Source organism: Cupriavidus sp. L7L (assembly GCF_004353535.1).
In the GTDB taxonomy this organism is placed as follows: domain Bacteria; phylum Pseudomonadota; class Gammaproteobacteria; order Burkholderiales; family Burkholderiaceae; genus Cupriavidus; species Cupriavidus oxalaticus_A.
In genome coordinates this window covers 109,979-159,482 of sequence record NZ_SMNY01000008.1, presented here as the reverse complement: position 1 = coordinate 159,482, position 49,504 = coordinate 109,979, and the positions used below count along the sequence as shown (strand labels likewise).

At 68.1% G+C, this 49,504-nt stretch carries 49 protein-coding genes, 1 rRNA gene and 1 pseudogene (1 of these 51 only partly in view); 26 read left to right on the top strand and 25 right to left on the bottom strand.

What is annotated here, in order from left to right; translation table 11 throughout:
* From E1J61_RS07920 to E1J61_RS07895, 5 genes are all read right to left on the bottom strand, one after another.
* Positions 1-86, bottom strand: a 16S ribosomal RNA gene (locus E1J61_RS07920); the annotation flags it as partial.
* 575 nt (positions 87-661) lie between these two features.
* Complete coding sequence (locus E1J61_RS07910; RefSeq protein WP_133093532.1) at positions 662-1,438, bottom strand: enoyl-CoA hydratase; 777 nt, start codon at positions 1,436-1,438, stop codon at positions 662-664.
* A gap of 95 nt (positions 1,439-1,533) precedes the next feature.
* Positions 1,534-2,286, bottom strand: a complete 753-nt coding sequence (locus E1J61_RS07905; RefSeq protein WP_133093545.1) for an amino acid ABC transporter ATP-binding protein — start codon at positions 2,284-2,286, stop codon at positions 1,534-1,536.
* 37 nt (positions 2,287-2,323) lie between these two features.
* Positions 2,324-2,977 (bottom strand): amino acid ABC transporter permease, encoded by a 654-nt coding sequence (locus E1J61_RS07900; protein WP_029048313.1) that lies wholly within the window; start codon positions 2,975-2,977, stop codon positions 2,324-2,326.
* Between the two features lie 120 nt (positions 2,978-3,097).
* Positions 3,098-3,889: an amino acid ABC transporter substrate-binding protein gene (locus tag E1J61_RS07895; protein WP_133093531.1), complete on the bottom strand. Its 792-nt coding sequence runs from the start codon at positions 3,887-3,889 to the stop codon at positions 3,098-3,100.
* A gap of 320 nt (positions 3,890-4,209) precedes the next feature.
* Between E1J61_RS07895 and paaG the strand changes: the two genes are divergently transcribed.
* From paaG to paaK, 3 genes are read left to right on the top strand one after another with little or no spacing between them, the layout of a single operon-like run.
* Entirely contained in the window at positions 4,210-5,034 is an 825-nt protein-coding gene (gene paaG, locus E1J61_RS07890; protein ID WP_133093530.1) for a 2-(1,2-epoxy-1,2-dihydrophenyl)acetyl-CoA isomerase PaaG, read from the top strand.
* A 51-nt stretch (positions 5,035-5,085) separates the two neighbouring features.
* Complete coding sequence (gene paaI / locus E1J61_RS07885; RefSeq protein WP_133093529.1) at positions 5,086-5,529, top strand: hydroxyphenylacetyl-CoA thioesterase PaaI; 444 nt, start codon at positions 5,086-5,088, stop codon at positions 5,527-5,529.
* A gap of 44 nt (positions 5,530-5,573) precedes the next feature.
* A complete protein-coding gene (gene paaK / locus E1J61_RS07880; RefSeq protein WP_133093528.1) occupies positions 5,574-6,878 on the top strand; it encodes a phenylacetate--CoA ligase PaaK in 1,305 nt (434 codons plus the stop codon).
* Between the two features lie 110 nt (positions 6,879-6,988).
* Here paaK and E1J61_RS07875 read toward each other — a convergent pair whose 3' ends face one another.
* Positions 6,989-8,131: a murein transglycosylase A gene (locus tag E1J61_RS07875; protein WP_133093527.1), complete on the bottom strand. Its 1,143-nt coding sequence runs from the start codon at positions 8,129-8,131 to the stop codon at positions 6,989-6,991.
* A 121-nt stretch (positions 8,132-8,252) separates the two neighbouring features.
* Between E1J61_RS07875 and E1J61_RS07870 the strand changes: the two genes are divergently transcribed.
* Positions 8,253-8,474 carry a hypothetical protein gene (locus E1J61_RS07870; protein WP_133093526.1) on the top strand — a complete coding sequence of 74 codons (222 nt, stop codon included), beginning with the start codon at positions 8,253-8,255 and terminating at the stop codon, positions 8,472-8,474.
* Between the two features lie 42 nt (positions 8,475-8,516).
* Here E1J61_RS07870 and apaG read toward each other — a convergent pair whose 3' ends face one another.
* The gene (gene apaG / locus E1J61_RS07865; protein WP_012353991.1) at positions 8,517-8,891 is read right to left on the bottom strand and encodes a Co2+/Mg2+ efflux protein ApaG; all 375 of its coding nucleotides are present in this window, start codon (positions 8,889-8,891) and stop codon (positions 8,517-8,519) included.
* 240 nt (positions 8,892-9,131) lie between these two features.
* Here apaG and rpe point away from each other — a divergent pair, with 240 nt between their 5' ends.
* The 8 genes from rpe (at position 9,132) to E1J61_RS07825 (ending at position 16,601) form a co-directional block, all read left to right on the top strand.
* On the top strand, positions 9,132-9,833 hold the full coding sequence (gene rpe / locus E1J61_RS07860; protein WP_133093525.1) for a ribulose-phosphate 3-epimerase: 702 nt from the start codon (positions 9,132-9,134) through the stop codon (positions 9,831-9,833).
* Positions 9,830-10,573 carry a phosphoglycolate phosphatase gene (gene gph, locus E1J61_RS07855; protein ID WP_133093524.1) on the top strand — a complete coding sequence of 248 codons (744 nt, stop codon included), beginning with the start codon at positions 9,830-9,832 and terminating at the stop codon, positions 10,571-10,573. Before rpe ends, gph begins: the two co-directional genes overlap by 4 nt.
* Before the next feature lie 462 nt (positions 10,574-11,035).
* Positions 11,036-12,565, top strand: a complete 1,530-nt coding sequence (gene trpE / locus E1J61_RS07850) for an anthranilate synthase component I (protein ID WP_133093523.1) — start codon at positions 11,036-11,038, stop codon at positions 12,563-12,565.
* Positions 12,566-12,585: 20 nt separating this feature from the next.
* A complete protein-coding gene (locus E1J61_RS07845) occupies positions 12,586-13,155 on the top strand; it encodes an aminodeoxychorismate/anthranilate synthase component II (RefSeq protein ID WP_133093522.1) in 570 nt (189 codons plus the stop codon).
* Positions 13,156-13,217: 62 nt separating this feature from the next.
* Entirely contained in the window at positions 13,218-14,243 is a 1,026-nt protein-coding gene (trpD, locus tag E1J61_RS07840) for an anthranilate phosphoribosyltransferase (protein ID WP_133093544.1), read from the top strand.
* Between the two features lie 11 nt (positions 14,244-14,254).
* Positions 14,255-15,058 carry an indole-3-glycerol phosphate synthase TrpC gene (gene trpC / locus E1J61_RS07835; protein ID WP_133093521.1) on the top strand — a complete coding sequence of 268 codons (804 nt, stop codon included), beginning with the start codon at positions 14,255-14,257 and terminating at the stop codon, positions 15,056-15,058.
* A gap of 107 nt (positions 15,059-15,165) precedes the next feature.
* Positions 15,166-15,795 carry a CYTH domain-containing protein gene (locus E1J61_RS07830; protein WP_133093520.1) on the top strand — a complete coding sequence of 210 codons (630 nt, stop codon included), beginning with the start codon at positions 15,166-15,168 and terminating at the stop codon, positions 15,793-15,795.
* A 32-nt stretch (positions 15,796-15,827) separates the two neighbouring features.
* Complete coding sequence (locus E1J61_RS07825) at positions 15,828-16,601, top strand: uracil-DNA glycosylase (protein ID WP_133093519.1); 774 nt, start codon at positions 15,828-15,830, stop codon at positions 16,599-16,601.
* Between the two features lie 4 nt (positions 16,602-16,605).
* Here E1J61_RS07825 and E1J61_RS07820 read toward each other — a convergent pair whose 3' ends face one another.
* On the bottom strand, positions 16,606-16,884 hold the full coding sequence (locus E1J61_RS07820) for an acylphosphatase (protein ID WP_133093518.1): 279 nt from the start codon (positions 16,882-16,884) through the stop codon (positions 16,606-16,608).
* 129 nt (positions 16,885-17,013) lie between these two features.
* Between E1J61_RS07820 and E1J61_RS07815 the strand changes: the two are divergent.
* Positions 17,014-17,254 (top strand): annotated as a pseudogene (locus E1J61_RS07815) (sulfonate ABC transporter permease); the annotation flags it as partial.
* Positions 17,255-17,418: 164 nt separating this feature from the next.
* Here E1J61_RS07815 and E1J61_RS07810 read toward each other — a convergent pair.
* The 5 genes from E1J61_RS07810 to E1J61_RS07790 all read right to left on the bottom strand — a co-directional run bounded on the left by E1J61_RS07810 (position 17,419) and on the right by E1J61_RS07790 (position 24,919).
* On the bottom strand, positions 17,419-19,767 hold the full coding sequence (locus E1J61_RS07810; RefSeq protein ID WP_133093517.1) for an FUSC family protein: 2,349 nt from the start codon (positions 19,765-19,767) through the stop codon (positions 17,419-17,421).
* Between the two features lie 52 nt (positions 19,768-19,819).
* Positions 19,820-21,634, bottom strand: coding sequence for a M61 family metallopeptidase (locus E1J61_RS07805; protein WP_133093516.1), 1,815 nt, complete (start codon positions 21,632-21,634; stop codon positions 19,820-19,822).
* Between the two features lie 65 nt (positions 21,635-21,699).
* Positions 21,700-22,704, bottom strand: coding sequence for an MDR family oxidoreductase (locus E1J61_RS07800; RefSeq protein WP_133093515.1), 1,005 nt, complete (start codon positions 22,702-22,704; stop codon positions 21,700-21,702).
* Between the two features lie 111 nt (positions 22,705-22,815).
* The gene (locus E1J61_RS07795) at positions 22,816-23,574 is read right to left on the bottom strand and encodes a DsbC family protein (protein WP_133093514.1); all 759 of its coding nucleotides are present in this window, start codon (positions 23,572-23,574) and stop codon (positions 22,816-22,818) included.
* 55 nt (positions 23,575-23,629) lie between these two features.
* Positions 23,630-24,919, bottom strand: coding sequence for a UbiH/UbiF family hydroxylase (locus E1J61_RS07790; RefSeq protein WP_133093513.1), 1,290 nt, complete (start codon positions 24,917-24,919; stop codon positions 23,630-23,632).
* 730 nt (positions 24,920-25,649) lie between these two features.
* On the opposite strand from E1J61_RS07790, the gene ychF reads away from it, so the two are divergent.
* On the top strand, positions 25,650-26,741 hold the full coding sequence (ychF, locus tag E1J61_RS07780) for a redox-regulated ATPase YchF (protein ID WP_133093511.1): 1,092 nt from the start codon (positions 25,650-25,652) through the stop codon (positions 26,739-26,741).
* A 79-nt stretch (positions 26,742-26,820) separates the two neighbouring features.
* Here the strand turns inward: ychF and E1J61_RS07775 are convergent, their stop codons facing one another.
* Genes E1J61_RS07775 through E1J61_RS07765 form a run of 3 tightly spaced genes read right to left on the bottom strand, consistent with a single transcriptional unit; the run spans position 26,821 to position 29,464 of the window.
* Positions 26,821-27,318: a GDYXXLXY domain-containing protein gene (locus tag E1J61_RS07775; protein ID WP_133093510.1), complete on the bottom strand. Its 498-nt coding sequence runs from the start codon at positions 27,316-27,318 to the stop codon at positions 26,821-26,823.
* On the bottom strand, positions 27,315-28,433 hold the full coding sequence (locus E1J61_RS07770) for a DUF4401 domain-containing protein (RefSeq protein WP_133093509.1): 1,119 nt from the start codon (positions 28,431-28,433) through the stop codon (positions 27,315-27,317). The genes E1J61_RS07775 and E1J61_RS07770 overlap by 4 nt, the downstream gene beginning before the upstream one ends.
* Positions 28,430-29,464, bottom strand: a complete 1,035-nt coding sequence (locus E1J61_RS07765) for a DUF2157 domain-containing protein (protein WP_133093508.1) — start codon at positions 29,462-29,464, stop codon at positions 28,430-28,432. Before E1J61_RS07765 ends, E1J61_RS07770 begins: the two co-directional genes overlap by 4 nt.
* Positions 29,465-29,599: 135 nt before the next feature.
* On the opposite strand from E1J61_RS07765, the gene E1J61_RS07760 reads away from it, so the two are divergent.
* The gene (locus tag E1J61_RS07760; protein WP_133093507.1) at positions 29,600-30,388 is read left to right on the top strand and encodes a 5'-methylthioadenosine/adenosylhomocysteine nucleosidase; all 789 of its coding nucleotides are present in this window, start codon (positions 29,600-29,602) and stop codon (positions 30,386-30,388) included.
* A 49-nt stretch (positions 30,389-30,437) separates the two neighbouring features.
* On the opposite strand, the gene E1J61_RS07755 is transcribed toward E1J61_RS07760, so the two are convergent.
* Positions 30,438-30,683 carry a hypothetical protein gene (locus E1J61_RS07755; RefSeq protein ID WP_133093506.1) on the bottom strand — a complete coding sequence of 82 codons (246 nt, stop codon included), beginning with the start codon at positions 30,681-30,683 and terminating at the stop codon, positions 30,438-30,440.
* A gap of 167 nt (positions 30,684-30,850) precedes the next feature.
* Between E1J61_RS07755 and hemA the strand changes: the two genes are divergently transcribed.
* The 6 genes from hemA to E1J61_RS07725 all read left to right on the top strand — a co-directional run bounded on the left by hemA (position 30,851) and on the right by E1J61_RS07725 (position 35,955).
* Positions 30,851-32,155, top strand: coding sequence for a glutamyl-tRNA reductase (gene hemA, locus E1J61_RS07750; RefSeq protein ID WP_133093505.1), 1,305 nt, complete (start codon positions 30,851-30,853; stop codon positions 32,153-32,155).
* A 99-nt stretch (positions 32,156-32,254) separates the two neighbouring features.
* A complete protein-coding gene (prfA, locus tag E1J61_RS07745; protein WP_133093504.1) occupies positions 32,255-33,337 on the top strand; it encodes a peptide chain release factor 1 in 1,083 nt (360 codons plus the stop codon).
* 190 nt (positions 33,338-33,527) lie between these two features.
* Positions 33,528-33,854 carry a hypothetical protein gene (locus tag E1J61_RS07740; protein ID WP_133093503.1) on the top strand — a complete coding sequence of 109 codons (327 nt, stop codon included), beginning with the start codon at positions 33,528-33,530 and terminating at the stop codon, positions 33,852-33,854.
* Between the two features lie 141 nt (positions 33,855-33,995).
* Positions 33,996-34,868 (top strand): peptide chain release factor N(5)-glutamine methyltransferase, encoded by an 873-nt coding sequence (gene prmC, locus E1J61_RS07735; RefSeq protein WP_240745902.1) that lies wholly within the window; start codon positions 33,996-33,998, stop codon positions 34,866-34,868.
* Positions 34,869-34,985: 117 nt separating this feature from the next.
* Positions 34,986-35,297, top strand: coding sequence for a Grx4 family monothiol glutaredoxin (grxD, locus tag E1J61_RS07730; RefSeq protein ID WP_029048347.1), 312 nt, complete (start codon positions 34,986-34,988; stop codon positions 35,295-35,297).
* 7 nt (positions 35,298-35,304) lie between these two features.
* Entirely contained in the window at positions 35,305-35,955 is a 651-nt protein-coding gene (locus E1J61_RS07725; RefSeq protein ID WP_133093501.1) for a UbiX family flavin prenyltransferase, read from the top strand.
* Positions 35,956-36,050: 95 nt separating this feature from the next.
* Here E1J61_RS07725 and E1J61_RS07720 read toward each other — a convergent pair whose 3' ends face one another.
* The 3 genes from E1J61_RS07720 to E1J61_RS07710 all read right to left on the bottom strand — a co-directional run bounded on the left by E1J61_RS07720 (position 36,051) and on the right by E1J61_RS07710 (position 39,085).
* Positions 36,051-36,245, bottom strand: coding sequence for a hypothetical protein (locus tag E1J61_RS07720; protein WP_029048349.1), 195 nt, complete (start codon positions 36,243-36,245; stop codon positions 36,051-36,053).
* A 144-nt stretch (positions 36,246-36,389) separates the two neighbouring features.
* Positions 36,390-37,907, bottom strand: a complete 1,518-nt coding sequence (locus E1J61_RS07715) for an aldehyde dehydrogenase family protein (protein ID WP_133093500.1) — start codon at positions 37,905-37,907, stop codon at positions 36,390-36,392.
* Complete coding sequence (locus tag E1J61_RS07710) at positions 37,904-39,085, bottom strand: saccharopine dehydrogenase C-terminal domain-containing protein (RefSeq protein WP_133093499.1); 1,182 nt, start codon at positions 39,083-39,085, stop codon at positions 37,904-37,906. The genes E1J61_RS07715 and E1J61_RS07710 overlap by 4 nt, the downstream gene beginning before the upstream one ends.
* 126 nt (positions 39,086-39,211) lie before the next feature.
* Here E1J61_RS07710 and E1J61_RS07705 point away from each other — a divergent pair, with 126 nt between their 5' ends.
* Positions 39,212-39,661 carry an Lrp/AsnC family transcriptional regulator gene (locus E1J61_RS07705; protein WP_029048352.1) on the top strand — a complete coding sequence of 150 codons (450 nt, stop codon included), beginning with the start codon at positions 39,212-39,214 and terminating at the stop codon, positions 39,659-39,661.
* A gap of 44 nt (positions 39,662-39,705) precedes the next feature.
* Entirely contained in the window at positions 39,706-40,515 is an 810-nt protein-coding gene (gene dapB, locus E1J61_RS07700; RefSeq protein WP_133093498.1) for a 4-hydroxy-tetrahydrodipicolinate reductase, read from the top strand.
* Positions 40,516-40,545: 30 nt separating this feature from the next.
* Here dapB and E1J61_RS07695 read toward each other — a convergent pair whose 3' ends face one another.
* The 4 genes from E1J61_RS07695 to E1J61_RS07680 form a co-directional block, all read right to left on the bottom strand.
* Positions 40,546-41,289 (bottom strand): hypothetical protein, encoded by a 744-nt coding sequence (locus tag E1J61_RS07695; RefSeq protein WP_133093497.1) that lies wholly within the window; start codon positions 41,287-41,289, stop codon positions 40,546-40,548.
* 204 nt (positions 41,290-41,493) lie between these two features.
* Positions 41,494-42,990: a chloride channel protein gene (locus tag E1J61_RS07690; protein ID WP_133093496.1), complete on the bottom strand. Its 1,497-nt coding sequence runs from the start codon at positions 42,988-42,990 to the stop codon at positions 41,494-41,496.
* A 211-nt stretch (positions 42,991-43,201) separates the two neighbouring features.
* On the bottom strand, positions 43,202-44,200 hold the full coding sequence (locus tag E1J61_RS07685; RefSeq protein WP_207951188.1) for a tripartite tricarboxylate transporter substrate binding protein: 999 nt from the start codon (positions 44,198-44,200) through the stop codon (positions 43,202-43,204).
* Between the two features lie 49 nt (positions 44,201-44,249).
* Positions 44,250-45,743 (bottom strand): acyl-CoA synthetase, encoded by a 1,494-nt coding sequence (locus E1J61_RS07680; protein WP_133093495.1) that lies wholly within the window; start codon positions 45,741-45,743, stop codon positions 44,250-44,252.
* A 129-nt stretch (positions 45,744-45,872) separates the two neighbouring features.
* On the opposite strand from E1J61_RS07680, the gene E1J61_RS07675 reads away from it, so the two are divergent.
* The 3 genes from E1J61_RS07675 to E1J61_RS07665 all read left to right on the top strand — a co-directional run bounded on the left by E1J61_RS07675 (position 45,873) and on the right by E1J61_RS07665 (position 48,821).
* The gene (locus E1J61_RS07675; protein WP_133093494.1) at positions 45,873-46,778 is read left to right on the top strand and encodes a LysR family transcriptional regulator; all 906 of its coding nucleotides are present in this window, start codon (positions 45,873-45,875) and stop codon (positions 46,776-46,778) included.
* 170 nt (positions 46,779-46,948) lie between these two features.
* Entirely contained in the window at positions 46,949-47,470 is a 522-nt protein-coding gene (locus tag E1J61_RS07670; protein ID WP_133093493.1) for a helix-turn-helix domain-containing protein, read from the top strand.
* A complete protein-coding gene (locus E1J61_RS07665; protein WP_133093492.1) occupies positions 47,463-48,821 on the top strand; it encodes an MATE family efflux transporter in 1,359 nt (452 codons plus the stop codon). Before E1J61_RS07670 ends, E1J61_RS07665 begins: the two co-directional genes overlap by 8 nt.
* Before the next feature lie 128 nt (positions 48,822-48,949).
* On the opposite strand, the gene E1J61_RS07660 is transcribed toward E1J61_RS07665, so the two are convergent.
* Positions 48,950-49,504 carry the end of an efflux transporter outer membrane subunit gene (locus E1J61_RS07660; protein WP_133093491.1) on the bottom strand. The gene runs 888 nt beyond the window's last position, so 555 of the gene's 1,443 nt are visible here — the last part of the coding sequence; the start codon falls outside the window, past its right edge; the stop codon is at positions 48,950-48,952.

Sequence of the window (49,504 nt, the reverse complement as noted above, 5' to 3'; positions counted from 1 at the left end):
GGCCGAAGCCCGTGCTGCCGTTCGACTTGCATGTGTAAGGCATGCCGCCAGCGTTCAATCTGAGCCAGGATCAAACTCTTCAGTTCAATCTCTGTGTGGGTCCGAAGACCCTCGCTCTTTCGAGCGGTCGCTCACTCTCAGAAAACTGACTGACCAGATCCGAAGACCCAGTCACGTTTTGCTGTGCGAGCACTGTATAACTTGTGAAGCAACACTGTCCGAAGACAGTGGCGTCCGCTACCCAGCGCCCACACTTATCGGTTGTTTGTTTGTTAAAGAACTTCGCTTCCCGGCTTTGCCGTTCAGCGCGCTGCGTTGTCTGCAGCAGAGAAACGAGATTATGCAGAGCTTTCTTCGTTTCGTCAACCGTTGCAGCAATCTTTTTTTGCTGCGGCCAGCGCTGCAAACTTCGCTGCGCCAACCTTGCGGTCGACCCCGCAACCCTTGCTGCGTCTGCCTTGCAGCGCCGCGTTGTGTGTTGCGAGGGGGCGAATATTAGGCCCGTTCCACGGACCTTGCAACATCTTTGTCACAGCGCTCAGCTAGGGGCTCGCGTGATTATGTCGTAACCCTTTGAGCAATAAAGGAAAACCTCAAAATGGCCAGCGCGGCGGCCCTTGAATACCCCCGCGCTGCCGTCAGGTATTTCCCTATCAAGTTTTCAGCGATGCTGGAAATTAGGGGCGCGCTTCTCTACGAAAGCGGCCATGCCTTCCTTCTGGTCTTCACTGGCAAAGGTGGAATGGAACAGCCGGCGCTCGAAGTGCACGCCTTCATTGAGCGTGGTCTCGTAAGCGGCGTTGACCGACTCCTTGATCATCATGACCACCGGCAGCGAGAACCCGGCGATGGTTTCGGCGGCGGCCAGCACTTCGTCCAGCAGCTTGTCGGCCGGCACCACGCGCGACACCAGGCCCGAGCGCTCGGCTTCGGCGGCGTCCATCATGCGCGAGGTCAGGCACAGGTCCATCGCCTTGGCCTTGGACACCGCGCGCGGCAGGCGCTGCGTGCCGCCGGCGCCGGGCATGGTGCCGAGCTTGACCTCCGGCTGGCCGAACTTGGCCGAGTCCGCCGCGATGATGATGTCGCACATCATCGCCAGTTCGCAGCCACCGCCCAGCGCGTACCCCGCCACGCCAGCAATCACCGGCTTACGGATCTTGCGGATGGTTTCCCAGTTGCGGGTGATGTAGTCGCCCTTGTAGACATCCATGAAGGAGTACTTGGCCATCATGCCGATATCGGCGCCGGCGGCGAAGGCGCGGTCGCTGCCGGTAATGACGATGGCGCCGATGCCCTCATCCTGGTCGAACGCCGTCAGCGCGGCACCCAGTTCATCCATCAGCGCGTCGTTGAGCGCGTTCAGCGCCTTGGGGCGGTTCAGCGTAACCAGACCAACGCGGCCGCGCGTCTCGACCAGGATGTTTTCGTACGGCATGTCTTCTCCTATGTATTGGCAATCAAATGGCAGCGTCCGCCACCGGCTGCGGGCTATTCTGCCACCTGTTGCGGCCTGGCGGCGCTGTTCCCTGTTCAGAGCATGTGCGCCAGGAATTCCCGGGTGCGTGCATGAGCGGGAGAGCCGAACACCTCGGCAGGCGCGCCTTCCTCGAGGATCCTGCCCTCGTCCATGAACACGACGTGGTTGGCCACTTCGCGCGCAAACCCCATCTCATGCGTGACAACCAGCATGGTCATATGCTCGTCCGCCAGTTGCCGCATGGTGCGCAGTACTTCCCCGGTCAGTTCCGGATCGAGCGCGGAGGTCGGCTCGTCGAACAGCATGATGTCGGGCTCCATCGCCAGCGCGCGCGCAATCGCCACGCGCTGCTTCTGCCCGCCGGACAGGCGCGCCGGATAGTTGTCCCGCTTGGCCAGCAGCCCGACCTTGCGCAACAGTTCCTCGGCCTTGGGCACCGCCGCGTCGCGCGACAGCCCCTTGACGGTCATCGGTGCCTCGATGATGTTCTGCAGCACCGTCATGTGCGGGAACAGGTTGAACGACTGGAACACCATACCCATCTTGCGGCAGATGCGGCGGACTTCCGCCTCCGGCACATACCTGGAGGCGCCGTCGGGGCCAGCGGCCGCCAGCGCTTCGCCTTCGATGTCGATGGTGCCGCGGTCGATCACCTCGAGATGGTTCAGGCAGCGCAGCAAGGTGCTCTTGCCCGAGCCCGACGGCCCGATCACCGCGGCGACATCGCCCTTGCGCAGCGTCAGCGAGACGCCGCGCAGGACCTGCAGCGATCCGAACGACTTGAAGATGTCCCGCGCCGCGATCATGATGCCGGGCGCTTGGTCAGAGGTGGCGCCATTCGGGCTAGTCATCATGTTTGGCATAGCGTTTTTCGAGATTCTGGAAGAACCAGGTCAGAATCAGCGTCATCACCAGATAAAACAGCGCGGCGACCAGGAAAGGCGTGGTCGTGAAATCGCGCTGCACGATGCCGCGCGCGGTGCGCAGGATATCGTTGAGGGCGAGCACGTAGATCAGCGACGTGTCCTTGATCAGCGTGATGGTTTCATTGCTGACCGGCGGCAGGACGCGGCTGACCATCTGCGGCAGCACGACCCGGCGCATGGTCTGGAAGTACGTCATGCCCAGCGCCTTGCTGGCTTCATACTGGCCGCGGTCGACGGACTTGATCCCGGCGCGGAAGATTTCCGCGAAGTACGCGGCGTAGTTGAGCGCGAACGCCACCACCGCCGCGGGAAAATCGGGCAGCCTCACGCCGATGACCGGCACGAACGGCAGCGCGAAATAGATAAACAGCATCTGCAGCATCAGCGGCGTACCGCGCATCAGCCAGATGTAGCCATTGACCGCACCGCTCAGCAGCGGCCATGACGAGATGCGCGCGAGCGCCAGCGCCAGCCCCAGCGGCACCGACAGGGCGAGCGTGATGACGAACAGGGTGAGCGTGACTTTCGCACCCTGCGCCAATGGCCCCAGTAGAGATAAGACGTAATCCATGTTCGCGCGAACAGAAGGAGGAAGGATTCCAGGCAGCGGGCCGTCGCGCGGCCAGCGCCCGAGTCCGGAAGGAAGCCGGCACCCTGCCCGAACCGCGCAGGGCGCCGGCTGGCGCCTGGATTACTTGGTGATATCGGTGCCGAACCACTGGGTGGCGATGCGGGCGGCGGTGCCGTCCTGCTTCATCGATGCCAGGGTCTTGTCGAGCTTGCCGAGCAGATCGGCGTCATCCTTGCGGACGCCGACGCCGTACTCCTCGGTACCGAAGTTCTCTTCGAGCACGCGGTATTCGCCGGCACGCTTGCTGATCAGGTAGCGGCCCACCACTTCATCCACCACGATCGCGTCGAGGCGGCCGGCGGACAGGTCCATCAGTGCTGTCACGTTGTCGCCGAAAGTCTTGAGCTCCTTCAGGCTGGCGGAGACCTGGCCTTCCTTCTTGATGGCGTCCACCGCGCTGCTGCCGTCCTGCGCGCCGACGATGCGGCCGGCCAGGTCCGCCTTGGCCTTCACCGGCGAATTGGTGCCGACGATGACGATCTGGTGGTTGGTCATATAGGGCGCGGTGAAGCTGATGTTCTTCTTGCGCTCGTCGGTGATGGTCAGCCCGTTCCACAGCACGTCCACGCGCTTGCCGTTCAGTTCGGCTTCCTTGGCGCTCCAGTCGATCGGCTTGAATTCGACGGCCATGCCGAAACGGCGGCTGGCCTCTTTCGCCATATCGATATCGAAGCCGGCCAGCTCGTTATTGGTATCGCGGAAGCCCATGGGCGGGAAATTGTCATCCAGGCCGACGATGATCTTGCTGGCGGCGGCGCTGCCCGTGCCGGCGGCCGGTGCGGATTCGTTCTTGCCGCACGCGGCGAACAGCGCCACGGACGAGGCCAAAAGGAGTGCTGCGAACTTCTTCATAGGGAGATCCAGTGCGGAAATGAGGGAATCAGTGAAACAGTCTTGCGTGCCGGCGCGCAACGGGCACCAGCGATGCTGCAATTGTTGTTGGCAGCGCGATTATAGAGCGACACGGGGTGCCGGCATTGCGGTCGCCATCCCGATTGCGGAACGCGATCGCGGGTTAGTACTAATAAGGCACCTCGGTCCGGCGCCCTTACGCTGAGCGAATAGCTCACGCATGCAGTATTTAGTGCTACCATTTGCCGACCGACTGGTCGGTTTATTTTAGCGGCGCCAGCCCCGCGCCGACCGCAAAGAACACCAGGCAGGAGACAAACATGCCCCCGATGTCCACGCCCGCTGGCCAGCCGGTCAGCCTCGATGCCGGCCCCATCCTGCTCCAATGGCAGGGGTCCGTCGCGGTAATCACGCTGAACCGCCCCGACAAGCTCAACAGCTTCACCCGCGAGATGCACAAGGCGCTGCAGCAGGCGCTCGACCATGTCGAGGCCGGCGGCGCGCGGGCGCTGCTGCTGACCGGCGCCGGGCGCGGCTTCTGCGCCGGTCAGGACCTGGCCGACCTGGATTTCACGCCCGGCCGGATGACCGACCTCGGCGAACTGATCGACACCTGGTTCAACCCGCTGATCCGCCGGCTGCAGGCGCTGCCATTGCCGGTGGTAGCCGCAGTCAACGGCACCGCCGCCGGCGCCGGCGCCAACCTGGCGCTGGCCTGCGACATGGTGCTGGCCGCGCGCTCGGCCAACTTTATCCAGGCCTTCGTCAAGATCGGGCTGGTGCCCGATTCCGGCGGCACCTGGCTGCTGCCTAAGCGCATCGGCATGGCGCGCGCGCTCGGGCTGGCGATGACCGGCGAGCGCCTGTCCGCCGAGGAAGCCGAGAAATGGGGCCTGATCTGGGAAGCCATGGACGATCCGCTGCTGCCCGAGCAGGCGCTGGCGCTGGCCACGCACCTGGCCGCGCAGCCGACCCGGGCGCTGGCCTCGATCAAGCGCGCCATGTACGCCAGCGCGACCGCCACCCTCGACACCCAGCTCGACCTGGAACGCGACCTGCAGCGTGACCTCGGCCAGTCGGCGGACTATGCGGAAGGCGTCAATGCCTTCCTGGAAAAGCGCGCCGCCCGATTTACCGGCAAGTAAGCGCTTCAGGGCGCCTGCACGGCGCCACCCCGCCCCCCCAAGGAGACCACGTTGCACAAGGACCCCCAGGCCCTCGCCGAAGCGGCCGCGGCCGCCATGTATGAAGCCGACACCTGCAGCCGCTGGCTCGGGATCACCGTTGAAGCGGTCCGCCCCGGCTATGCCCGGCTGACCATGCCGGTACGCAATGAATTCCTGAACGGCCACGGCATCTGCCACGGCGGCCTGATGTTCACGCTGGCCGATTCGACCTTCGCGTTCGCCTGCAACAGCCATAACATCAATACCGTGGCAGCCGGCTGCAGCATCGAGTTCCTCAAACCCGTGCACGGCGGCGACGTGCTGACCGCAGAGGGGATCGAGCAGACCCTGTCGGGCCGCCACGGCATCTACGACATCCGCGTGACCAACGCCGCCGGCGAGGTGGTGGCGTTGTTCCGCGGCAAGTCGGCGCATATCAAGGGCCATGTCGTGCCGCCGGATACCGTCGCCTGAACACCGCAGCCACCAAGATAACCGCCCCCCGTGCAGGAGACGACATGAGCACGCGCCTGACCGATCTGCCCCTGGACCCGATCGAGACCGCCAGCCGCGCCGAGCTGCAGGCCCTGCAGCTGGAGCGGCTGAAATGGTCGCTCCACCACGCCTACGCCAATTCGCCGGTGTACCGCCGCAAGTTCGACGAGGCCGGCGTCCATCCCGACCAGCTGCAATCGCTGGCCGACCTGGCGCGCTTTCCGTTCACCAGCAAGCAGGACCTGCGCGACAATTACCCGTTCGGCATGTTCGCCGTGCCGCAGGACCGCGTGGCGCGCGTGCATGCTTCGTCCGGCACCACCGGCAAGCCCACGGTGGTCGGCTACACGCTCCAGGACATTGATAACTGGGCGACGGTGATGGCGCGCTCGATCCGGGCCTCCGGCGCGCGCCGGGGCGACAAGGTACATATCAGCTATGGCTACGGCCTCTTCACCGGCGGGCTGGGCGCGCACTACGGCGTCGAGAAAGCCGGCCTGACGGCAATCCCGTTCGGCGGCGGCCAGACCGAGCGCCAGGTCCAGCTGATCCTGGACTTCAAGCCCGAGATCATCATGGTCACGCCCAGCTACATGCTGGCGATCGCCGACGAGTTCGAGCGCCAGGGCGTCGACCCGGCCACCAGCTCGCTGCGCGTGGGCATCTTCGGCGCCGAGCCGTGGACGCCGGAAATGCGGCTGGCGATCGAGAAGCGCATGGGCATTTCCGCGGTCGATATCTACGGGCTGTCCGAGGTGATGGGCCCGGGCGTGGCCAATGAATGCGCCGAAACCAAGGACGGCCCGACCATCTGGGAAGACCACTTCTACCCGGAAATCATCGACCCGAATACCGGCGAAGTGCTGCCCGATGGCGAATTCGGCGAGCTGGTCTTTACCTCGCTGACCAAGGAAGCAATGCCGGTGGTGCGCTACCGGACCCGCGACCTGACCCGCTTGCTGCCGGGTACGGCGCGGCCGGCCTTCCGCCGCATGGAAAAGGTCACCGGCCGGACCGACGACATGATGATCGTGCGCGGCGTCAACGTGTTCCCGTCACAGATCGAGGAACTGATCCTGAAGCAGGCCGAACTGGCGCCGCACTACCAGTGCGTGCTGGGCAAGGACGGCCATATGGATACGTTGACGGTGCGTGTGGAATGCGCCCATGGCAGCAAGCTGGCGCGTGCGCAGTCTGCGCGCGAGCGGCTGGCGCACGAGATCAAGTCTTATATCGGGGTGACCGCCACCATCGAGGTACTGCCGGAGGGAGGCATCGAGCGTTCGGTGGGGAAGGCGAAGCGGATCGTGGACCAGCGGCCGCGGTGATGGCCCAGGGCCATTAAGAATTCCGCCGCTTTGCTCGCCTCTCCCGCTTGCGGGAGAGCGGTTGGGGGAGAGGGAGACAACATTCGCAATATTAGCCTGATCGGCTGGCCTCAGCTACGCGGCATCAGCACCCACATCCGGCCGCCCTGCTTCATCCGCCCCGCCGTCTCGCCCGCCGCATCGCCGGCGCCCCAGAAGAAATCGGCGCGCACGCCGCCCTTGATGGCGCTGCCCGTGTCCTGCGCAAACATCAGCCGCTGGATCGGTTCGGTCGACAGCGGGCGCGTGGTCGACAGGAACACCGGCACGCCCAGCGGAATGGTGGCGGGGTCCACCGCAATCGAGCGCTCGGCGGTCAGCGGCACGCCCAGCGCGCCGACCGGGCCGTCATTGTTCGGCGGCAGCTCGCGGAAGAACACGAAGCGCGGATTGACGTTCAGCATCTCGTCGACGCGCCCCGGGTTGGCCCGCGCCCACGCCTTGATGCCCTGCATGGTGGCCTGCGCCGGCGTGATCTCGCCGCGGTCCAGCAGCCATTTGCCGAACGAGCGGAACGGCTGGTCGTTGGTGCCGCCGAAGCCGACCCGCATCATGGTGCCGTCCGCCATGCGGATCCGGCCCGAGCCCTGGATCTGCAGGAAGGCGGCCTCGACCGCGTCATCCACCCACACCAGCTCGTTGCCGCGCATGGTCGGGTTCTGCAGCAGCTCGGCGCGGCCCGGCAGCGGGCGGTTGCCGAACTGCGCCGGCTTGCGGTAAAGCGGCACCTGGAAGCGCCCCTGCCGCGTGCGCGAGCCGTGCAGGATGGGTTCGTAGTAGCCGGTGATCAGCCCGCTGTCGGTGCCGTCGCCGTTGACCACGCGGAACGGCTGGAAGTTGGTCTCGAAATAGGCGCGCATGGCGTTGAGGTCACCGGCGTCGACCATCATGCCGGCGGCGCAGGCTCGGCTCCACTCGGCGCGCTTCTTCAGCGCCTGGCAGCTGGCCTGCAGCGCGGGCCAGGCCGCGCGCACGTCGTCCTGGGTCCAGCCGCCGATGTCGTTCCAGCTGGCGGCCTGCAGCTGGCCTTTCTGGGTCGACGAAGCGGGCGGCGTGGTGCCGGACGGGCCGGTCTCGATGCGCGGCGGCGGGCCGCTCATGCAGCCGGCCAGCAGCGCGCCGGCGCCGGCGAGCGCCAGCCAGGCGCGGGCACGGGCGCCAGCGCGCGCAGTGAAACCTGGGAGAGAAATCGAAAGCGAATCCGCGTATGCCATCTTGCTTGTTGTTCAGTGTCCCGCGCAGTGTCCCGCGACCGGTGCCGGCCCGGCAGGGATCGCACCGGGCAGTTGCCCTACAATCCCACCGTCATCTGTCATCGCCACCGCCGCATCCGCCATGAGCAAGTTCTTCGAAGCCCATCCCATGCTGCTGTTCGCCCTCGAGGCCGGCGTGGCGCTGTTCCTGCTGATCTTTATCGTGGTCTGGACCATGGGCACGGCCAAAAAGAACCCGCGCCCGACCCGCGCGCCCGACGACCACCCGTCGCGCCAGCCGCAGGAATCCACGCAGGGCCGGCAAACGCCGGCGCAGGAACAGGACAGCGCGAAGCGCCAGTAGGTTCCCGCTTCGAGGCTTCCCGGCTTCCGGCTGGGCGCGCGCTCAGTGCAGCATGCGCGGCAGCACCAGCGCGAATTCGGGGATCGGCACCTCGAAACGGTGGCCGTCCTCGGCCACGCAGAAGTATTCGCCCTTCATCGACCCGACCGGCGTCGAGATGGTGGCCCAGCTGGTGTATTCGAAATGCTCGCCCGGCTTCAGCAGCGGCTGGTGGCCCACCACGCCCAGGCCGGCGACTTCCTGCGTGCCGTTGTCGCTGTCGGTGATGATCCAGTGGCGCGAGATCAGCTGCGCCGCCACCTCGCCAGTGTTGTGGATGGTGATGGTGTAGGCGAAGGCATGGCGCCCGCGCTCGGGATCGGACTGGTCCGGCAGGTACTGGGTGCGCACCGACACGGAGAAGGCGTATTCGCTCATCTTGGGCAGGGCCGGCGGCAGCATCGGCCGGCAGGGGAATGGGGTAGCCGCATTGTGCGGGATGGCCGCGGGACGGGCAAGGGTGCCGGCCGGACGCGATCGCACCGGGCGGGCGTAGAATATCGGTCTTTCAACGCCTTGCCGCCGCCCGCCGTGCGCCCCGGCCGCCCCTGCTGCGGCGGCGCCTTCGGCCCGCCGCAGCGGCGATAACAGCATTCCCTGCCTTCACCGCCCGCCAAAATGACCCAGCCCACCTTCCGCATCGCCCCCTCCATCCTGTCCGCCGATTTCGCCCGCCTGGGCGAGGAAGTCCGCCGCGTGACCGAGGCCGGCGCCGACTGGATCCACTTCGACGTGATGGACAACCATTACGTGCCCAACCTGACCGTGGGCCCGCTGGTGTGCGAGGCGATCCGTCCCCACGTGACCGCCCCCATCGACGTGCACCTGATGGTGCGCCCGGTAGACCGGATCATTCCGGACTTTGCCAAGGCCGGCGCCAATATCATCACCTTCCACCCGGAAGCCAGCGAGCACGTCGACCGCTCGCTCGCGCTGATCCGAGATAACGGCTGCCAGGCCGGCCTGGTGTTCAACCCCGCCACCCCGCTGCACCACCTGGACCACGTGATGGACCGCCTGGACGTGATCCTGCTGATGTCGGTCAACCCCGGCTTCGGCGGCCAGTCGTTCATCCCCGAGACGCTGAACAAGCTGCGCGCGGTGCGCCAGCGTATCGACGCATACACTGCCCGCACCGGCCGCACCATCCTGCTGGAAGTGGACGGCGGCGTGAAGGTCGACAATATCGCCGAGATCGCCGCGGCCGGCGCAGACACGTTCGTGGCGGGCTCGGCCGTGTTCGGCAAGCCCGACGGCGACGGCGGCTACCGCGGCATCATCTCGGCGCTGCGCGGCGAACTGGCGAAGGTTGGCCGATGACTGCGGGCGTGGCACTGCGCCGCACCGACTGGAGCGGCATCGAAGGGGTGATCGTCGACCTGGACGGCACCATGGTCGATACGGCGGGCGACTTCCACGCCTCGATCAACGCCATGCTGCTGGCGCTGGGCCGCCAGCACCCCAACCTGGGGCCGGTGGCGCCGATGTCCGAGCAGGAAATCGTCAGCTACGTCGGCAAGGGCTCGGAAAACCTGATCCGGCGCGTGCTCGACGCGCGCTTCTCGCCGCTGCACGCCAACAGCCTCTTTGCCGATGCCTACGCGCTGTACGACCGCGAGTACATCCGCATCAACGGCCAGTTCTCGCAGGTCTACCCGGGCGTTCGCGAAGGCCTGGCGGCAATGAAGACAGCCGGCCTGCGGCTGGCCTGCGTGACCAACAAGCCCTTCGGCTTCACCGAGCCGCTGCTGGCCAAGACCGGGCTGGCGGCATATTTCGAGCTGGTCTACGGCGGCGATGCGTTCCAGCTGCGCAAGCCCGACCCGTTCCCGCTGCTCAAGGTGGCGGAAGTGTTCCGGCTGGATCCGTCGGCGATGTCGGCCCTTGGTGACTCGGAAAACGACGCCCAGGCGGCCCGCGCGGCGGGCATGGGCGTGCTGCTGGTGCCCTATGGCTACAACCATGGCAATCCTGTACAAGCCGTCGAGGCCGATGGTATAGTCGACACCATTGCCCACGCCGCAGCGCTGTTTGCGGCACACCGGGCAGGTCATCGATAGGGTCGCTCTCAACAAGGTCGATCATCAGGTCGATCGCGACTGAAATCCCTGAACATTCAATGTTTCTCAACCGCAAACGCATCTCTTCTGGCAGTGATCGGCAGGCTTGGCCCTGGCGTCGCTGGCGCGCCTTCCAACAGGCGTAAAGTGCGTTCGCGAGTCTGCTGACGCGCCCTCTACCCGAGGGCGTCGTGACAACCGGCTGAGGGTCCAACCCCGTGCCGGGCATCCCACCCAAACCCGCCAAAAGCCAGCGCAGCGGAAATTCTCTGCTACGTTTAGCTCAAGAACGCGCCGCACGCCCTTCCCCGGCCGTGTGCAGTCTTGTCCGCAACTTGCCTGCACCACGGCCCGCCAAACGGGGCGGGTATCCATTCGCTCCAGCCTGATTGCCGAAATGCGGCGCCGCGCCCAACCTCATCGCGCAGCGGCGCCGCACAAGAGGACCGCAAGAGGACCGACATGACCGAACTGGAATTCAAATCGCTGGCCGACCAGGGCTACAACCGCATCCCGCTGATCGCCGAGGCCTTTGCCGACCTGGAAACGCCGCTGTCGCTGTACCTGAAGCTGGCCCAGTCGCAGACGCGCGGGGTCAACACCTTCCTGCTGGAGTCGGTGGTCGGCGGCGAGCGCTTCGGGCGCTATTCCTTCATCGGCCTGCATGCGCGCACGCTGCTGCGCGCCTTCGGCAACCGCACCGAGGTGGTGACCGACGGCAAGGTGGTGGAAACGCACGAAGGCAATCCGCTCGACTTCATCGCCGAGTTTGAAGGCCGCTTCAAGGTCGCGCTGCGCCCGGGCCTGCCCCGCTTCTGCGGCGGCCTGGCCGGCTACTTCGGCTACGACGCGGTGCGCTATATCGAGAAGAAACTCGCCAGCACGCAGAAGCCCGACGACCTGAACCTGCCCGATATCCAGCTGCTGCTGTGCGAAGAGCTGGCCGTGATCGACAACCTGTCGGGCAAGCTCTACCTGATCGTCTACGCCGACCCGACCACGCCCGAAGCCTATCCCCGCGCCCGCCAGCGCCTGCGCGAGCTGCGCATGAAGCTGCGCCAGCCGGTGGACGTGCCGGTAACCAGCCCGTCGGTGCAGACCGAGGTCTACCGCGAATTCGCCAAGGCGGACTACCTGAACGCCGTGCACAAGGCCAAGGAATACATCATGGCCGGCGACATGATGCAGGTGCAGATCGGCCAGCGGCTGATGAAGCCCTACCGCGACTCGCCGCTGTCGCTGTACCGCGCTCTGCGTTCGCTGAACCCGTCGCCGTACATGTATTTCTACAACTTCGGCGACTTCCAGGTGGTGGGCGCGTCGCCCGAAATCCTGGTGCGCCAGGAGGAACGCAAGGTCGGCACCAATGGCGACAACGGCGGCGACACCCGCAGCGAACACATCGTCACCATCCGCCCGCTGGCCGGCACCCGCCCGCGCGGCAATACGCCGGAAAAGGACGCCCAGCTTGCCACCGAGCTGCTCAACGATCCCAAGGAAATCGCCGAGCACGTGATGCTGATCGACCTGGCGCGCAACGATATCGGCCGCATCGCCCAGACCGGCTCGGTCAAGGTCACCGACAAGATGGTGATCGAGAAGTACTCGCACGTGCAGCATATCGTCAGCTCGGTCGAAGGCACGCTGCGCGAAGGCATGAGCAACCTCGACGTGCTGCGCGCGACCTTTCCCGCCGGCACGCTGTCGGGCGCGCCCAAGGTGCATGCGATGGAAATCATCGACGAGCTGGAGCCGCGCAAGCGCGGCATCTACGGCGGCGCGGTGGGCTACCTGTCGTTCGGCGGCGAGATGGACCTGGCCATTGCCATCCGCACCGGCATCATCAAGGACGGCAATCTCTACGTGCAGGCCGCCGCCGGCATCGTTGCCGATTCGGACCCCGAGGCCGAATGGAGGGAAACCGAAGCCAAGGCGCGCGCCGTGATCCGCGCCGCCGAGCAGGTCCAGGATGGCCTGGACTCCGATATCTGAGAGAACAGGAGACAGACGCCATGCTGCTGATGATCGACAACTACGATTCGTTCACCTACAACCTGGTCCAATACTTTGGCGAACTGGGGGTGGAGGTGCACACCTACCGCAACGACGAGATCACCATCGAAGAGATCGAGGCGATGAAGCCCGACCATATCTGCGTCTCGCCCGGCCCGTGCAGCCCCAAGGAAGCCGGTATCTCGGTGGCGGCGCTGCAGCATTTTGCCGGCAAGGTGCCGATGCTGGGCGTGTGCCTGGGCCACCAGGCTATCGGCGAGGCGTTCGGCGGCAAGGTGATCCGCGCCAAGCAGGTGATGCACGGCAAGGTCAGCACCATCGAGACCACGCAGCAAGGCGTGTTCAGCGGCCTGCCCAAGCACTTCGACGTGACGCGCTATCATTCACTGGCAATCGAGCGCGAGACCCTGCCCGATTGCCTGGAGATCACCGCCTGGACCCCGGACGGCGAAATCATGGGCGTGCGCCACAAGGCGCTCGCCATCGAAGGCGTGCAGTTCCATCCCGAGTCGATCCTGTCCGAGCATGGCCATGCGATGCTGGCCAACTTCGTCAAGGCGCCGCGATGAGACTGCTCGACGCCGCGCCTTCCAGCACCCAACACGCCATCCAGACTGTCAACGAGAACGCCATGATCACGCCGCAAGAAGCCCTGACGCGCTGCATCGAGCACCGCGAAATCTTCCATGACGAGATGCTGCACCTGATGCGGCAGATCATGCAGGCGCAGATCTCGCCGGTGATGGCCGCCGCCATCCTGACCGGCCTGCGCGTGAAGAAGGAAACCATCGGCGAGATCTCCGCCGCCGCGCAGGTGATGCGCGAGTTCGCCAACAAGGTGCCGGTGAAAGACCGCGAGAATTTCGTCGATATCGTCGGCACCGGCGGCGATGGCTCGCATACGTTCAATATCTCGACTGCTTCGATGTTCGTCGCCGCCGCGGCGGGTGCGAAGATCGCCAAGCACGGCAACCGTGGCGTCAGCTCCAAGTCGGGCAGCGCCGACGTGCTGGAGGCGCTCGGCGTCAACATCATGCTCACGCCCGAGCAGGTCGGCCAGTGCATCGAGCAGACCGGCATCGGCTTCATGTTCGCCCCTACGCACCATCCGGCGATGAAGAACGTCGCGCCGATACGCAAGGAAATGGGCGTTCGCACCATCTTCAATATCCTGGGCCCGCTGACCAACCCGGCCGATGCGCCCAATATCCTGATGGGCGTGTTCCACCCCGACCTGGTCGGCATCCAGGTGCGCGTGATGCAGCGCCTGGGCGCAAAGCACGCGATTGTCGTCTACGGCAAGGATGGCATGGACGAGGTGTCGCTCGGTGCCGCCACGCTGGTCGGCGAGCTGAAGGACGGCGAGGTGCGCGAGTACGAGATCCACCCGGAAGACTTCGGCCTGTCGATGGTCTCCAACCGCGGCCTGAAGGTGGCCGATGCGGGGGAATCGAAGGAGATGTTGCTGGAAGCGCTGTCCGACGTGCCCGGCACGCCGCGCGAGATCGTGTCGCTGAACGCCGGCACCGCGCTGTACGCCGCCAATGTGGCCGACTCGATCGAGGACGGCATCCGCCGCGCGCGCGAGGCCATCGCCAGCGGCGCTGCGCGCGAGAAGCTCGACCAGTTCGTGCGCGCCACGCAGCAATTCAAATAAGAGGCGCTGATATGTCAGATATCCTGGACAAAATCCTGGCCGTGAAGGCCGATGAAGTGGCCGCCGCGCGCAAGAAGCGCGACCTGCCCAGCCTGCGCGCCGAGGCCGAGAGCCTGCGCACCGAGCCCGGCCTGGCACCGCGCGGTTTCGAGCGCGCGCTGCGCGAAAAGATCGCGGCTGGCCATGCCGGCGTGATCGCGGAGGTGAAGAAGGCCTCGCCGTCCAAGGGCGTGTTGCGCGAGAACTTCGTTCCCGAAGCCATCGCCGAGAGCTATGCCACCCACGGCGCGGCCTGCCTGTCGGTGCTGACCGACGTGAATTTCTTCCAGGGCCATGCCGATTACCTGAAGCGCGCGCGCGGCGCGTGCCCGCTGCCTGCGCTGCGCAAGGACTTCATGGTCGACCTGTACCAGGTCTACGAGGCCCGCACCTGGGGCGCCGACTGCATCCTGCTGATCGTCGCCGCGCTGGACCATGGCCTGATGGCCGAGCTGGAAGCCTGTGCGCTGGAACTCGGCATGGACGTGCTGGTGGAAGTGCACGGCGACGATGAGCTCGACGCCGCGCTGCGGCTGAAGACGCCGCTGCTGGGCGTGAATAACCGCAACCTGCGCACGTTCGAGGTGTCGCTGGACAATACGCTGGGCCTGCTGCCGCATATTTCGGCTGACAAGCTGGTGGTGACCGAATCGGGCATCCTCGGCCAGGCGGATGTGAAGCGCATGCGCGATGCCAATGTGCATGCGTTCCTGGTGGGCGAGGCGTTCATGCGGGCGCCGGATCCGGGGGTGGAGCTGGCGCGGTTGTTTGGCTGAGGGTAAAGACCTGCCGCTTGTTTGCTCCCCTCTCCCGCAAGCGGGAGAGAGGACCGGCTGGTGGTGATTGGGAAGCCATCGCCATTGCCCACCGTTAAATCCTCGCCATGCCCCAGGAAATCGAACTCAAACTCGCCGTCCCCGACGCCGCCCTCGCCCCGCTGGCCGCCTGGCTCGACGCCAACGGCCAGCCGCAGGGCGAAGCGACCCTGCTCAACGTCTACCTCGACACGCCCGAACACGACCTGGCCCAGGCCCGCGCCGCGCTGCGCCTGCGCCGCAAGGGCGCGCAATGGCTGCAGACGCTGAAGACCGCCGGCAGCAGCCAGGCAGGCTTGGCCACGCGCCATGAATGGGAAACCGGAATCGCCGGGGAGGCCATCGAGCTGCAGACCTTCCCCGCTGAAGCGCAATCCGTGCTCGCGCCACTGGTCAGCAAGCTGGCACCGGTGTTCCGTACCGACTTCATCCGCCGCACCTGGATCGTCACGCAGGACGGCGCGCGTATCGAGGCTGCCCTCGACACCGGCACCATTACCGCGCCGGCCAGCGCCGCGCAGGAACGCATCCAGGAACTCGAACTGGAATGGCTCGACGGCGACGCCGCGCACGCGGCCGATGCCCTGCGCGCCTTCGCCGCACGGCTTGGCGCCGTGGCCACGCTGGCGCCTTCCGATCTCAGCAAAGCCGCGCGCGGCTACCGCCTCGCGGGAATCGCCGAAGGCAAGGCGTCATAATCGCGGTTTTTCCCGCCAGGCATTCCTTACGCATGCAAGCCGATCTCTTCGCCGCCGAAGCGCCCTGTGCCCCCGGCGAGCCCTCCCCCGCCGCCAGCCTGCAGGCCCAGGCCGATGCCCTCCCCGCCGCGTGGCGCACGCTGCTGGCGCCCTGCATCACCGTGCCGGCATGGCAGGAGCTGGCCGCCTTTGTCGATGGTGAACGCGCCGCCGGCAAACCGGTGTTCCCGCACCACGTCTTCCACGCGCTGCACCTGACGCCGCCGGATGCGGTCAAGGTGGTGATCCTGGGCCAGGATCCATACCACGGCACCGGCACCGTCGGCGGCGTGGAGCTGCCGCAGGCGCACGGCCTGGCCTTCTCAGTGCAGGAAGGCATCAAGGTGCCGCCCAGCCTGCGCAACATCTTCAAGGAAATCGCCGCCGAGTTCGGCGTGGATAGCACCCCGCCGCGCACCTCGGGCAACCTGGAAGGCTGGGCACGCCAGGGCGTGCTGCTGCTCAACACCGTGCTGACGGTCGAGCAGGGCCAGGCCGCCAGCCACGCGCGCCGCGGCTGGGAAGCGGTCACGGACTGCCTGATCCACGCGCTGGCGGCAAGCCGCCCGAACCTGGTGTTCATGCTGTGGGGCAGCCACGCCCAGGCGAAGAAACCGTTGCTCGGCGACGGCCACCGCGTGCTCGAAGCGCCGCATCCTTCGCCGCTGTCGGCGCATCGCGGCTTTCTCGGCTGCGGCCACTTCCGCGAAGCCAACCGCTGGCTCGAAGCGCACGGCCGCACGCCGGTCGACTGGACCGCCGCCTGATCGACTAGATCGTCGGCCGGAACTCGAAGCCGGCGAACTCCCCTTCCCCGCGCCCGACCTCGACAAACGTCACTTGCGCCGCCGGCGGGCCCGTTTCCATCCACGCCTGCAGCGCTTCCAGCTGCTTGACGGTGCCGTGCGCCATCACCTCGACGGTGCCGTCGGCCCGGTTGCGCACCCAGCCGCCCAGCCCGAGTTCATCCGCGGCGTCGGCGCAGGCGGCGCGATAGCCGACGCCCTGCACGCGCCCATGCGCGACCAGGCGCCAGGTTGCCTTCTTCATGGCCGTTTCCCCGTGAGCGCACGCGAGGCGTGCGCGTTCTGTGATCGACACCAAGTAAACTAGACCGCCATGCCGGGCGTTACAAAGGGATGCGCGCCGCCCGGGTGAAGCCGGCTGCATGCGCCAGTAAGTCCGATCATCCTGGCCGTGATCCTGATGATCGCGTTCGCTGCGCAGCAGATGAATGCCCCGTTCCACCCCGACCAGCAGCTGGCGGTGCACCTGGACGTGGCCTACCCTGCCCTACTACCTGATGCGCACCAGCATCCGCATGCTGGCGGCACTGGCGGCGTCGCTGCTGTTCTCGCTGGCGTTCGCGGCACTGGCGTCCAAGAGCCGCACCGCCGAGAAGGTGCTGGTGCCGGCGCTGGGGGGCGGTATGGGGAGATCTTTGAGTACAGCTATAACAGCGGGATGCTGACGTTGCCTGAGGATGAGATGCCGGAGGGGCGCGGCCTTAACGCCGCGACAGATTTGCTCCCTTCTCCCGCAAGCGGGAGAGGGGAGCAAACCCATCGGGACTCGAACGCGTGATTAAGAACGCGCCCGCATCGCCCGCCCGATCGCCCCGGTACGCAGCGCGATCTTGGCCGCGTCCTCGCGCAGCGCGCGCAGCCGGCGCTCCAGCACTGCGTTGGCGGGACGGCCAGTGGAGCTGGACGTCGGCCCGGCCTGCTCGCTAGACTCGCCCAGAGCGGCAGCCTGTACCAGCGTATCGGTGCGGCGCTTGTCCGCCGAGTCCGCCAGCCGCGCGCGGCGCTCGGCCGCCGCATCCTCCTCGGCTTCAGCGACATCGGCCACGACCGGCCCTGCCGCTACCGCCAGCGGCGCCTGCGCTTGGGCCAACACAGGCGCGCGTTCGCGGCGGATAAAGCCCGCGCCGCGCCCGCCGCCACGCTCGTCGGCATGCAGCCGCTCGCTGGCCAGTTGCAGGCTGTTGCGCGCCGCTTCGGTAGCCTGCTCGATGGCCGCCTCGGCCGCGGGAATATCCAGCTCATCGTAGTGCTGCCGCACCTGGATCCGCGCCGCCGCCACGTGCGCCGCCACCAGGTAGTTCTGCACGATAAAGCGGTTCAGGTTGTCGACCGCGCGATGCCGGCTCCTGGGCTCGTCCAGCATGCGCTGGAACGAAGAGATCAGCGCCGACAGGTTGTCCATGAACTGCTTGCGCTGCACGCGATAGGCAAAGTCGTCCTTGGCCCGGCGCAGCAGCAGGTCGCGCGTTGCGGCGATATAGCGGCGGTTGGCCTGTAGCACGTTCTCCACCAGCTTGGGGATGGCGCGGTATTCCCAGCTCGGCAGCACGAAGCTGAACAACGAGGCGATGATGCCGCCGATCACCGTATCGACCAGCCGCTCACCCGCCACCGTCGGGCTGCCCGGCATCAGCAGGTTGATCTGGATGAGCACCTGGATGCAGGCCGCGATCGCGGTGTAGCGGTACTTGATGGTCACGAACGCGGCGCTGGCCACCAGCGCCAGGAACAGCACGCCCAGCAGTATCAGCGGCTCGTCCACCACCTTCAGGATCCCCACCGCCACCACGCAGCCGATCAGCGTGCCGATCACGCGGTCGTTGTAGCGCTGCTTGGTCATGCTGAAGTTCGGCTTCAGGATGACGATGATGGTCAGCAGGATCCAGTAGCTGTGCGAGGCGTACGGCAGGTGGTTGGTGATCCACAGCCCCAGCGCCACCGCCATCGACATGCGCAGCGCAAAGCGGAACGCCGGCGAGCGCCAGTGCAGGTTTTCGCGCAGCACGCCCAGCTCGTACTTCTGGCGCGTCAGGAACGGCGTCATGTCGCTGCCCGGCAGCACCTTGGCCGGCTCCACCGGCGTGCGCGAGGCCTCGTGCAGCTGCCCGATCAGCGTGATCGCGCCGCGGATCATGTCCAGCGTCTCGGCCAGCGCCGTCATCGCCGCGGGCTTGATGTGGTGGTGGCGCAGCTGCGCGATCTCGGCCTCGACCGCGCGCAGGCCTTCGCGGTATTCCACCGTCGCGTAAGAGCCGCGCCCGCGCGTGACCTCGTAGGCGATCTCTTCCACGTCCTTGCACATCAGCACCACCAGCCCGCGCAGGTGGTCCAGCACCGGCGTGCCGCCGAAGGTCTGGCGCAGCAGCGGGTAGTCGGTGTTGGTGGACAGCACGTACTCGTACAGGTCGAGCATGCGCAGGTGCACCTGCACCAGCAGCCCGTCATGCGGCGTGCGGTTGCCGCGCAGCACCAGGTCGCGCGCGGCCTGCTGGCGCTCGGCCACCACGATCTGCTGGCGCACCAGCTGGTTGAACTGGGCATCGTAGTCGTTGCCGGCGTCGTAGAAGCCGGCCTTGATCTCGAGGTAGCCGGCCAGCTCGTACAGCGACTCGGCCAGCACCTGCTGCCTGGTGCGGCGCTCGGTCAGCCAGCTGACCAGCATCGCGTAGCCGAGGTAGGCGACCGCGCCGGCGCTGAAATGCGCCGCATGCACCAGCGCGCGCTCGACCACGAAGTCCTCGTTGATCGTGAGCGTCATCACGAACAGCGCCGCGAATTGCAGCGGCAGGGTCTTGTTGCCGTACACCGTCATCATGGCGGCAAGGAACGTCACCAGCACCAGCACGAACGGCATCACCCGTGGGAACGGCGTGGTCAGCGCCACCACCAGCGTCACCGCGCTGCACAGCAGCACGCTCGCCAGCATCTCGTTGAACTTGTGGTTCAGCGGGCTGGGCAGGTCCATCAGGCTGGTGCACAGCGCGCCCATCGACACCACCATCGCGGTGGGCAGGTCGGAGAAATGCAGCGCGATCAGCGTGGCGCCGATCACCCCGGTGGCCGAGCGCAGCCCCCGGTACACGTAGTGCGAATACAGGAAAGTGCGGGGGTCGTGCGCGTATTGCATACGGCGATGCGGCCGGGGCGGTGGCTGGGTTGTGGGGGATCGCTGCGCTACGTCACTGGCCCAGCCAGCGCGAGCGCGCCGCATGCCGGCCGTCCGCCAGCTTGACCTTGAACTGCGCCGCGGGCTCGCGCGCCAGCGTGACCGGCAGCACCTGCAGCTCGTCGCGGCGGAAGGCGTGCAGGTCGATGCGGTCGCCGGTGCGGTAGCGTCCCAGCAGCTTGTCGACCTGGCCGGGCGCCACGCGCAGGCCGTCGATGGCCACCAGCAGGTCGCCGGCCGACAGGCCCGCGGCCTGCGCCGCGCCGCCGTCCAGCACCTGCGTGACGCGTACCCAGCCGTCGTCAGTCTTGACCTTGATGCCCAGCGCCGCGGTGCGCGACGGCTTCTGCGCCTCGGCCTTGACGCCGAAGTCCCTGAACAGCGCCGCCAGCGGCAGTTCGCCGGTGCCTTCGGTCAGCGAGCGCAGCAGGCTGCCCAGCTTCAGGCCGGTCACATCGTCGAACAGCGCATACACCTCCGGCTCGGTCACGCCGCGCTGCATCGCGCCGGGCGCATAGAAGCCGCGCCCGTAGCGGCGCCACAGCGCGCGCATGACGTCGTCGAGCGAGCGCCGTCCGCGCGACTTGGCGCGGATGGTCAGGTCCAGCGCCAGCGCCACCAGCGACCCCTTGGTGTAGTAGCTGACGATGGCGTTGGGCGCGTTCTCGTCCTGGCGGTAGTACTTGGTCCAGGCATCGAACGAGCTTTCGGCCACGCTCTGCTTGGTGCGGCCGTTGCCGCGCAGCACGCCGTTCCAGGTCTTGCCCAGCATCTCGACGTACTGCGCCTCGGTCACGCAGCCCGAGCGCACCAGCACCAGGTCGTCGTAGTAGCTGGTGAAGCCCTCGAACAGCCACAGCAGCGGCGTGTAGGTTTCGTCGGCCAGCCGGTACGGCACGAACGCGGCGGGCTTGATGCGCTTGACGTTCCAGGTGTGGAAATACTCGTGGCTGCACAGGCCCAGGAAGGTGCGATAGCCCTCGCTGGTGTCGCTGTCGCCGCGCACCGGCAGGTCATTGCGCGCGCACATCAGCGCGGTGCTGGCGCGGTGCTCGAGGCCGCCGTAGCCGTCGGTGGTGACCATCGTCATGAAGACGTAGCGGCGGTTGCTGTCCAGGAACGGCGCCTCGGCGCTGCGGGGTTCGAACAGGCGGATCTGGTTTTCGCAGATGCGCTTGAGGTCGCGGCACACGCGCTCGAGGTCGAGGTTGGGCACGCGGCCGGTGAAGACCACGTCGTGCTGCGCGCCACAGGCACGGAAGCTGGCGAGCTGGAAGTTGCCCATCTCGACAGGGTGGTCGACCAGTTCGTCGTAGTCGGCAACCTGGTAGCGGCCGAAGCCGTAGCGCTTCGCGCCGTCGCGGCCCGGCGCTTCCGGCATCGCGGTGGCGACACGCCAGCCGCGGTAGGCCTCGCCTTCGGGCGCGTGGATATCGACGGTGCATGGCCGCTCAACCTGGCCTTCGACGCACAGGAACACCGAGCTGCCGTTGAAGAAGCCATGGGTGGCGTCCAGGTGCGCGGCGCGCACCGACAGGTCCCAGGCATAGACTTCGTAGCTCAGCATCAGCGGGCCGTCCGACAGCCTCACCGGCGCGGCCTGCCAGCTCTGCTTGTCGAGCTTGGTCAGCGGGACTTCGCGGCCGCCGGCATCGGCACGGATGCGCACGATATGGCGGGCGAAGTCGCGGATCATGTAGCTGCCCGGGATCCACGCGGGCAGCGTGAAGCGCTGGCCGGCGGGATCGGGCTCGCTCACCGTGACGGTGACGGCAAACAGGTGCGCCTCAGGCGCAAGCGGGGCGATGGCGTAGCGGATCGGCGTCATGGGCAGGATTGTAACGTCGGCGCACCGCTGGCCTCGCCGACGCTGGTGAAGCAGCCGGTCGCCGCTCAGGCACGATTGACGTCGACCACCACGCGGCCGCGCATGCCGCCTTCCACGATCCTGCGGCCGGCGTCGATCGCCTCGGCCAGCCCGATCTCGCGCGTGATCGCGTTCAGGCGATCCGGCTCCAGGTCGCTCGCCAGCCGCTGCCACGCGCGCTCGCGCAGCGGCATGGCCGCCATCACGCTGTCGATGCCGTGCAGCGTAACGCCGCGCAGGATGAACGGCGCCACCGATGCCGGGAAGTCCATCCCCTGCGCCAGCCCGCACGCCGTCACCACGCCGCCGTAGCGCACCTGCGCGCACGCGTTGACCAGGGTATGCGAGCCGACCGAATCCACCACCGCGGCCCAGCGCTCCTTCTGCAGCGGCTTGCCGGGCGCGCCAAGCTCGGCGCGGTCGATGACATCGGCAGCGCCCAGCGCCTTCAGGAAGTCGGCTTCATTGGTCTTGCCGGTCGACGCCACCACCTTGTAGCCCAGCTTGCTCAGCACCGCGATCGCGACCGAGCCCACGCCGCCGGAAGCGCCGGTCACCAGCACCTCGCCATCGCCAGGCTGCACCGGGCCGTTGACGCCGCCGCGCTCCAGCGCCAGCACCGACAGCATCGCGGTATAGCCGGCGGTGCCGATCGCCATGGCCTGGCGCGTGGTGAAGGCATCGGGCAGGCGCACCAGCCAGTCACCCTTCAGCCGCGCGCGCTGCGCCAGGCACCCCCAGTGGGTCTCGCCCACGCCGTAGCCGTTCAGCACCACCTTGTCGCCGGCCTGCCAGCGCGCGCTGGACGATTCCAGCACCGTGCCGGCGCCGTCGATGCCCGCCACCATCGGCCACTTGCGCACCACCGGCGAGCGGCCCGTGATCGCCAGGCCGTCCTTGAAGTTGATGGTGGAGTAGTCCACGGCGACCAGCACGTCGCCATCGGCGGGCAACTGCGCTTCGTCTAGCGTGGCCAGATTGGCCTGGGTGGCGCCGTCGGCCTGGGTCAGCAGCAATGCCTGGAACGTCATGGTGTCTCCTAGTCGCCTGGCGGCGATCGCTTGGGAATGAGGGGAATGCGGAAAGCAGAACGGCCGGACAAGTCCGGCCGTCGATCAAGCCGGGACGGGGCCGGCGCGCGCTTATTTCTTGATGCTGGCGAGCTTCTTCTCCAGCGTGGCCACGTCGGCCGCGCCCGGGATGCGGGTGCCATCCATGAAGAACACTGCCGGCGTGCCGGTCACGTTCATGCTATGGCCCAGCGCCAGGTTTTCCTGCAACGGCGTCTGGCAGCTACCGTTGCCGGTCAGCGCGACCTGCTTGAGCATCCAGTCGCGCCACGCCTTGGTGCGGTCGGCCGCGCACCAGACCTGCTTGGCCTTGGTTTCCGAGTCGGGCGACAGCACCGGGTACAGGAAGGTGTACACGGTGATGTTGTCCATCTGCTGGAAGGTCTGCTCGATGCGCTTGCAGTAGCCGCAGTTCGGGTCGGAGAACACCGCGATCTGGCGGCTGCCATCGCCCTTGGTCCACTTGATCGCGCGCGCCAGCGGCAGGTCCGACCACTTGATGCGGTTGATCTCGGCCATCCGCTCTTCGGTCAGGTTGGTGCCGGTGCGGGTGTCGATCATCTCGCCGTTGAGGATGTAGCGGCCGGTGCTGTCGGTGTAGACCACCTGCCCGCCGATATTGGCCTCGAATAGCCCCGGCACCGGAGTCTTGCTGACACTTTTCACCTCGGCGCGGCCGCCCAGCACCTTCTGCAGCGACTCCTTGATGCGGTCGGTGCCGGGTTCACCCGCCGCCATGGCATGCAGGGCAAAGCCGGCCGCGGCCAGGCCGCCAGCGACGGCGGTGACGGTGGCGCTGCGGACAGGGTGGCGGCGCAGGAATTGGAACATGTGGACTCCAGGGGTGTTCGGTGATCGGGTGATCGTTCGGGGCGCGGTGGCGGCGTCAGCCGAGCGCGCGCCCGATCAGGAAACGCTTGAGCAGCGGCTGGCCGCCTACCGCGCGCATGCCGGTGTTGCGCACCACCCGCGCCACGCCGCCGGGCAGCGAGAACAGCCGGTGCAGCCCGTCGGTGGCCGCGGTCAGCGACAGCAGGTCGGTGGCGCGCGCGCGCTCGTAGCGGCGCAGCAGGCGCAGGTCGCCCTCGCTGCGGAAAGGTTCTTTGTCGGCCATCACGCGGCCAAGTTCCGCCACATCGCGCAGGCCCAGGTTCATGCCCTGCCCCGCCAGCGGGTGCACCACGTGGGCGGCGTCGCCGACCAGCGCCACGTGCGGCTGCACGAACTGGTCGGCGCGCTGCAGCACCAGCGGGAAGCCCTGCGCCGGCGTCACGCAGCGCAACGTGCCGAACTGGCTGCCGACCGCGCCGGCGGCGCCCTGCATCACGGTGGCGGCAAGCGCCTCGGGCGACAGCGCGAGCAGGTCGCGCGCGTGCGCTTCGTCTGCCGACCAGACCATCGAGACATGGTTGCCCGGCAGCGGCAGCATCGCCAGTACCTCGCCGTTGGCAGGCTCTTCGTCGGCCATCAGCTTTTCCGGCGCGCCCAGGAACCACTGCCAGGCGGTCTCGTGGTGCGGACGCTCGCAGGCAAAGTTGGCGACCACGCCAAGCTGGCGGTACTTGCGCGTGCTGACGCCGATATGGCACTGCTGGCGCAGCCACGAGCGCGCGCCGTCGGCGCCGATCGCCAGCGCCGTGCGCAGCTTGTTGCCGTTGTCCAGCGTCAGGGTAATGCCCTCCGGATCGCGCTCGCACACGCTGGCGGTGCCGTCGTGCCAGGTCACCTGGTGCTGGAAGCCGAGCGCGGTGTCGAGCGCGCGCTCGACATGGCCGGATTCGATGATCCACGCCAGTTGCGGCACCGCCGCGGCGTAGGCGGAGAAATGCAGGTCGCCGTCCAGGCTGGGCGAGGTTTCGGCGGCGCTGACGTCGCCAAAGACACGCATGTCGCGCACCGGCTGGATGCGAGCCGGGTCCAGCGCCTCCCACACGCGCATCCGCTCCAGCAGCGCCTGCGAGCTGGCGGAGAAGGCATAGATACGGCTGTCCCAATCCTCGGCTGGCGCGCGGCCGACGCCGCGGGGCGGCTTCGGCGCCACCAGCGCCACGTCCATGCCCTGCTGGGCCAGCAACAAGGCACAGGACTTGCCGACGATGCCGCCGCCGACGACGGCCACCTGGAAAGCGGAAGAATTGCGCGCAGCGGTGCGCGCGGACGCGTGGGATCGGGTCATGGCTGGATTATAGCCACGTCACTCCGGGACCCTTCGGGCGCGGCCGCTCATTATTTCCTCAGGTCATTAGGCATATGACAAAACTGTCGGTGCGTGGGTCAAAGTTCGGAAACGCACAGCCTATATTGAAACGAAATGTTTCTGACCGGGGACGAACCACCTGAAGGGAGGTGGAGCAATGAAGAGGGCGCTTTGGATTGCCGCGGTTGGTATCGCGGTTGCAGGGGGATCGGCATTCGGAGGCACGACTGGCCCGCGGGACGTTTATACCGACGGCGCCAAGGTCTCCAAGTTCGATGTGTATTCGGATGGAGCACGGTCAATCGACCGGCGGGATGTATTCCTGGATGGTGCAAGGGCAATCGACAGGCGCGACATGTTTACGGACGGCGCCAAGACGACGGATACGCGGGACCAGTTCACGGACGGCGCATGAACGTCGTGAACCTCGATTGAGCGGAAGCGGCGCTCACGCAACGGCCAGGAAGACTTTCCTGGCCGTCTTGTTTTATATGCGGGTGGAACGGCGACCGGCCAGCAACCCGGAGGCCCGATAGGGTTACAATTGCCGTTTTCCGTGGCAGACCCCGTATAGCCGTCGAGCCCGCGCTCGATGTGACGTGTTTGTCTCGTCCGATGCAGTCCCGCCACTGGCCCCGCCAGGCGCCCGTCGCCAGCCCGCCCGGCACCGGACCGCATCCTGCAAACCCTTGATTTCTAAGACAAGACCATGAGCCTCAAATGCGGCATCGTCGGCCTGCCCAACGTCGGCAAGTCCACGCTGTTCAATGCCCTGACCAAGGCCGGCATCGCCGCCGAAAACTATCCGTTCTGCACGATCGAGCCCAATGTGGGCGTGGTCGAAGTGCCGGATCCGAGGCTCGCCAGCCTGGCCGAGATCGTCAGGCCTGAGCGCATCCTGCCGGCCACGGTCGAGTTCGTCGACATCGCCGGCCTGGTCGCGGGCGCTTCCAAGGGTGAAGGCCTGGGCAACCAGTTCCTGGCCAATATCCGCGAAACCGATGCCATCACCCACGTGGTGCGCTGCTTCGAAGACGACAACGTGATCCACGTGGCCGGCAAGGTCGATCCGCTGTCGGACATCGAGGTCATCAACACCGAACTCGCACTGGCCGACCTGGCCACCGTGGAAAAGGCCCTGGCCCGCTATATCAAGCCGGCCCGCGCCGGCGACAAGGAAGCGCAGCGCCTGGTCGCCGTGCTGGAAAAGGCGCAAGCCGTGCTCGACCAGGCCAAGGCCGTGCGCACCCTCGACCTGGCCCCGGAAGAATGGGACGCCATCCGTCCGTTCTGCCTGATCACCGCCAAGCCGACCATGTATGTCGCCAACGTGCGTGAAGACGGCTTCGAGAACAACCCGCACCTGGACGCGGTGCGCGAGTACGCCAAGCAGACCAATTCGCCGGTGGTAGCCGTGTGCGCCGCCATCGAAGCCGAGATCGCCGACCTGGACGACGCCGACAAGGCCGAATTCCTGGCCGACCTGGGCATGGAAGAGCCGGGCCTGGACCGCGTGATCCGCGCCGGCTTCAAGCTGCTTGGCCTGCAGACCTACTTCACTGCCGGCGTGAAGGAAGTGCGCGCCTGGACCATCCATGTCGGCGACACGGCGCCCAAGGCGGCCGGCGTGATCCATACCGACTTCGAACGCGGCTTTATCCGTGCGCAGACCATTGCCTTCGACGACTACATCTCGTTCAAGGGCGAGACCGGCGCCAAGGAAGCCGGCAAGATGCGGGCGGAAGGCAAGGAATACGTGGTGAAGGATGGGGATGTGCTGAACTTCCTGTTCAACGTCTGAGCCAGCCCCCGACGCCAAAAAACCCGCGATTTCGCGGGTTTTTTGTTTTCTGCCGGGCGCGGGGGAACCGCCCGCCGCTTCACAGCTTTTCCATTTCCTTCCCCCGCAGCCCCACCAGCAGCGCCTGGCCGTCCGCGCCCACGCGGAACTCCCCGTACATGGCCTGGGCAAAGCGCTCGCCCTGCCCCTCCTGGAAGAAATACGCGTCGGTCGACACCTGCACCTGCGCACCGCCCCAGCGCGACCGCGCCGCCTGGAAGCGCAGCAACTGCTCGCCCACGCCCAGCGGCCCGCCGTCATGCAGCCGCACGAAGCTGGCCACGCCCCGCGGGTCGCGCCGGATCACGGCCACGCCGTCGCCCGGCGGGCGCTGCGCCGGCCCCTGCGCCGTGCGGATCTGGTTGCCGATGTCGAAGTTCAGCGCCATGTAGTCGCCCTGCATCAGCGAGCGCGGATCGACCGGCGCGAGCCGCAGCAAGACGGTGTCGCCGCGTGCTAGCAGCGTTTCTTTGCCGGCGATGCCGGCGGCGGCCAGCGCCAGGGTCAGCGCCCAGGCGGTCACGATCCAGCGCTTCATGCGAACTCCTTGCCGGTGCGGCCGCGCAGCAGCCAGTGGCGCCCGGCCAGCAACAGCACACCCGCCGCTGCCAGCGTGACGGACTTGGCCGGCAGGGTCCAGTGCAGCGCGCTGTAGTACCAGACGAAGCCGACGGCAATGGCGGTGACGCCCAGGCCCATCCAGGCCATGGAAGCCCGGCGCAGGGCCAGTGCCAGCGCCAGCGCGCCGGCCACGACGGCAGGCGCCGCGGCCATCAGTGCGCCAAAGGCGAGCGTGCCGGCGAGCACTGCCGCCTGCATGGCGGAGCCAGTGGCCAGGCGGCGGCACTCGGCCAGGGAAAAGCCCGCCAGCACCAGCGTCAGCAGCGCGCCCCCGATCCAGTGCGCGGCCGACAGCCGCCCCGCCTCCGGACCGAACAGCCACGTCATCGGATGGCTCATCCCGGTCACCACCAGCGCCATGGCGAGCGCGGCCAGCAGCGTGGCATCGGCGAGCGGCTCCAGCAGCGCATGCCGCCCCGCCGCGCACGCGCGCGCCTCGGCCAGCGTGAAGGCGGTCACCAGCGCGCAGCCCAGCGGTGCCAGCCAGCTGAGCGTCCACATCAGCGCCGGCCAGTCATCGGAGGATCCGTGCGGCAGGGCAAGATGCAGTGCGCCCGCCAGCCCGATCCACACGCCAAGCCCGGACAGCAGCCGGTGCAACCGGTTGGGCACCAGCAACACCAGCACGCCTTCGAACAGCGCGATGCCGGCCCAGAATCCGGCGGTCCCGGTCACGCGCGCAAAGCCAAGCGCCTCCACCAGCCCATACACCGCCATCCCCTGCCCGCACAGGCTGACCGCCAGCGCGAACTGGCTCGCCGCGATCCCGCCGCCACGCCAGTACAGCAACGCGGCCAGCGCGATCATGGCCAGCCCGGTCACGGCCATGGCGATGCCGTTCTCGCGCGCGGCCACGAACACCGTCCCAACCAGGAACATCTGGAAAAACAAGGCGCCAAGCCAGCCGGCCGCGCCCATCAGGCAGCGCACCGCCCACGGCGCGTGGCTGTGCTCCGGGCATTCGCCCTGCACCGCGCCGCGCGCGGCCAGTTCCTGCCAGAGCCGTTGCTCGGTCTGCAAGGTGGTGCTCATGCCTGCTCCGGTTGGGCGCGCAGTTGAGCGCGATAAGCGCGCATCAGCCACGCCGCCGCGCCTGCGGCCAGGCCAATGGTGACCAGCCCGAGCAGCAGGAATGCGCCGAAGTCGCCCTTGCCCTCGAACAGCAGCTTGCCGAGTCCGGCCACCACCAGCACGATGCCGGTCAGGCAGGTCAGGCTCAGCACGACGATATCGAAGGCGCGTTGCCGGTACCACCACGCCAGACCTGCCAGCACGGCCAGCGCAACCACGAACGATGCCGCATCGAAGCGGCTGTCCAACAGGCTGGTCAGGCCCAGCGAGCCGGCCTGCACGCAGGCCAGCGCAGCCAGCAGGCGGCTGCCGGTCTGTCCCCGGAAGCCCAGCCCGGACGCGCGGGCGGCCAGCAGGTGCCACAGCGCCAGTTGCAGCAGCACCGCCCCCAGCAACGCCAGCGTGGCGGTGCGCAGGTAGCGGCTGTCGAACAGCAGCGCAAACAGGCCTTCCATGCCGAAACGGATGCTGAAGTAGCGCAGCAGCGCCACGTTGCCGACCACCAGCACCAGCCACCAGTGCGGCGCAGCGCGCGCCGCCAGCGCCCACGGCACCGCCAGCAGCGCCCACAGCGCAAACAGCTGCCAGGCATCGGCGCCGGTCTGGTAGGTCTGGCCGATCACGGCGAGCAGCACGCCGGACAGCACCTGCGCGCCCCCGAGCGCGGCGCGGCCGGCGGCGTCGGCGGCGGGTCGCAGCCACGCGAACGCTGCCAGCACCGTGATGGCGGCGGCGAGCAAGCCAAATTTGGAGAACTTGTGCAGGTCTTGCCAGTTGAAGGCAAAGAAGACGATCACGCCGGCGCATAGCAGGGCGGTGCCCAGCGCCATCAGTGCCTGGTCGAGCCAGCGGCGCCAGTCGGCTGCGGCCGGCTCGGTGCGTGCCCAGGGGGCGGCGATCGCCTCGGCGGCCACGCGTCCGCGTGCGCGCCAGTCGGCCAGTGCCCGGCGGATGGCGCGCCGTTCGCCGTTTGCCACGGTGGAGGTTTGCATGCTCGCCCTTGCGTGCCCCGATGCGTGGGACTTTAGCAAAGCGCAGCCCGGGCCGCACCTTGCGGCGTGCCGGCGCTATGCCTGCCGCATGGGCGCCGGTATGCTCTGGGTTTCGCCTTCCACTCCGCCTGCCCCATGACCCTGGGAATCCTTGCCGCCATCCACGATGAAGTCGACGGCCTGGTGGCCGCGATGCGCCACGACGACAGCCGCGCCACGGTGCACACCATCGGCATGCGCGACTACTACGTCGGCAACCTGTACGGCCAGCCGTGCGTGCTGGTGCTGGCGCGCATGGGCAAGGTGGCAGCCTCGGCGACCACAGTCACGCTGATCCGGGAGTTCGGCGCCACCCAGGTGGTGTTTACCGGGCTGGCGGGCGGCGTCGGCGCCGACACCAATGTCGGCGACATCGTCATCGCGGACCGGACGATCCAGCACGACCTCGACGCGCGCCCGTTCTTCGGCCGCCATGAAGTGCCGCTGCTGGACCGCGCCGAGTTCCCGGCCGACCCGGCGCTGACCGCCGAACTGGAAGGCGCGGCCGCGGATTTCCTGCGCCTCGACCTGGGCGCCGACGTGCCGCCCGAGGTGCTGGCCCGCTTCGGCGTGGCCACGCCGGGGCTGCACAAGGGCATGATCGCCAGCGGCGACCAGTTTATCGGGGCCCCGGCTGCGGTGGCGGAACTGCGCGAGCGGCTGCCCGGCCTGCTGGCGGTGGAAATGGAAGGCGCCGCGGTGGCGCAGGTGTGCCATGAATACGGCGTCCCGTACGCGGTCATGCGCACGGTGTCGGACCGGGCGGACGATACCGCCCATGTGGATTTCGCGGCATTCCTGAAGGAGGTGGCCAGCCACTATTCCAATGGCGTGCTGCGCCGGCTGCTGGCCGCGCGGGCTGAAGCGGATCCCGTGCGCACCTGACCAGGATCAAGCGGCGCGCAGATTCCAGGCCGCCGCGTCGGTTCTGTCCTTACCGTCCGCGCGGCCGGACGGCTCCCCAGGCGCCGACCAGGATGGCGGCGCCGGCAATCACCGCCAGCCAGCTGCTGAGCTGCCCGTCGACGAACAGGTGCAGCGCGCGGCCACCGTAGAAAGCGGCCGCCGCGCCCGCCGCGCCCAGCACCAGCGCGGCCGGCAGGGTCACGACGCGTCCTGCCGGATGCAGCCGGCGCGCAGCCAGTCCCACCAGCAAACCCACGATCAAAGTGCCCAGCATCCAATTCTCCTGTGTAGCCTGAATCACAGCCGCATCCGGCTGCGCCGTAACGATACTGCAAACCAGACGGCTGCGACGCATACTGGGTATGCGCCTGCAATCTGTGGTGCCGGCGGTATAATGGCAACCGGTCCGGCCACGCTCCGGATCGTACCTGTCCCCAACAAATGCAACTGCTCGCGATCGGCATCAACCACACGACGGCACCAGTCTCGCTGCGCGAGCGGGTGGCGTTTCCGCTCGAGCAGATCAAACCGGCACTGGGAGCGCTGCGCGAGCACCTGTCCGGCCGCAGCGGCACCGAAGCCGCCATCCTTTCCACCTGTAACCGCACCGAGATCTACTGCGCCACCGACGTCCTGAAGCCGGGCCAGGAAGGTTTCGAGCACACCCTGCGGTGGCTGTCGCAGCACCACAACGTGCCGGCCGGCGACCTGGCCCCGCACCTGTACGCGCTGCCGCAGTCCGAAGCCGTGCGCCACGCCTTCCGCGTGGCCAGCGGGCTGGATTCGATGGTGCTGGGCGAGACCCAGATCCTGGGCCAGCTCAAGGACGCGGTGCGCACCGCCGGCGAGGCCGGCTCGCTGGGGACGTACCTGAACCAGCTGTTCCAGCGCACTTTCGCGGTGGCCAAGGAAGTGCGCGGCCAGACCGAGATCGGCGCGCATTCCGTATCGATGGCCGCCGCCGCGGTGCGGCTGGCGCAACGGATTTTTGAAAGCGTCTCGACCCAGCGCGTGCTGTTTATCGGCGCGGGCGAGATGATCGAGCTGTGCGCGACCCACTTCGCCGCGCAGCAGCCGCGCCAGATTGTGGTGGCCAACCGCACCGTCGAGCGCGGCGAGAAACTGGCCGAGCAATTGTCCGGCCAGGGCCTGACCACGCAGGCGATCCGCCTGACCGACCTGGGCGAGCGGCTGCATGAATTCGACATCGTGGTGTCCTGCACCGCCAGCTCGCTGCCGATCATCGGCCTGGGCGCGGTGGAGCGCGCGGTCAAGCGCCGCAAGCACCGCCCGATCATGATGGTCGACCTGGCCGTGCCGCGCGACGTGGAACCGGAGGTCGCGCGCCTGGACGACGTCTTCCTGTACACCGTCGACGACCTCGGCGCGATCGTGCGCGAAGGCAACGCGCTGCGCCAGGCCGCCGTCGCGCAGGCCGAAGCCATCATCGAAAGCCGCGTGCAGAACTTCATGCACTGGCTCGAAACGCGCAGCGTGGTGCCGGTCATCCGCGAGCTGCAGAGCAGCGGCGAAGCCATCCGCCAGGCCGAGCTGGAGCGCGCGCGCCGCATGCTGGCACGCGGCGACCACCCCGAGGCGGTGCTCGAAGCCCTGTCCGGCGCACTGACCCGCAAGTTCCTGCACGGCCCGACCCACGCGCTGAACCACACCCAGGGCGAAGACCGCGAGGCGCTGCTGCGCCTGGTGCCGGGCCTGTTCCGCCACAGCAGCCACTCCGAGCGCTAGCCGCGCTCCGGTCTTGCCGCACGCCGACCGCGCTGGCACGCCGCCGCCGCATTCCGGCAGCCCCGGCCCACTGGCCTCCCTCCATTCCCCCGCATCCCGATGAAAGCCAGCATGCTTGCCAAGCTCGACCAACTGGCCGAGCGACTCGATGAAGTCAACGCCCTGCTCGCGCGCGAAGACGCGACCGCCAGCATCGACCAGTACCGCAAGCTCAGCCGCGAGCATGCCGAGCTGTCGCCGGTGGCCGAGCAGTACGGGCAATACCGCCAGGCGCAGGACGACCTGGGCACCGCGCAGGCGCTGCTGGACGATCCCGAGATGAAGGACTTCGCCGCCGACGAGATCGCCAGCGCGCGCGAGCGGCTGGAAGCGCTGGAGCAGAGCCTGCAGCGCCTGCTGCTGCCCAAGGATCCCAACGACGACCGCAACCTGCTGCTCGAAATCCGCGCCGGCACGGGCGGCGAGGAAAGCGCGCTGTTCGCCGCAGATCTGCTGCGGATGTACACGCGCTACGCCGAGCGCCAGCGCTGGCAGGTCGAGATCATGAGCGAGTCCGGGTCCGACCTGGGCGGCTTCCGGGAAGTCATCGTGCGGATCGCCGGGGATGCCGCGTTTTCGAAGCTGAAGTTTGAATCCGGCGGCCATCGCGTGCAGCGCGTGCCCGCCACCGAGGCACAAGGGCGCATCCATACCTCGGCCTGCACGGTGGCGGTGATGCCGGAAGCCGATGAGGTCGGCGAGGTCGAGATCAATCCGGCCGACCTGCGCATCGACACCTTCCGCGCCTCGGGCGCCGGTGGCCAGCACGTGAACAAGACCGATTCGGCCGTGCGCCTGACCCACCTGCCGACCGGCATCGTGGTCGAGTGCCAGGACGACCGCTCGCAGCACCGCAACAAGGACAAGGCGATGAAGGTGCTGGCCGCGCGCATCAAGGACATGCAGACCCGCGCCGCCCAGGCGAAGGAAGCCAGCACGCGGCGCAACCTGATCGGCTCGGGCGACCGCAGCGACCGCATCCGCACCTACAACTTCCCGCAGGGCCGCGTGACCGACCACCGCATCAACCTGACGCTCTACAAGATCGACATGATCATGGACGGCGACATGGACGAGCTGCTTTCGTCGCTGGCCGCGGAGCACCAGGCGGACCAGCTGGCCGCGCTCGGCGAAGACGCATAAGCGGCTTAAGCACCGCTCAGGCCCGCTTCGTGCGCGAACAGCGCGTAACGTCCCACAAGACTTTGTATTTCTTGTAAATGCTTGAAACAGCACTGGTAGGGGTAAACGCGCTGCCTATAATCGATTTCGACCGGCAAACGGAGAATGGTGCCGGGTGAGTCTCTCCCAAAACATTTCCTAGGACGAAATCATGAAAAAACTGCTCGCGCTGTTGATGATCACCGCAGCCATGGCCGCTTGCAGCAAGAAGGAAGAAGCCCCCGCAGCTTCCAGCGCCGACAGCGCCATGCAAAGCGCCGCTGAATCCGCCAAGGCCGCTGCCAGCGACGCCGCCGCAGCAGCTGGCAGCGCTGCCGACGCCGCCAGGGCTGCCGCCAGCGATGCCGCTTCGAGCGCGCAGGTTGCCGCCGAGAAGGCCAAGGAAGAAGCCGGCAGCGCCATGGCCAATGCCAAGCAGGCAGCCAAGGACGCCGTCAATGCCGGCGCCGACAAGGCCAAGGACGCCGTCAATAAGTAATCGTGCCGGCGGGGGGCTTTCAGCCGCCCGCCTCCGATGGGCGGTACACTTGGCGAAACGCCGGAGATCCCGCCTCAAAGCCCCGCCAGGCCCTGCGCCGGTGGGGTTTTTTGTGGCCGGCAACAGAACCGTCCCTACCCGATGTCTTCCCCTAACACTGCCGCGCTGCCGGCCACGCCAACGCTGCGCGAAGCCCAGACCCTCGCTGCCATGGTGGGCCTGCCCACGCTGGAAGCGCGCATGCTGCTGACGCACGTGACCGGCCTCACCCGCACGCAGCTGATCACGCGCGATACCGACACGCTCACGCTGGCCCAGCGCGATGCCTTTGCCACGCTGCTGGCGCGGCGCCTCGCTGGCGAGCCGATGGCCTACCTGCTGGGCGAGCGCGAATTCTTCGGCCGCAAGTTCCGCGTCACGCCCGATGTGCTGATCCCGCGCCCCGACACCGAGATCGCCGCCGAAGCCTCGCTGGCCCGGCTGGCCGACGTGCCCCGCCCGCTGGTGCTGGACCTGGGCACCGGCTCGGGCATCCTGGCCGTGACGCTGGCGCGAGAACGCACCGATGCGCAGGTATGGGCGACCGATATCTCGCCCGGCGCGCTGATGGTGGCGCAGGACAACGCCAGCGCGCTTGGCGCCGACCGTATCAACTTCCTGGTATCGGACTGGTACGCCGCGCTGCCGCCCGGGCTGCGCTTCCACCTGGTCGTCAGCAACCCGCCTTATATCGCCGCGGGCGACCCGCACCTGGCCGAAGGCGACCTGCGCTTCGAGCCCATCGATGCGCTGACCGACCACCAGGACGGCCTGTCCGACCTGCGCACCATCGTCGACGGCGCGCCGCAACGGCTGCTGCCGGGCGGCTGGCTGCTGATGGAGCACGGCTACGACCAGGCCCAGGCGACGCGCGCGCTCCTGCAGGAGACCGGCTTTACAGACGTTTTCACCGCGCGCGACCTCGCCGGCCAGGAGCGCTGCACCGGCGGACGCTGGTCCGGAGCGCAAGCCTGAAGCCCGCCGGCGATTCCGGTAAAATCGGCGGCAGATTCCCGCCGCGTGGCTTGCCGCGCGGCGTCCCTTTTCCCAGGCGGCGCCCGACGGCGGCGCCATCCAACTGAAAAGCAGACCATGAGCGACGTGCAGCAGAAGATTGACCAGATCGTCAAGGGCAACCCGGTAGTCCTGTTCATGAAGGGCACCGCGCAGTTCCCGATGTGCGGCTTCTCGGGCCGCGCCATCCAGATCCTGAAGGCCTGCGGCGTCGACGCGCCGACCACGGTCAACGTGCTGGACGACGACAGCATCCGCCAGGGCATCAAGGAATACGCCAGCTGGCCGACCATCCCGCAGCTCTACGTGAACGGCGAGTTCATCGGCGGCTCGGACATCATGATGGAGATGTACCAGAACGGCGAGCTGCAAACCCTGCTGAAGGGCTGAGCCCGCCATGCCCGTGAGCGCTGCCCCGCCGGCCACGGCGGGGTCTGTACCACCGCGGCGGCTGATCGTCGCGATCACGGGCGCCACCGGCGCCATCTACGGCGTGCGCCTGCTGCAGGTGCTGCGCGCGGCGCCCGCGGTGGAAACCCACCTGCTGATTTCGCCGGCCGGCGTGATGAACCTGCAGCACGAGCTCGACATCGGCCGTGCCGAGGTGGAAGCGCTGGCCAGTGTCGTGCACAACGTGCGCGATATCGGCGCCACCATTGCCAGCGGCTCGTTCCGCGCCCACGCGATGGTGGTGGCGCCCTGCTCCATGCGCACGCTGGCCGCGATCGCGCATGGCCTGTCGGATAACCTGATCACGCGCGCCGCCGACGTCACGCTGAAGGAGCGGCGCAAGCTGGTCTTGATGGTGCGGGAAACGCCGCTGAACCTTGCGCACCTGCGCAATATGACGGCGGTGACGGAAATGGGCGGGATCGTGTTCCCGCCGGTGCCGGGCTTCTACCAGAAGCCGCAAAGCATTGCCGAGCTGGTCGACCATACGGTCGGCCGGGTGCTGGACCTGGTCGACCTGCCGGAGATCGGCCAGACGCTCACGCCCAGCTGGGGCGGGCTCAACGCCCGGCCCGGTGACGCGGCGGGCGGCAACTGAACGCTGTTGCCGGGCTCCCCGCCGTTGCTTCAATCCTGCCTACCTTGCCGCAACCTCCGGCAATCGCGGCGGTGCTGCTGTCATTCCAGCTGTCATTACCAACGACGATAGCCACGGCCGTAGTAGCCGTAGCCGCCGTAGTAATACGGCCGCGGCGCGACCACGACCGGCGCGGGGGCAACATAGACCGGCGCGGGACCCACGGCGGGACCGGCGGGAGTGGGATAGACGGCGCAGCCGCCCAGCAGGGTGACCGATGCCGCCGCGGCAGCCAGTCCAATCGTCAGCAGTTTCATGGTGTTTTCCTAGGGGGCCTCAGGGCCGGAAACGGGCATGTGCCTGCCCTGCTGACGTTATACGGGCAGTTTGCGTAATACGGCGTCAAAGGCATGTAAGGCTTGTTACCGTTCCCTACGGCGCTCGTGATGCCGCCTTCAGATCTCGAACCTGATCCCCTGCGCCAGCGGCAATGAATCGCCGTAGTTGATGGTGTTGGTCGCCCGGCGCATATACCCCTTCCACGCATCCGATCCCGACTCGCGCCCGCCGCCGGTCGCCTTCTCGCCGCCGAAGGCGCCGCCGATCTCCGCCCCGCTGGTGCCGATATTGACGTTGGCGATGCCGCAGTCGCTGCCCGACGACGACAGGAAGCGCTCGGCCTCGCGCATCGACTCGGTGAAGATGCACGACGACAGCCCGTGCGCGGCGGCATTGTTCAGCGCGATCGCCTCGTCGAAGCTGGTGTACGGCATCAGGTACAGGATCGGCGCGAAGGTCTCGGTCAGCATGGTGTCGTGCTGCACGTCGGTCATCACCAGCGCCGGCCGCACGTAGCAGGCATGCGGGAAGCGCGCGGCCAGCAGCCGTTCGCCGCCAGTGACGATATTGCCCTGCGCGCGGCACGCGGCAAGCGCGTTGGCCATGGCGTCGCCCGCGGCGTTGTCGATCAGCGGGCCGATCAGCGTGCCGTCGTCGAGCGGATCGCCGACTGGCAGCCGGTCGAACACCGTGACCAGCCGGCTCGCCATGGTATCCATCAGGTCGGCATGGACGAAGCAGCGGCGAAGCGTGGTGCAGCGCTGGCCCGCCGTGCCCGCCGCTGCAAAGGTGATGGCCCGCACCGCCAGCTCGATATCGGCCGAAGGTGCGACGATGGCGGCGTTGTTGCCGCCCAGCTCGAGAATGCTGCGCTTGAACTGCCCGGCGCAGGCGATGCCGACCTCGCGACCCATGCGGGTAGAGCCGGTCGCGCTGACCAGCCGCACCGCCGCGTGTTGCACCAGGTGGTTGCCAAGCATGCGCCCGCCCGGCAGCACCGCGGTGATGCCGGCATGCTGCGGCGCCGCCGCAGCCAGCACGCGCTCTAGCAGCCCGTGCGCGGCCAGCGCGCACAGCGCCACCTTCTCCGACGGCTTCCACAGCACGCCGTTGCCGCACACCAGCGCCAGCGCCGCGTTCCACGCCCACACCGCCACCGGGAAATTGAAGGCCGAGATCACGCCGCACAGGCCGTACGGATGCCAGGTCTCGCGCATGGCATGCTGCGGGCGCTCCGAGGCGATGGTCAGCCCGTGCAGCTGGCGCGACAGGCCCACGGCGAAGTCGCATATGTCGATCATCTCCTGCACCTCGCCCAGCCCTTCCTGCAGGATCTTGCCGGATTCCAGCGACACCAGCCGGCCGAGCGCGGGCTTGTGCTCGCGCAGCACCTCGCCGTAGCGCCGCACGATCTCGCCGCGTGCCGGTGCCGGCAGCAGCGCCCAGGTGCTCTGCGCCGCGTGCGCGCGCGCGATCAGCGCATCGGCCTGCGCCGGCATGCAGGCCGGCACATGGCCGATGGCCTCGCCGTCTACCGGCGAGCGCACCGTCACCGCGCCGGCAGGCGTGCCGTCCTGCCATGGGCGCGGCAGGCCCAGCGAATCCCAGCAGGCTGCAAACTCTTGCGCTTTCATACGTGGGTCTCCTGCAGCGGATGCTGCGTGTAGTGGCGGCCGAAGCGGTTCTTGAGGAAGGCGTCGAGCGGCATCGTCTCCTGGCGCACGAAGCCGGCCTGCGGCAACGCGCCGGTGGCCACCATGTCCAGCGCGGTGCAGATGCCCGCCGCGGTGGTCAGCTGGATCGCGTTGAGGTGCCCGTCCTTGTTGTCGACCCCGCCGATGCGCGCCGAGAACGAAGCCTGCGTCAGCGGCCCGCGCCCGCGTTCGCCGCCGGCCGGGTAGCCGGTGGCGGTGGCGAACACGATCACCACGTCCTGCTCGGTCACCGGGATGGCGCGATCGAAGATCTCGCGCAGCCAGTCGCGGCGCTCGCGCAGGCGCAGGTCGTTGAGCAGCAGCTTCATCAGCGCGCAGTGGCCGGGGTAGCGGATGGACTTGTAGTCGACGTGGCGCGCGCGCCCGGCCAGCGTCTCGGGTAGCGTGCCAAGGCCCCCAGATGTATTAAAGGCTTCGTACTCGATACCGTCCAGCGCAAAGCTTTCCAGCCCTTCCAGCGCCGGCAGTTCGACGCGGCGGCCGTCGACGATGGCTTCGCACGGGTTGCAGTATTCGTTGATCAGTCCCTCGGTGCTCCAGGTCAGGTTGTACTTGAGCGCGTTGCTGGGGTAGCGCGGCAGCGCGCCGACCCGCATCTGCAGGTCCAGCAGCTCGCCGCCGCCACGCAGGAAGCGCCGCGCCAGGTCATTCCCGACCACGCCGATAAAGCCCGGCGCCAGCCCGCACTGCGGCATTAGAACCGAGCGCGCGTTCTGCGCCAGCTGGCGGATCGCATGGGTGGCGGCCACGTCCTCGGTCAGGTCGAAGTAATGCACGCCCAGGCGCGCCGCGACCGAGGCCACGGCAATGGCGGCGTGGAAAGGCAGCGCATTGAGCACCGCGTCGGCGCCGGCCAGCAGCGCGGCGCAGGTGCCCGGCTCGGTAGGATCGCCGGCGCGCGCCAGCACGCCCCGCGGCAGGCCGTCCAGGCGGCGCGCGTCATGGTCGACCACGCTGACGCGGTAGTCGCCGGTGTCATGCAGCATGGCGGCAATGGTGCGCCCGATCTTGCCCGCGCCCAGCACCGTCACATGCAGCGGGCGTTTCGCCTTGGGCAGGTCTGGTGGGGCCTGCCGGCCCAGGTTCGAGGGTTGCATGGTGCCTCCGTCCACAAGAAAGGTTGTCCCGTGACTGGAGTATGGATAGCGGCTGCGACGGAATGAAGGCACAAGAACGACGAAAACCCGCCATAATCGAACGAAACGACGAACCTGTCCGACGTTATGACCGAACTCGACGTGACCGACCGCCATTTGCTGTCGTTGCTGCAGGCGAATGCGCGCGAAAGCGCCGCCAACCTCGCACGGCAGCTGGGCATCGCCCGCACCACCGTGGTCGCCCGCATTGCCCGGCTGGAGCGCAGCGGCGTGATCGCAGGCTATGGCGTGCGCCTGGGGCAGAAGATGGAAGACAACGTGATCCTGGCCTATTGCGGGCTCTCGGTGCAGCCCAAGGCCGCGCCGGCGATCCTGCGCGCGCTGCAGCGCCTGCCCGAGATCGAAGAGGTCAACTCGGTCAGCGGGCCGGTCGATTACCTGGTGGCGATCCGTTGCGACACGCACGACCGGCTGGACCGGCTGCTGGACGAGATCGGCATGCTCGACGGCGTGAACCACACCACCACCTCGATCGTGCTGGCGCGCAAGCTCGACCGCCGGCGCGCTGCCGGCTGAAGCGGTATGCTCGCAGACCGAACAAGCCAAAGCGGAGATATCCAATGAGCAATCCGATCCGTGTCGCCGTAGGCGGCGTGACCGGCTGGGCCGGCGGTGAACTGGCGCGCGGCGTGGCGCATGCCTCCGACATGGCGCTGGTGGCAGGCCTGTCGCGCGGCGCCGCCGGGCAGCCGCTGGCGCAGCTGACCGGCCATGCCGACACGCCGGGCGTGGCTGCTGCCAGCATCGAAGCGCTGGGACAGACGCCCTATGACGTCTATGTCGAGTACACCAAGCCGGCCATCGCCAAGCACAACATCCTGCAGGCACTGGCGCACGGCGCGCACGTGGTGGTGGGCACTTCGGGGCTGACCGACGAGGACTACGCGGAGATCGACGCGGCCGCGCGCCAGGCCGAGCGCGGCGTGCTGGCCTGCGGCAATTTCGCCATTACCGTGGTGTTGCTGCAGAAGTTTGCCGAGATGGCGGCGCGCCACCTGGAGCACTGGGAGATCATCGACTACGCCAAGGCCGGCAAGGTCGACGTGCCGTCCGGCACGGTGCGCGAGCTGGCCTACCGGCTGGGCCAGGTCAAGACCGCCGCGCAGGCGGTGCCGGTGGACCAGGTCAACGGCCCGAAGGAAACCCGCGGCGCGACCATGTCGGGCACGCAGGTGCACGCGGTGCGGCTGCCGGGCTACCAGCTCGGCGTGGAGGTAATCTTCGGCGCCGACGGCCAGCGCCTGCACCTCAAGCACGAGGCCGGCGACGGCTCCAAGCCCTATGTCGCCGGCGCGCTGCTGGCGATCCGCAAGGTCCACACCGTGCGCGGCGTGGTGCGGGGGCTGGACAAGGTGATGGAAGGCCTGTGACGGCCGCGGGCCGCCACAGCCTCGCGCTGCTTACCAGCTGCCGGGATTGACCGGCTTGGCAGGCGGCTTGGCGGCCGCCTTTTCGGTCTTTTCAGGCTTGTCAGCCTTGCCTTTCGCCGCGGGCGCCGATGCGGGGTTCAACTTGCCGTCCACCTCTGCATCCTTTTCCGCCATCAGCGCGCGCGCCTGGGGCAGCAGCATCTCGATGGTGCCGGTGGCCGGGTCTTCCGGCATCGCATACAGCTCAACGGTCAGTGGCCTCTTCGTCCACCCGGCATGGATCGTCTTGACGGTCTTGCCGGCCTTGTCGCGCATCTCTTCCTGTTCCTGGCGGAACGGCTTGCCATACAGCGCGTTGATGCTGTCAACGGCGGCCTGCTGCGAATTGGCGCCGGCGGTCGGGACCACCAGGCCCACCAGCGCATTGCGGTCGACAAAGGCCACCAAGTGCGGGCCATCCATGAAGCCCGGGCGCTTGTCGCGCGGCACGCCAACCTGGCGCACCAGGCCGTCGCCCTTCAGTTCCACGCAGAACGCGGTCACGTCGCGGCCATCGGGCGAGCGCTTGTCGGCGCAGTCGGGCAGCGCGGGCAGCGGATTGCCGATCTCGAGCATGCCCAGCAGCGGCGCCAGCGCGCTGTTTTCGGGGCTGCTGGCTGTCTTGGCGGTCTTGGATTCTGCTGCCGCGGCAGCGGGCTTGGCGGCGGGGGCGGCAATGGCGCCGGCGGCGCCCAGCAGGCCGGCGAGCGCCAGCCCGGCAACGGGGAATTTCAAAGTCTGACTCCTGGAAATCGGCTCCGGGTTGGAGCGCGCCCCGGCCGGGATGTTCCACGGGCCGGGGGGCGGCACCGCTCACGCATGGCAGCGGGGCTGCGACGTAAGTGACGCACAAGTCACCTTACAGCCTGCGGATCGGGGCGAGCGCTAGCTTAACCGATCGCCCCGGCGGCTCCTGCACATAGCGCCGCTGTGCGACTCTCAGGCTGGCGCCTTGCTTGCCAGCGCCTGCGCCTCGCGCCGGAAGCCGTGGCTCACCTGGTGGTAGAACGGGCGCGGCGAGAACTGCCGCGCGATAAACGACGACAGCAGCGACGCCGCCAGCAGGAACACGGTCAGGTCCTGCGTGCGCGTCATCTCCATCACGATCACGCTGGCGGTGATGGGCGCCTGCGTGGCCGCGGCCAGGAACGCCGCCATCGACACCAGCGCCAGCACGCGCGGCTCGGCCATGCCGGTGACGAACTGCGCCACGTTCTGGCCGATGCCTGCGCCGATCGCCAGCGCGGGGGTGAAGATCCCGCCCGGGATGCCGGCAAAGTAGGACACCACCGTCGCCACCAGCTTGGCGATGCCGAACCACAGCGTGGCGTGGGACTCGCCGTTGATCAGCGCCGCGGCCTGCTCGTAGCCGGTGCCAAAGGTAGCGCCCGAGGTCGCCACGCCGAGCACGGCCACCACCAGCCCGCAGCCGAACGCCACCCACACCGGATGCTGCGTGGCCAGGCCGCCCCAGCGCGCGGGCAGCAGCCCGGAAACGCCGCCGGCCAGCGCCTTGGCAAAGAAGCCGCCCAGCACGCCATTGAGCAGCGCGCACACCAGCACCGGGCCCCACGCAGTGCTCAACACCAGCATCGGCACCTTGACCACGAAATACGGGTTGTTGCCCAGCACCGCCAGCGACAGGAAACCGGCGGTCAGCACACCCGACAGCACCAGCCGGTCCCAGCGCACGGCGGTGCCGCGCCCCAGTTCCTCGATGGCGAACACCACGCCGGCCAGCGGCGTATTGAATGCGGCCGCCAGCCCGCCGGCCGCGCCCGCGGCGATCAGCGCATTGGGATGGAAGCCGATGCGGAAGCGCAGTTTCTCCTGGCACCAGCGGCCCCACGCCAGCATACCCGCGGCGCCGACCTGCACCGATGGCCCTTCGCGGCCCACCGACGCGCCGGCCAGTAATGCCAGCGTGGTCAGCAACACCTTCCACATCGATTGCCGCAATGACACCAGCGCGGTCTGCGCCGGACCATTCGGCGGCAACGTGAACGCGGCGATCACCTGCGGGATGCCGCTGCCGCGCGCCTGCGGCGCAAAGCGGATCGTCAGCCAGCGCAGCGCGGCCAGCCCGAACGGCAGCATCACGAACGCCAGCCACGGCGTGGCCTGCGTCAGGTGGTGGTTCCAGCGCAGCGCCACCTCGGCGATCCATGCGAACACCAGCGAAAACAGCCCGACGCAACCGGCGCCGAACATGAACACCGTGTAGCGCAGCGTGGTGCGCGATATGCGGCTGGCCTGGCGCGACTTGCGCGAGGCGGCAACGCGGGCGCGGCGGGTGAGCTTGTTCAGCAGGCGGGGATCGGGGTGCGGTGCGGCGGGGTCAGGCTGGGCCTGGGCGTCTGGGCGCTGCCCCGGCTCCGTGGACGACGGATTGGCGGAATCGGGATCTTTGGAATCGGTGGGCTCGCGCTCGGTCATGACACGGGGGCGTTGCTGAGGGCTTCCGGCACGGTGACGGTACTGCTCGGCCGGAATCAGCGAGAACTATACGCCCATCGTTGCGGCGTAGGCCAAGTGTGGCCGGTGATCGGCTCGCGAGCAATTGAGTAAGCTGCCGCCCGTGGTAAACGCTCCCCTCCCGCGAAGTGGGAGAGGGGAGCAAAGCCTCAGTCAGCGAAAGCCAGCGTACTCAGTCCAGCGAAATATTGTTCGCCTTGATCACCTTCCCCCAATGCTCGCGGTCCGCCTCGATATACCGGTCGATCTCCGCCTGCGTGCGCGGCGGCTGCACGATCAGCCCGAGCGCGCTGAAGGTCGCGCGGAACTGCGGGTCCTTCAGCACGTGCGAAGCGGCCGCCTGCAGTTTGGCTACGGCTTCAGGCGGCGTCTGCGCCGGCACCGCCAGCCCGAACCACGTCGCTGCCTGGAAATTGGGATAGCCGCTCTCGGCCACGGTCGGCACGTTGGGCAGCACCTCCAGCCGGGTGCGGCCGGTGACCGCCAGCGCCTTGAGCTTGCCGGCCTTGATATGCGGCAGCGAGGTGCTGACCACATCGACCATCAGTTGCACGTCGTTGGCCAGCAGCGCCGCCAGCGCGGGCGCGCTGCCGTTGTAGGGCACATGCGTGACGTTGATGCCGAGCTCGGTCTTGAGCATCTCGGTGGCCAGCTGCAGCGCGTTGCCCAGCCCCACCGATGCATAGTTGAGCTTGCCGCCGGACGACTTGGCGTAGGCCGCGAATTCCTTGATGTTGCCGGCAGGCACCTGGGTGTTGGTCACCACCACCAGCGGCGCCTCGGCACCGATCGTGAAGATCTTGAAGTCCTTGGGCGGATCGTAGGTGATCTTCTTGTACAGCATGGGGTTCAGCACCATGCTGCCGTTGGTCGCCAGCACCATGGTGTAGCCGTCGGCGGGCGCGCGTGCCACGCTGTTGGTGCCGATCATGGTGGCGGCGCCGGGGCGGTTTTCCACCACCACGGTCTGGCCCAGCTGGCGCGACATGCCGTCCGCGAGCGCGCGTCCGAACTGGTCGGTCGAGCCGCCCGGCGTGTACGGCACCACCAGCTTGAGCGGCCGGTCCGGATAGGCGGCCAGCGCGGCGCCACCCCACAGAGCCAGCGCGCATCCGGCGCCGGCTGCCATCGCGGCGAGCCAGGCCCGCCGTCCTTTCTTGTCCTTGTGCATCGCGTCTCCTCCTGTGGTTATCTCTGTATCGCCGCGCTGCCCGGTAGACTCAGACGCGCCGCTGGCGGCCTTCCCAGTATCGGTCACGCAGCCGGCGCTTGGCGAGCTTGCCGGTCTCGTCGCGCGGCAGCTGCGGCTCGACCACGATGCTGCGCGGCACCTTGAAGCCCGACAGCCGCTGGCGCAGCCATTCGATGACCTCGGCCTCGCGGATTTCCACGCCCGGCATCGGCTGCACCATGCCGAGCAGGCGCTCGCCATACTCGTCGTCGGGGACGCCGAACACCACGCAGTCGGCCACGCCGGGATAGCGCACCAGTTCGTGCTCGATCTCGGCCGGGTAGATGTTGACGCCGCCGGAGATCACCATGTCGGACGCACGGTCGCAGATGAACAGGTAGCCGTCGGCGTCGATGTAGCCCATGTCGCCCAGCGTCACCAGCCCGCCGCGGTCGATCGCGCGGCGCGCGGCCTCATTGTTGCGGTAGCTGAAGTCGGGATAGGCGGGCTGGCGCACGTAGACCAGGCCGATCTCGCCCGGCGCGCACTCGCGGCCGTCCTCGTCCAGGATGCGCAGCTGCGCGTCGTCGACCGGGCGGCCGGCGGTGCCGGGACGCGCGGCGGCGTCTGCCGGCGTGGCCACGGTAATCATGCCGGCCTCGCTGGAGGCATAGGTCTCGTGGATGATCGGGCCGAACCAGTCGAGCATGGCGCGCTTGACCTCCGGCGCGCACGGCGAGCCGGTCGAGGCGACGAAGCGCAGCGACGACAGGTCGTACCTGGCGCGCACCTCGGGCGCCAGCTTGAGCAGGCGCACGTACATGATCGGCACCAGGTAGACCACGTCGATGCGGTGCTTTTCGATCAGTGCCAGCACCTGCTCGGCGTCGAAGCGCGGCGTGATCACCAGGCGCTCGGCCATCTGCAGCGCGTTCTGGATAAACGAGCTGGGCGCGCTGTGATACAGCGGCGCCGACATCAGCGCGCGGCAGCCCGGCTCCAGGCCGTAGGTCTGCCGCACCAGCGAGCGCGCGCGCGCCTGCTGCGCTTCGAGCTGGTCCAGCGGGACCGGAGCGCGAATCACGCCCTTGGGCCGGCCGGTGGTGCCGGAGGTATAGGCCATATGGCCGCGCGGCGCCACGCGCGGGCCGTCATAGGCCGGCTGCTGCGCCAGCCAGCCTTCATATTCGGTCGCGCCCTCGGCGCTGCCGCCGACCGACAGCACCGTCATGCCGGCGGGCACGGCGTCACGCACCGCGGCCAGCAGGTCGGACTGAACCAGCAGCACCTTGGCGCCGCTGTCGGCCAGCAGGAAGCGCACCTCTTCGGCGGTGAAGTGCCAGTTGATCGGGCAGTAGTAGCAGCCGGCGGTGCGGCAAGCGTTGACCACGTCGGCGTAGGCGGGATCGTTGCGCAGCAGCACGGCGACCACGTCGCCCTGCTCAACGCCCAGCCGGCGCAGGCCGCCGGCGAGTTGTGCGCCGCGCGCCACCAGTTCGTCGGCGGTGCGGTGCATGTCTTCAAACCAGAGGTCCGTGGCCATCCGTTGTCTCCCTTTCTCGCTTAGCTGACTATCAGCTTGCCACTGTATCGGCACGGTCATTCATCGACAATCACGCGCAGCGGAATCACAATGTTGCGCCAGACTCGACAATCCCACAGGCAATCCCGGATGGACCTCAACCTGATCCAGGCCTTCGTCGATATCGTCGACGCCGGCAATCTTGCCGAAGCGGGCCGGCGGCGCGGCGTCACGCGCTCGCAGGTCAGCCGCCAGTTGCGCGAGCTGGAGCACCAGGCCGGCGCCCAGCTGCTACGCCGGACCACGCGCCGGCTGGAGCTGACCGAGCCCGGCCACGCGCTGTACCAGCACGGCGTGCGCATCTTGCAGGAGGTGACTTCGGCACAGGCGGAGATCGACAGCCTGGGCAAGACCCTGCGCGGCCATGTGCGCGTGAGCGTGCCGACCGGGCTGGGCGACGCCTATATCGCGCCATTGCTGCTGCGTTTCGCCAAGCTGCATCCCGGGATCACGCTACGGGTGTTCTTCGCCAACCGCGTCAACGACCTGATCGCGGCCGAGATCGACGTGGCGCTGAAGGTCACCTCGGCACCGCCGCTGGACCATGTGGCGCGCGAAATCTGCGATATCCGCTGGCAACTGTATGCATCGCCGGATTACCTCGCGACCATTCCGCCCGTGCGAGTGCCGCCGGACCTGGCGGGGTGCAGCTTTCTTTGCCCGCCCTATACGCCGCGCCAGTTTGCGCTGTCGCTGTACCGCGAGGGCCAGCGTGTCGACGTGGCGCTGACGCCGACGCTGCAATCCGAGCACTTCCTGTTCCTGGCGCGCGCGGTCAGCGAGGGGCATGGCATCGGCCTGCTGCCGGTCTATATCGGTTGGGAGGCGGTGCAAGCCGGCACGCTGGTGCCCGTGCTGCCGGACTGGCGGCCGGAAGGACTGGGCAACCGGCTCTACATCATCACCACGCCGAACCTGCATCCGTCGATGGCCACCCGCGCGCTGATCGGCTTCATGCGGGAAGAGCTGGGCAAGATCGAAGTCTTTGCCGCCTGAAGCTCGACATCCTGCAGGTTCAGCCAGCGCCGCCCCGTTGGCGACGGTGGCCGGTAATCGAACAGAATCGCCTGCGCCCCCTCCCGATGCCGAACGAACTTTCATTCTGCAAGCTATGCTTTATGAAACTTGCAAATTGAAAGCAAGGGACCGACCGAGGCGCCGAGACCATGCCACCCACCCCAACCGATTTCACTTCCATGCCCTGCCCGGTCGCCCGATCCATGGCGGTGCTGGGCGAGCGCTGGGCCATCCTGGTGCTGCGCGAGGCCTTTTACGGCAGCACGCGCTTCGACGAGTTCGAACGCAACCTGGGCATCGCCCCCAATATCCTCAGCGCGCGGCTCAAGACGCTGGTGGCGCACGGCCTGCTGGCCCGCGTCACGCCAGAGGGCGGCGGCCGCCATGTCTACCGGCTGACCGACAAGGGCCGTGACTTTTTTCCGGCCTATGTCGCGCTCAAGGCCTGGGCCGACCGCTGGATGACCGATGAGAAAGGTCCGCTGACGCTGCTGCAGGACCGCCGCACCGGCCAGGAAATCGCCGAGCCCGCACTGGCGCGCGCCGACGGCACGCCGATCACGCTGGACGACGTGCGCGTGCTGCCGGGCCCTGGCGCCAGCCGCTTCCTGCAGCGCCGCTTCGGCGAACCCGACAGCGTGGGCCACGGCGCGGAGCACGGACATGAGTGAAACCGGCGCCTTGCCCGCCGGCACCGTACCGGCCGAGACAGTCCCCGCCACGGAACTCGCCCGCCGCATCGGCCGCCTGGCCGGCCCGACCGCGCTGATTGCGGTGCTGCAGGCGGTGGGCCAGCTGATCGAAACCTGGCTGGCCGCTCGCCAGGGCACCGCCGCGCTGGCGGGTTGGGCGGTGGTGCTGCCGTTTGCGCTGCTGCTGCAGCAGATGTCGGCCGGCGCCATGGGCGGCGGCGTGGTCGCGGCGATCGCGCGGGCGCTGGGTGCCAACAGGCGCGACGATGCCTCGGCGCTGGTGATGCATGCGCTGCTGATCGCAGTCACGGCGGGGCTGGCCTTTGCCGTGGTGCTGGCCGGCTTCCCGCGCGGGGTGCTCGGCGCCGTGGCCGGCGGCACCGCTGCCGAAGCTGCCGCCAGCTATGCGATCTGGCTGTTCGGCGCTGGCGCGATCCCGGCGTGGCTGGCCAATACGCTGGCCTCGGTGCTGCGCGGCGGCGGTCGCCATGCGCTGGCGGCGCGCGTGCTGGCGTTGATGTGGGTGGCCTTCCCGGTGCTGGCATGGCTGCTGGCCGAACCCGCAGGGATGGGGCTGGCCGGCATCGGCGCCGCGCTGGCCGCGGTTTCGTGGGCCGCGGCACTGGCGATGGCAATCGTGGTGGCGCGCGGCGGCGCGGGCTTCGTGCCGGTGCTGCGGGTGCGGCCGTCGTGGGCGCTGTTCTGGCGCATCCTGTCGGTGGGGCTGGTGGCGTGCGCGCTGGCGTCGGTGGCCAACCTGACCACCATCCTGGTCACCGCGCAACTGCGCCACCACGGCACCGCGGCGGTGGCGGCCTATGGGATCTCGGCGCGGCTGGAATTCCTGATGATCCCGCTGGCGTTCGGCGTGGGTTCGGCGCTGACGGCGCTGGTCGGGCGCGCGGTCGGTGCGGGCGACTGGCATACGGCGCGCCGCACCGCATGGGTCGGCGCCTTCCTTGCGCTGGCGATCGCAGGTACGGCCGGTGCGGCGGTCGGGCTGGCGCCGGTGCGCTTTGCCGGCCTGTTCACCAACGATGCGGAAGTCATCGCCATCGCGGCGCGCGCGCTGTCATGGGTGGGGCCGGCGTTCGGCGGCTTCGGGCTGGGAATGGCGCTGTACTTTGCCTCGATGGGCGCCGGGCGGATGCGCTGGCCGGTGGCGGCGGGGCTATGCCGGATCGCGCTGGCGGCGGGCGGCGGCTGGGTGCTGGCGAATGTGTTCGGGATGGGGCTGGACGGGCATTTCCTGGGGGTGGCGCTGGGAATTACGGCGTATGGGGTGGTGACCGCGCTGGGGGTCAGGCAGGGGGAGTGGTCGGCGCGGTAGGGATGACTGTCGCATCCCGCCGGTTTGGTCATCTCTCCCGCTGAGGGGAGAGGGAGAACACCTTGCTTGGGCCAGCTCGGGCGGCTTGGGAGCACCCAACACCGTCGGCTTCGGCTTCGGCTTCGGTCCTACCTCGCCAGCACCTTCGCATCCCCCTGCATCCCCGCCTCGCGCACGGCCTGCGGCACCGATGGCCAGCCGCCGCCCAGCGACTTGTACAGCGCCGCGGTGCTGGTCAGCACGTCGACCTGGCCCTGGATCGCCGCCAGTTGCGCATCGAACAGCTTCTCGCGCGCATTGGTGACCTCCAGGTAGCTCGAATACCCGCCCTCGTACCGGGCAAAAGCCTGGTCGGCATAGATGAACAGGCTCTGTTCCTGCCGGCGCAGGCTGCCCAGCCGCGTGCGGGTCTCGACGCCGTTGGCCAGCGCGCTGTTCACATCCGCCAGCGCCGCGAGCACCGTGCCCTGGTAAGCGAACATGGCCTGGTTGCGCTGCGCGGACGCGGTCTGCACCTGCCCGCGGATGGCGCCGCCCTGGAAGATCGGCTGGGTCAGCCCCGCGCCGAACGCCCACACCCGCGACGCGCTGTCCCACAGCGCCCCCGGCGACGCCGCCACGGCGCCGAACAGGCCGCTCAGGTTGACCGCCGGCAGGTACAGCGCCTGCGCCGCGCCCAGCTG

Bases quoted from the DNA above. Each gene is read 5' to 3' on its own strand.
- ychF (WP_133093511.1), top strand. From the start codon at position 25,650: ATGAGCCTCAAATGCGGCATCGTCGGCCTGCCCAACGTCGGCAAGTCC.
- E1J61_RS07895 (WP_133093531.1), bottom strand. From the start codon at position 3,889: ATGAAGAAGTTCGCAGCACTCCTTTTGGCCTCGTCCGTGGCGCTGTTC.
- E1J61_RS07755 (WP_133093506.1), bottom strand. From the start codon at position 30,683: ATGCTGGGCACTTTGATCGTGGGTTTGCTGGTGGGACTGGCTGCGCGC.
- E1J61_RS07740 (WP_133093503.1), top strand. From the start codon at position 33,528: ATGAAAAAACTGCTCGCGCTGTTGATGATCACCGCAGCCATGGCCGCT.
- E1J61_RS07845 (WP_133093522.1), top strand. From the start codon at position 12,586: ATGCTGCTGATGATCGACAACTACGATTCGTTCACCTACAACCTGGTC.
- paaK (WP_133093528.1), top strand. From the start codon at position 5,574: ATGAGCACGCGCCTGACCGATCTGCCCCTGGACCCGATCGAGACCGCC.
- E1J61_RS07715 (WP_133093500.1), bottom strand. From the start codon at position 37,907: ATGAAAGCGCAAGAGTTTGCAGCCTGCTGGGATTCGCTGGGCCTGCCG.
- E1J61_RS07675 (WP_133093494.1), top strand. From the start codon at position 45,873: ATGGACCTCAACCTGATCCAGGCCTTCGTCGATATCGTCGACGCCGGC.
- E1J61_RS07765 (WP_133093508.1), bottom strand. From the start codon at position 29,464: ATGCAAACCTCCACCGTGGCAAACGGCGAACGGCGCGCCATCCGCCGG.
- E1J61_RS07800 (WP_133093515.1), bottom strand. From the start codon at position 22,704: ATGACGTTCCAGGCATTGCTGCTGACCCAGGCCGACGGCGCCACCCAG.
- grxD (WP_029048347.1), top strand. From the start codon at position 34,986: ATGAGCGACGTGCAGCAGAAGATTGACCAGATCGTCAAGGGCAACCCG.
- E1J61_RS07825 (WP_133093519.1), top strand. From the start codon at position 15,828: ATGCAAGCCGATCTCTTCGCCGCCGAAGCGCCCTGTGCCCCCGGCGAG.
- apaG (WP_012353991.1), bottom strand. From the start codon at position 8,891: ATGAGCGAATACGCCTTCTCCGTGTCGGTGCGCACCCAGTACCTGCCG.
- E1J61_RS07710 (WP_133093499.1), bottom strand. From the start codon at position 39,085: ATGCAACCCTCGAACCTGGGCCGGCAGGCCCCACCAGACCTGCCCAAG.
- E1J61_RS07670 (WP_133093493.1), top strand. From the start codon at position 46,949: ATGCCACCCACCCCAACCGATTTCACTTCCATGCCCTGCCCGGTCGCC.
- prfA (WP_133093504.1), top strand. From the start codon at position 32,255: ATGAAAGCCAGCATGCTTGCCAAGCTCGACCAACTGGCCGAGCGACTC.
- E1J61_RS07795 (WP_133093514.1), bottom strand. From the start codon at position 23,574: ATGTTCCAATTCCTGCGCCGCCACCCTGTCCGCAGCGCCACCGTCACC.
- E1J61_RS07810 (WP_133093517.1), bottom strand. From the start codon at position 19,767: ATGCAATACGCGCACGACCCCCGCACTTTCCTGTATTCGCACTACGTG.
- E1J61_RS07805 (WP_133093516.1), bottom strand. From the start codon at position 21,634: ATGACGCCGATCCGCTACGCCATCGCCCCGCTTGCGCCTGAGGCGCAC.
- prmC (WP_240745902.1), top strand. From the start codon at position 33,996: ATGTCTTCCCCTAACACTGCCGCGCTGCCGGCCACGCCAACGCTGCGC.
- E1J61_RS07725 (WP_133093501.1), top strand. From the start codon at position 35,305: ATGCCCGTGAGCGCTGCCCCGCCGGCCACGGCGGGGTCTGTACCACCG.
- trpC (WP_133093521.1), top strand. From the start codon at position 14,255: ATGTCAGATATCCTGGACAAAATCCTGGCCGTGAAGGCCGATGAAGTG.
- E1J61_RS07680 (WP_133093495.1), bottom strand. From the start codon at position 45,743: ATGGCCACGGACCTCTGGTTTGAAGACATGCACCGCACCGCCGACGAA.
- E1J61_RS07830 (WP_133093520.1), top strand. From the start codon at position 15,166: ATGCCCCAGGAAATCGAACTCAAACTCGCCGTCCCCGACGCCGCCCTC.
- E1J61_RS07665 (WP_133093492.1), top strand. From the start codon at position 47,463: ATGAGTGAAACCGGCGCCTTGCCCGCCGGCACCGTACCGGCCGAGACA.
- dapB (WP_133093498.1), top strand. From the start codon at position 39,706: ATGAGCAATCCGATCCGTGTCGCCGTAGGCGGCGTGACCGGCTGGGCC.
- E1J61_RS07685 (WP_207951188.1), bottom strand. From the start codon at position 44,200: ATGCACAAGGACAAGAAAGGACGGCGGGCCTGGCTCGCCGCGATGGCA.
- E1J61_RS07775 (WP_133093510.1), bottom strand. From the start codon at position 27,318: ATGAAGCGCTGGATCGTGACCGCCTGGGCGCTGACCCTGGCGCTGGCC.
- E1J61_RS07770 (WP_133093509.1), bottom strand. From the start codon at position 28,433: ATGAGCACCACCTTGCAGACCGAGCAACGGCTCTGGCAGGAACTGGCC.
- E1J61_RS07910 (WP_133093532.1), bottom strand. From the start codon at position 1,438: ATGCCGTACGAAAACATCCTGGTCGAGACGCGCGGCCGCGTTGGTCTG.
- trpD (WP_133093544.1), top strand. From the start codon at position 13,218: ATGATCACGCCGCAAGAAGCCCTGACGCGCTGCATCGAGCACCGCGAA.
- gph (WP_133093524.1), top strand. From the start codon at position 9,830: ATGACTGCGGGCGTGGCACTGCGCCGCACCGACTGGAGCGGCATCGAA.
- E1J61_RS07900 (WP_029048313.1), bottom strand. From the start codon at position 2,977: ATGGATTACGTCTTATCTCTACTGGGGCCATTGGCGCAGGGTGCGAAA.
- paaG (WP_133093530.1), top strand. From the start codon at position 4,210: ATGCCCCCGATGTCCACGCCCGCTGGCCAGCCGGTCAGCCTCGATGCC.
- E1J61_RS07875 (WP_133093527.1), bottom strand. From the start codon at position 8,131: ATGGCATACGCGGATTCGCTTTCGATTTCTCTCCCAGGTTTCACTGCG.
- E1J61_RS07690 (WP_133093496.1), bottom strand. From the start codon at position 42,990: ATGACCGAGCGCGAGCCCACCGATTCCAAAGATCCCGATTCCGCCAAT.
- E1J61_RS07790 (WP_133093513.1), bottom strand. From the start codon at position 24,919: ATGACCCGATCCCACGCGTCCGCGCGCACCGCTGCGCGCAATTCTTCC.
- E1J61_RS07820 (WP_133093518.1), bottom strand. From the start codon at position 16,884: ATGAAGAAGGCAACCTGGCGCCTGGTCGCGCATGGGCGCGTGCAGGGC.
- trpE (WP_133093523.1), top strand. From the start codon at position 11,036: ATGACCGAACTGGAATTCAAATCGCTGGCCGACCAGGGCTACAACCGC.
- E1J61_RS07905 (WP_133093545.1), bottom strand. From the start codon at position 2,286: ATGATCGCGGCGCGGGACATCTTCAAGTCGTTCGGATCGCTGCAGGTC.
- E1J61_RS07705 (WP_029048352.1), top strand. From the start codon at position 39,212: ATGACCGAACTCGACGTGACCGACCGCCATTTGCTGTCGTTGCTGCAG.
- hemA (WP_133093505.1), top strand. From the start codon at position 30,851: ATGCAACTGCTCGCGATCGGCATCAACCACACGACGGCACCAGTCTCG.
- E1J61_RS07760 (WP_133093507.1), top strand. From the start codon at position 29,600: ATGACCCTGGGAATCCTTGCCGCCATCCACGATGAAGTCGACGGCCTG.
- rpe (WP_133093525.1), top strand. From the start codon at position 9,132: ATGACCCAGCCCACCTTCCGCATCGCCCCCTCCATCCTGTCCGCCGAT.
- E1J61_RS07870 (WP_133093526.1), top strand. From the start codon at position 8,253: ATGAGCAAGTTCTTCGAAGCCCATCCCATGCTGCTGTTCGCCCTCGAG.